Consider the following 57,671-nt stretch of genomic DNA (forward strand, 5'->3'; position numbering starts at 1 on the left):
AAAATCGACACCTATTTTTAAAAGCAAATAATTCGAATCTATTTGTTGTACAGATGTTGTACTGGTCTAAAATAAAGAAGCCATTCAAGAGATTGAATGGCTTGCTCTCATTAAGCTCCTCAGGTTGGGCTCGAACCAACGACCCTCTGATTAACAGTCAGATGCTCTAACCAACTGAGCTACTGAGGAAGATCTACTGCCTTACCTAGGCAAAGCGGGTGCAAATATAATTTTTTTTTCAAAACACGCCATAAAAAATAAGCGGTTTTGATGTGTCGATTACGAATTTCTGTAATCGTTACAAGAACCTTTTGATGATATTCCAGATATCGTTGCCAAAAATAATGGCCATAAGCCCCAAAATAAAAACAAACCCGATAATCTGGCCTGTTTCAAGTACCTTTTGACTTGGGGGTCTTCCTGAAATAATCTCATAGAGCAAAAACATGACATGGCCCCCATCGAGCGCCGGTATCGGCAATAAGTTCACAAAGGCCAACCAGACCGAGAACATGGCTAGAAAACTCCAAAAAAATGTCCAATCCCAAGTGGGGGACATCATCTCTACAATACCAATGGGGCCCTTGACCTGTTTATAGGCCTCTGTTTTGGTATTGAAAATCACCTTGAACTGACGCACTTGGTCGGTCAACACTTTAATGGTTCTTTTGAAACCGGCGGGTATTGACTCAAAGAAACCGTAAGTATCGGTAACCCGTAGGTCTTCGATGCTCGGATAAATGCCTATTTTTCCCTCTTCGGGCACAACCAGCTCAACATTGGTCTTGGCGTTGTTTCTGTTGACCTCGATATTCATACGGCCATTGGGTGAAGACGATATCAACCCTGTTAGTTGATCCCAATAATCAACAGGTTTGCCATTTACACCAACAATTTCGTCTCCCGACATGATTCCTGCTTTTAAAGCCGCCGATTTGGGAATCACGCTATCGACAATCGCTTTTTGACGATAACTTAAAAAATTTCTTCCCTGTAATTTAAATACCGTGGCCTTGCCCTCATCGGATAACGGAATGACAAGTTCCTGCCCCTCTCGTTCCACGGTCACCTCATCCCCTAAAATTATCTGTAAAACGGCATCCCTGAAGGTTTTGGTCTTTTTGCCATCTACCGCCAATATCTTGTCGCCGGTCCGTAATCCTAGTTGCTCACCAACAGAATCTACAAGAATCCCGTATTTCAAACTATCGGCAGGTATATAGGTATCGCCGTTGTTAAAAAGCAACATGGAATAGACAAACCACGCCAACAGAAAGTTGACGGTTACCCCGCCCAACATAATGATTAGGCGTTGCCAGGCCGGTTTACTCCTGAACTCCCATGGCTTGGGCGGTTCTTTCATTTGCTCGGTATCCATGCTCTCATCGATCATACCCGCAATCTTGACGTAGCCGCCCAACGGCAACCACCCGATCCCATATTCGGTTTCCCCGATCTTTTTCTTGAAAAGGGAAAACTTCCAATCAAAAAAGAGGTAGAATTTTTCGACCTTGGTCTTGAAATATCTTGCCGGCAAAAAATGTCCGAACTCATGAAGTATCACGAGTATGGATATAATAATGACAAATTGTATAATCTGGATCGTTATTGTCATCTAGGTTCTTTTTATTCTTAAAACGCACAAAAGTACATCTTTAACAATTCTTAAAAAAAGAAACTCATAAGGCACCCGTTTTTTTATGAAAGTTTAACAGCACTGTGGGTCGCGAAGGTTTGAAAGCCCCACTTTGCTGATGTACCTTTGCAAAACGATTATGAGAAAGTTTTTTGCCAGCTATCGTTTATTTGCACTCGCCTTCTTCGCGCTCTCTTCCATCATTGTCTATCTGTTCTACCAAGCACTGCAACCGAAAGAAGTCTTGCCTGTTTATCAACCTTCAATGGTCAACCCTGAACTTGTCGATAGTACGATTCAATATGTAAAAAAATATCATACCGTAAAAGACTTTTCCTTAACCAATCAAAATGGTCGAACCGTTACCCAAGAAGACTACAGGAACAAAATCTATATCGCGGATTTCTTCTTTACTACATGCCCGACCATTTGCCCGATAATGACCAAGAATATGGTCGATATTCAGGCGCATGTTCGAAATGACGATGAGGTGCTTCTACTTTCCCATTCCGTGACACCGGAAATCGATTCGGTGGCACAGCTAAAAAAATATGCTCTGGAAAAAGGGGTAGACGACAAAAAATGGAACCTGGTCACCGGAGACAAAAAACAGATATATGAGCTTGCCCGTAAATCGTATCTCGCCGTACAGAACGATGGCGATGGAGGGCCCTTTGACATGATCCACACCGAAAATTTTATTTTGGTGGATAAGGAAAAACGTATCCGCGGATTTTACGACGGTACCAAAACACAGGAAATCGAGCGATTGATTGAAGACCTTAAAATATTGAAGGCTTCGTATGTAAACTAAGTTACAAATACCATTTTTTAAAAATTTGCTCCATCAGTTCGGTTTTTTCCCTTATTTTTGTCCTTACTTATAATCAATCTAAATAAAAATTGATAGTAACCGTTGCACAGTTGAAACGAGGTCAAAAGGGCATTATCAAAGAATTCTCCGAAGACATACTGCCCATAAAACTTCTTGAATTGGGGTGTCTACCGGGCAATGAAATTGAATTGGTACAGGTAGCCCCGTTCAAAGACCCGATCTATATCAATGTCAACGGTTCACATATCGCCATTCGCCGTACCGTGGCGCAACTAATCGAATTGGAACTTGTTGAAGACAATATCGCCCTATGAGCAAACAAATCAATGTTGCGCTTATAGGCAATCCCAACACCGGAAAGACAAGCGTTTTCAATCAACTCACGGGTCTTAATCAAAAAGTGGGCAACTACCCCGGTATTACGGTCGAAAAAAAGGAAGGAATCTGTAAACTGCCGAGGGGCGTTCGGGCACATATACTGGATCTTCCTGGAACGTATAGCCTGAATACAACTTCGTTGGACGAAAGTGTGGCCGTCGAACTGCTGCTGAACAAAAACGACAAGGACCACCCAGATGTGGCCATCGTAATCTCGGATGTCGAGAACCTCAAAAGAAACCTGCTGCTCTTTACCCAAATAAAGGATTTGAAGATTCCTTCCATTCTGGTCATCAATATGGCCGACCGAATGGATAAAAAAGGAATTACCCTAGACATTCCGCTTTTAGAGGAAAAATTGAATACAAAGATTGCCTTGGTAAGTACCAGAAAAGGCATGGGTATCGACTATCTTAAAGAATTGATCGCCGATTATAAGAACATTCCCATAAAGCAAAATGTCGACATTACCGTAATCGAGCCAGACTATTTTGACCGACTGAAAACGACCTTTCCCAAACAAGATCTTTACAAACTTTGGCTGGTCATCACGCAGGATGTCAACTTTATGCCGATCGAGAAAAATTTGATCAAAGACGCCTCTTCCTTTGTCACAAAATCAAAATCGGAACTGAAACGTCTACAGCAAAAGGAAACCATTCTACGCTATCAGTTCATCAACGGCATCTTAAAAGAAACTTATAAGATAGATGTAAACGCGGCAAAAGGTCTGAGAGCATCCTTTGACAAAATTCTGACCCATAAAATATTCGGGTATCTGATCTTTTTTGTCATACTTCTTACCATCTTTCAGGCCATTTACGATTGGAGCAGTGTTCCACAGGACTATATCGACGAATTGTTCGTGAAGGCCAGTGGTTGGATCAAAACCACTTTGCCTCCCGGTGTGTTTACAGATCTGATCGCCGAAGGTGTTCTGGCCGGAATCGGCGGCATCGTGATTTTCATTCCCCAAATCGCTTTCCTATTCCTTTTTATCGCCCTACTTGAAGAATCGGGGTACATGAGCCGCGTCGTGTTCTTGATGGATCGGTTGATGCGCCCTTTCGGACTCAGCGGAAAGAGTGTGGTCCCCTTAATTTCGGGCACGGCATGCGCCATTCCGGCAATCATGGCTACCCGCAATATCGAGAGCTGGAAGGAGCGTTTGATCACAATTTTGGTAACCCCCTTTACAACCTGTTCCGCTCGCTTGCCTATCTATTTGATCATTATCGCCTTAGTCATACCCGAAGGACGTTTTTTGGGCCTGAGCTACCAAGCTTTGACCCTAATGCTCCTTTACCTCATCGGTTTTGCAGCGGCAATCGTCTCGGCGATGATCCTGAACAAGATTCTAAAGATAAAAAGCCGTACTTTTTTTGTGGTCGAAATGCCCAATTATAAGCTTCCGCTATTAAAAAATGTTGCCTTAACGGTATGGGAAAAAACCAAGAGTTTTGTTTTCGGTGCGGGCAAGATCATCTTGGCCATCTCCATTATTCTATGGTTTCTTGGATCCAACGGGTATTCCCATGAATTCGAAAATGCCGAACAGATCGTAAAAAGTCGCATCGAAACCGAAGGGCTTTCGATATTTAACCAAACCATCATCGAACAAGAGCTTTCGCGCTATCAAAATTCGCTTAAAAACAGTGAGGCAAAGAATGGTCATAACATTTCTGATTCGGTAATTGCCGATTCGTTGACAATACGAAGGTCAGAATTGGTTTCAATGGCGATCAACCAAGAAATTTCAAGTTTCAAATTGGAGAATTCGTATATCGGTATTATAGGAAAGACCATCGAACCCATAGTAAAACCTTTGGGGTACGATTGGAAAATCGGTATTGCCGTTTTGACCTCTTTTGCCGCACGGGAAGTATTCGTCGGTACACTTGCCACGATTTATAGCGTGGGCAGCGACGAAGAGGAGACCATTAAACACAGAATGGCCGCGGAAATCAATTCCCAGACCAAAAAACCTTTGTTCAATTTGGCCTCCGGCATTTCCCTTTTGCTGTTCTATGCTTTCGCCATGCAATGCATGAGTACCCTCGCAATCGTCAAACGTGAGACCAATTCTTGGAAATGGCCCGTGACACAACTGGTATTTATGAGTCTTTTTGCGTATATTGTTGCATTGGTCGCTTATCAAATTCTTAAATAAATGAGCCTAGTACAACCCATTTTAGCCTACCTGACCTTAGCCATGGCAATCGGTTATTTGGTGTTTAAATTCTTTGTTCCAAAAGCTATCCTTAGTAAGAACAAAAAGAATCAAAAAGTATGCGGGCAAGATGAATGTGGGTGTCATTAACTTCTTGACAAGCCTAATGTGGTTTTCCCAAAGCAACAAATAGTTCCTTAGTAGCGTCTTGTGTATAAAATACCATCCCTTATTCGTTAAAAAAAGAATAAATCCATATTAAGAAAATCAAAAAAGATAGGGCCGGTCAAAAGGCTATTACTTCTTTTGTCTTGAAAAACCATTCAATAACATCATGCCTAAAATTATCGTCAAACTGCTCACCGCTGGTCTACTAATAGCATCAAGTATGGGCAACGCGCAAACGTTGACTTCCATAGTTTTGGATTCGGCGACCCAAAAACCGATTCCGTATGTTACCGTACAACTGAAGAACAAGGGCATGATTACCAATGAGGAAGGCCGGTTTACCTTTCTCTTGGACAAAAACGTCAAACCGACCGACTCGTTGATCATATCTTGTATCGGTTATGAAACCATCGGTAAACCCATCAACCAGTTTGCCGAAAAAACCATTCTTTTGCGCCCTAAAGCCATTGAGCTCAAAAATGTCATCGTTTCGAACAAACAATACACCGCCGAGGAAATTATCGAGTTGGTCAACGACAATATCGAGAAAAACTATAGCTCAGACCTCACCAAGAAAAGATTGTTCTTTAGAAAGTCTTCCTTTCAGCGCATGAACAAAACAGACTATACACTCAAAAAATCAACGATAGCGGCATTCAACAAAAAATTTATCGATAGCGTTATCCAAACCGTGCCAAAATCGAATAGTTACTATACCGAAGTGCTGGGAGACCTGTATGGCAATTACGACAACGAAAAGCAAAAATTCGATCTTATAAAGGCTTCCGAACTCTATGACAAAAGCATGGAGGTCGATTTGGAGAAATTGGAGGAAAAATTCAATAAAATAATCAAGGAGAACATAAAGACCGACTCGTATTTCAAAATCAAATCGGGTCTGTTCGGCACCAAGGTCGATGCCGATGAACTTTTTGACAATGAAGTAGATTCGACCGACGTCGCTGCCCTCAACAAAGAATTGGAAGAGAAAAAAAAGAACGAGGAGGAGCGAAAAAAGAACTTTGCCCGATACCGGCGCAACACTTTGGGCGACATTTTCAATAGCCTGCCTATCAGGGAGGATACCTATCTGAACTTCCTTTCAAAATCGCGCAGGTATGAATTTACGCTGAAAGATTTCACCTATATGGGCAACGACGCCGTTTATGTAATCGATTTCAAACCAAAACGCTCTGAAGACTATAGGGGCACCTTGTTTATTAATTCTGACGATTTTGCCCTCGTACGCGTCGATTACGAAAATGTGAAATCCGTCAAAAGTTTTAAACTTCTGGGGATCTCGATGAACACTTATCTCTCAAAAGGAAAAATCATTTTTCAAAAAGAGGCCGATAAACCCTATGGACTGCGTTATTTCGAATCGGAAATAGGAAATAGAATGGGCATCAAAAGACCTTTGAAGATCATTGAAAAAAACCGTCATGTAAAGGGCAGGAACAAGCAAAACGAATTGTCGGGCAATATCGACCTTGCCTTTACCAGCATTGACAAGAACGAGGTCGTTGTTTTTGAAACGGAGCAGATTGCCCCGACCAATTTCGAAGCGTTTGAAGAAAACAATTCGATACTGCCTACCTATATGCCCAACTACGATCCCGAATTTTGGAAAGGTTACAACATCATGGAACCCAATACGGCCATCAAAGAATTTACTTCGCAGGGTGAGTCCGTAAAATAGGGGTTCCGTACTTCGAATATTTGCATCTCAAAGAATCGCTTTTTTAACAATGGAGCGATTTTTTTATGTGTTGGTGTAACCTTTTGTAATTTCCTGACTATATAACAATGAACACCAACTAAAAACAGCTGCTGTTGAAAGAACTGACCGACGAAAGGCTTATGGCCGAAGTTGCCGGGGGCAGACTTGACAATCTCAAGATCTTGTTCGAAAGACATCATGTGCATGTGTACAACTTTCTATACAAAATGTCGAGAGATCGTATGTTGAGCGAAGATATCACCCAAGATGTCTTTTACAAGTTGATGAAATACAGAGGTTCGTACAATGGTGGAAATTTTGTTTCATGGATGTTCACGATCGCACGTAACAATTTGAAAACACATTACAGAAGAAATCATGCGGACAATGAAGATTTGAGCGTTTTGGAATATCGGGTGACCGATAACGATGAGGAGAAAACCGAGGATTATTCACATTTACAGAAAGCCTTGGCAAAGCTCGATGCTTCGGATCGCGAGTTATTGGTCATGAACCGCTTTCAAGAAATAAAATATGCCGAGTTGGCCGAAATAACGGGCAGTACCCCCGGGGCGGTAAAAACAAAGGTGAGCCGGGCCCTAAAAAAATTGAAGACAGTTTATTTTGAAAATATATAATGATGGAAAGCAAACACATCATCGAACTTTTACCGGATTATTTGGACGGTCTTTTGGAAGAAAACCTAAAAGCGTCGGTAGCATCACATCTAAAAGAATGCGAGATATGCTCTCAAGAATTGTCACAATTCAAGGAATTGTTGAACGCTTTCAAGAATGAAGAAAGTGCCGTTCCTCCCTCGCGTATCGAGGCAAAGTTCCTTAAGCAATTGGAAGAGGAAAAGCTGATGGTATCGAAGGTCGTCCCCATCAATTCATCTTCGAATGGTAAAAGAAATTCATGGGCCGTCAATCTTTTGAAAATAGCCGCCAGCGTTATCTTATTGGTCGGGGCCTTTTTGACCGGTAAATATCAAACGACTTCAGACGATAGCAAAGAGATTGCACAATTGACGGCAGAAAAAATGGAGTTTCAGCAAATGGCAATGCTTTCGCTGATGGAAAACGAATCGGCAAGCAAGCGTATTCAAGGCGTCAACTCTATCGAGGGATTCAAAAACCCTGATGAAGCCATTGTAAAGGCATTGGCCGACCGGATGCTTCACGACAAAAACACCAATGTGCGTTTGGCCGCCGTTGAAGCCTTAGGAAACTACACAAGTTCAGAGACCGTTAAAAATGCCTTTATCGAAGCACTGAAAACTGAAAAAGATCCGAGTATTCAGATTACCATAATCCATACTTTGGTGAACATCCATGAGCGAAAAGCCATCGAGCCCATGAAAAAACTATTGAATGAAGAAGAAACACAACCCTTTGTAAAAGACAAGATTGAATCATTATTACCTAATATCATATAAACATCAAAAAACGAACAGTCATGAAAAAGCTTTCATTACTCTTAGCTACTTGTGCAATCGCTATGGGCATTCACGCACAATCGGATTACAGTAAACCGTTGAACGGTATTGAATGGGTCAAAATAGAGTCAAAATCGGAAATCGTTCTAAAGACCCATGATAAGAACGAGCTGTTGATCAAGGTTATTAACCTAGAACCCGTACCGGAAAGGGCAAAAGGATTGAAACTTGTAGGCGCCGGTGGCGAAGACAATACCGATGTCGGATTTAACGTGGTGCAGTCGGGCAACAACTTAATCGTTCAAGACGTTAGAAAATCGGGAGGCGCTGAAATCTACCTTCCGAAAACACAGAACGTATCGGCCACCAACTCTTGGAACGGCGATATCAGTATAGATGGTTTTTCGGGCGAGGTAGAGGCCAATGCCAACTTGAACGGTGGACTGACATTGACCAATATATCAGGACCGGTGACTGCCTACTCGTTGAATGAAGGAATTCGAGTTGAGTTCAAGGAAATCAAGCCAGATTCGCCAATAGTACTACGGACTACCAACGGTGAAATAGACGTGACCTTACCTGCGAACGCCGCCGCGGATCTTGAAATGAGCTCTAGGAACGGTGATATCTATACCAATTTTGACCTGAAAAGACCGGATAAGGATGGACTAAAATCCATTTCAGGAAGGAACGTAAAAGGTGCCATAAATGGCGGTGGTGTCGATATCACGTTAAAATCGACCAACGGAAATATCTATTTAAGAAAACAATAATCCATATACAAAAAACGAACAGTTATGAGAAATTTAGCGATCATACTAACAGCGGGCCTCATCAGCCTCGGGGCCAATGCCCAAAAGGTCATTGAAAAGAACATCGATTATAAAAATCAGTATATCGATATCGAATTGAAATTCGCTTCGGAAATCGAAGTCAAGACCTGGGACAAAGCTTCGGTATATGTCAAGGCCGATATCTCTATGGAAGAGGAAAAATATGAAGATATGTTTGAATTGAACATCGACGAAGGCAGCTCTACCATTGACATCGGCACAAACTCGGAGAAGATTTTCAAAAAGATTTGGGACGATTATGAAGAAAAATATGGTAAAAAGAAGCGCTATTTTCATAGGGGCGATGAATATGAATTCAACTACACCGTCTATTTGCCAAAAAATTCCCGTTTCAAGGTAAGCAGCATCAACGGGAGTCTCAAATCAGAGGTCATCGAAGGCGATTTTACGGCCGACCTCATCAACGGTGATATCGATATAAAAGCGTATAAGGGCAACCTTGACCTCAGCACGATAAATGGGGCCATCGACCTTAAAATGATAAATGCCGACCTTGTCGCGGAGACCATCCACGGAAATATCTACGCCGATGAAAAGCTGAAATTCGATGCTACGGATCGCCACGTCGGGCAAAAGATATCGGGTCGCACCGCCGATGGCAAGAATCGACTTCGTTTGAATACCATTAATGGCAATATGTACCTAAGGCTTTAGATGCTGCCACTGGTAAAACAATCATATTTGTAAGGTCAGAAGGTACTTTCATATGACGATAGGCCCCTTGCGGCTGTCTTCTGACCTTCCATATACCCCTGATCGATTTGATTTCGAAAATAAACTGGAAAGCTTTAAGCCATTTGATCTGGTCAAACGACATTCTTGATAAAAAGATACAGTAGCAATCCCCACCCGAATGCCAAGAGCAATCCGCCCAAGGGAGTGACTGGCCCCAGAAATTTTAGTTTCCGGCCCTTTGAGGCACTGAGCGTAAGCCCGTAAATACTGAACGAAAAGAGAAATGTGCCGACCATAAAACAATAGGCCATGCTCTTTTCCAGGGTAGTTTCCAAATTAAAATTGAACCCTATTACCAAAAGTAACAGGGCATGGTACATTTGATATTTTACCCCGGTCTCAAAACTTTTAAGCAGCTCTGCGGTAAACGATTTCTGAAGCGCATGGGCACCAAAAGCCCCGAAAACGATGGCCAAAAGGCCATACAAAGCCCCTACAAATTGTACAAGAAGAACCATGTCTTATTCCAATCTAAAGTTCAAAAAATCGACCTAAAAAGTGAGACGCATTGATTATGGCACAAGGTTATTGCTCCGGTTCGTCATAGAAAAACTGTTCTTTTACGATCTTGCCATCTTTGACTTGATATACCGCAATTTCTGAGGTTGTTGAGCGCATGCCCGACGGCTTATGCGTGGTATCCATTTCAAATTTTACCGAAAACCAATTGTCCGCAACGATAGGGTCGGAAACCTTCGTATCATGTACCTCGAAATTTTCAGTCCACCATTCGCCTTTCTGCTGTATTCCTTCAAAGCCTTCTACCCGACCACCTTCACTTTTACCATCGTTCTCGATACTTATTATTTTAGGGCTGTACAATTCTTGATAGGGTTTTTCAAAATCCCCTTGTTTGCACCATGCGACCAATTTTTCAGCGATTTCCTTGGTTTCCATTTTTCGTTTTTTAATTGATTAATTGAAAAGGAAAAAGTACAACATATGACGGTAATTGGCAAGGGGTCTCAAGACCATATTGGAATTTACACCTCCTTTTGACGAGCCATCATTGGTTCAATGCCGTGCTCTCTTCCATTTTCGTGTGCAGGAATCGAAAAAGATCGGCTGTTTCCGTCGAATCCTTCAGATTGACGAAGAGTTGGGAGGCATCCTTTTTGACCAATCTTATTTTTTGGTTCGAAAAATTATCGACAAAAACATAGACTTTTTTATCGGTAAGCGAATCCTTGAACTCCCGATAAATGCCTTTTCCCTTGTCAAAGGCCGAAAACCCGTTTAGTCTCTCCATAGGTGGAATGCGTTCTACCATCAATATACTGTCAAGGTCTGAATACTTTATTTCCTTATAATAAAACCCTGATAAGATTTGCAGTTGATCGGGTTTAACCTTGGTCCAGTTCTTGAAATGGGCCGATAGCACCAATACACAGACAATGACCGTGATGATGGCCAACATATTCCATAACCAATGTCTTTTTTTAGTTGCCATATTTTAGGGTGAGGGCGTCATATAGAAACAAAAATGTTCTTCGGTCATGGAAATCTCTATTCTTGTAATCATCCATTAAAGATACTGAAAACAACATTTCAAAAATGTTTGAACTTCTTTCTGTTAGTATCGCTTATACCAATATTCAAATAAAGAATATACTGCCTTAACGGTGGTTTTTGTAAAAACCGTATCTTTAGATGTGTTTTTTATGACAAAAATAGTCTCCATATCGGTTGCCCTGCTCATCTTGATCCAGAGTTTCAACATTCATTTCAGCGATCTTGCAGAAATAGATGAATTGATAGAGCATGCCCAATTCCATGCGGAGGAATATGGAGACAATTTCTTTGTTTTTGTCTCGAAACATTATGGTGAGCTCAAGGCCGAACATAGCCAAAAGCATCAAGAAGAAAAAGAAGATCATGAGCAGCTGCCTTTTCAGCACCAATGTCAGACAATATCCCTATCCGTTTTCGTCTTGAACCAAATGACACAGTATCCTTTGGAAATGGTCTGCGTGCCCGATACTAGGTCAGATTACTTTTATTTGGCATCTTACCACTCGCTTGCCCAAGAAGGGCTTTTTCAGCCGCCCCGGCATGTATGATCCACTTTAGATTTTCTTAGCACGGCACTTTACGCGTGCGTGTTTTCTTTAATTAATCTTTCTATGGATTATGTTGTCGAACATTATCAATTTCAGTATTCGTAACAAGTTCATTGTGATCTTGTTCACCGCTTTTATAATTGGGTTCGGAATTTACTCGCTTACCCAGATTTCCATCGGGGCCGTGCCCGATGTAACGAACAATCAAGTTCAGGTCATTACGACCTCGCGCAATCTTTCCACACAGGATATGGAGCAGTTCATTACCTATCCTGTCGAACTCGAAATGGCGAATTTGCCGGGAGTGCAAGAAATTCGTTCCATTTCGAAATTCGGGCTTTCAGTGGTCACTATCGTTTTCGATGACGAATTGGGCACCTATCTGCCCCGGCAATTGATCGCCGAAAAAATAAAATCAGCTTCGGAAAAAATTCCCGAAGGATTCGGAACACCCGAAATGGGACCCATTACCACAGGGCTGGGTGAAATCTACCAATACATTCTTGATGTCAAACCAGGTTACGAAGACCGCTATGACGCCATGGAACTTCGTACGATCCAAGATTGGATCGTAAAAAGACAATTGTCGGGCATTCCCGGTGTGGTCGAAGTAAATACTTGGGGCGGGTTTTTAAAGCAGTACGAAGTTGCCATAAGAACCGAGAAGTTGAATGCCATGAATATAACCGCACAAGATGTATTTACGGCTTTGGAAAAAAACAACAATGTAGCCGGGGGAGGTTATATCGAAAAGGTAAATCAAGCCTATTTTATTAGGGGCGAAGGATTGGTCGAAAGCCTTGAAGACATTAAAAATATCGTTGTCACCAACAAAAATGGCATTCCTGTCTATATTAAAGATGTAGCCGATGTGGGGTATGGCAGTGCCGCACGATTCGGTGCCATAACCGGAAATGGTGAGGGCGAAAAGGTACTCGGCCAGGTCATGATGCTCAAAAATGCCAATTCAAAAAAGGTCATCGACGCCGTCAACGAACGTGTAGCGGCCATCTCTAAAACACTGCCCGAAGGGGTTTTCATCAATGCCTTTCTAGATCGTAGCGAACTTATCGCCAAAACCACCTCGACAGTGGCCGAAAACCTAATTTTAGGATGTCTCATCGTAATTTTTGTGGTAGTGCTGCTTTTGGGAAATCTCCGATCCGGACTAGTGGTAGCATCGGTAATACCGCTTTGTTTGCTTTTTGCGCTATCGCTTATGTACATTTTCGGGGTCGATGCCAACCTGATGAGTCTGGGCGCGATCGATTTTGGTATCATTATCGACGGAGCCGTAATTATTGTCGAGTTCATCGCTTTTCAGATAACTTCGAAAAGTGCAAAACTGTCGAACTTGCCCGCAAACGAACTGCAGGTAGAAAAGGATGCCATCACTATAAAAAGCGCTACGAAAATGATGAATTCCGCAATTTTTGGGCAATTGATCATCTTGATCGTATTTATTCCCATTCTTTCGTTAAGCGGTGTCGAAGGCAAAATGTTCAAACCGATGGCATTGACATTCAGTTTTGCGTTGATCGGGGCAATGATTTTATGTTTTACCTATGTTCCTGTTGTGGCCTCGCTATTCCTTAAACCCGAAAAACCCTCTGGAAAAAACATTTCGGTACGTTTAATGAATTGGCTCAATGCCCGTTACACGCCCATAATCGATTGGGCCATGCGAAGTAAGACTCTGGTGCTTACCGTAGCTATGCTTTTGCTCGTTTTGACCGTTTTTCTTTTCTCAAGGATGGGAGGCGAATTTGTTCCGACCTTGGATGAAGGTGACTTTGTGATACAACCGGTTTTGAAAACAGGCACCTCCTTGGAAAAAACCATTGAAACCACGACCCGTATCGAAACGATCCTGCTGGACCAATTTCCCGAGGTCAAACAAGTGGTTACACGGATCGGTGCGGCCGAAGTACCGACGGATCCCATGTCGATGGAAGAAAGTGATGTTATCATTGTTTTGAAACCTAAACGCGAATGGGTTTCTGCCAAGAGCAAAGATGAACTCGCCAATAAATTCAAGGAAGCCTTGGCCATTATCCCCAATATGGAGGTCGAATTTACGCAGCCCATAGAGATGCGCTTCAATGAACTGATTACCGGGGTACGGGCCGATATCGCCATCAAGATTTTCGGGGAAGACCTTGATATTTTAAGTAAAAAGGGAAATGAGATCAAAGAACTTATCAAAGACGTTCAAGGGGCGGCCGATATCTCGGTTGAAAAGATCGTGGGCCTTCCGCAGATGAACGTGAAATACGATAGGGCCAAAATTGCCCGTTACGGACTCAATGTGCAAGACCTGAACCAAATGGTCTCCATGGGCTTTGCCGGACGCACGGTCGGCAGCGTTTTCGAAGGTGAAAAAAGATTCGATATGGTCGTTCGCCTAGATCAAGAGCGTCGCAAGGATATCGAGAACCTAAGGAATTTGTACGTAGATGTTCCCTCAGGGGGGAAAATCCTGCTTAGCGAGTTGGCCGATATCAGTTATCAGAAGGGGGCGGCCAAAATTTCGCGTGACGACACCAAACGAAGAATCGTAGTGGGTATCAACGTACGTGACCGCGATCTGCAATCGGTCGTTGATGATGTGCAACAGTTGATCAACGAAAATGTGCGGCTTCCCATTGGCTACACGATTACCTACGGTGGTCAGTTCGAAAACCTGCAAAGCGCAAAGTCGCGTTTGTTGGCCGCCGTGCCCATCGCATTACTGCTCATCTTTATTTTACTTTATTTCGCCTTTAATTCCGTTACCGAGGCATTGCTTATCTATTCTGCGATCCCGTTGGCTGCGGTGGGCGGGGTATTATTATTGTGGATCCGAAATATGCCCTTTAGTATTTCTGCCGGGGTCGGGTTTATAGCACTCTTTGGCATTGCCGTACTGAACGGTATCGTACTCATCGAACATTTTAAGGAACTCGAAAAAAAACGTTTTGACGATATGGAAACCCTGATCAAACAAGGCGCACAAGATCGCCTGCGTGCCGTGCTGTTGACAGCTTCGGCAGCGGCCCTGGGTTTTTTGCCCATGGCGATTTCAACAAGTGCCGGTGCCGAAGTGCAACGCCCTTTGGCGACCGTGGTCATAGGTGGGCTCATTACAGCGACGCTTCTGACCTTGGTCGTACTTCCGGTATTGTATGCCATATACAAAAGGCGTGGTTTTAAGGTTAGGCCCCTTAAAACAATGGGGGCAATCGTGATATTGGCCGGACTGGCCTCACCGGTCGTAGGCAACGCCCAGAAAAAGGCATTGGGCCTTGAAGAACTAATCGACCTTGCCATTGAGAACAATGCGGGATTAAAAGCCGAAAGCCTGAACAAAGCGCATGCGAAGGCTATGATCGGAAGCGCCTTCGATTTCGATAAGACCGCGCTATACTATCACTATGACCAGAACAATCTCTCGGTCGGCAATCTGCCGCTGAACGTTTTGGGCGTTCAGCAAGACTTCTTGTTTCCTACGGTTTATTTCGCACGCAAAAAAGTAAACAGGGCCGGTCACGCCATGACGTCGAGCGGTTTCGAAATAATGGAAAAAGCATTGAAGCGACAAGTTACCGCGGCCTACTACCAATATGGATACGCTGTCGAAAAGGAAAACATCTATAGGCGTTTGGACAGTCTCTACCAAAATTTCGCGCAGATGGCCGAACGTCGCTTTGAATTGGGGGAAACCAATTACCTGGAAAAAATAACCGCTTCCTCAAAACAGCGACAACTTCAAATCGCCTTGGAAAAAGCTCAACAAGACGTTGCCATCGCCCGAAGTAACCTCATGTCCAAAATTCAAGGCCCCGAAGAAATAACCATTTTGGTGGGGGTGTTGGATAAAATTCCCCTAAGATCAATCAATATTGAGGAAACCGCCGAAATAGCATTTTCCAAAAACACCATCGAACTGGCCAAGGCCAAACGGCAACACGAAACGCAAAAACTGTTGCCCGATATCAGCCTTAATTACTTTCAAGGTACGAATAGCGCGGTCAATGGAAATTTGTACGGCTATCAGGCAGGACTGAAAATCCCATTATTTTTCGGGGGAAATGCTTCACGGATCAAGGCATCCAAAATCGAGGAAGAAATGGCAATGGCACGATCCAAAGAATATGAAATACTGCTTAAAGCACGTTATACGGAACTTCAAAGACAATTTAAAAGTTACGCCAATGCGCTTGATTATTATGAAACCGAGGGCAATGAACTATCGAATGAAATCTTAAAAACCGCCAACGGAAGTTTTAAAAATGGCGAAATGGATTTCTTTCAATATATACATAGCATCGAAAATGCCTATGAAATAAGGCTCGACTGGCTTGACAATCTAAATCGATATAACCAAACGGTTATTGAACTCAATTATTTAAGTCTATAAAATGAATCATCATGAAACGAACATTAAAAATTTTAAAAATTTCTTCACAAAAGGAGATGTTTAAAATTTTTACTGCGAGAACGAAGCGCAGCGAAGTGGTTGCACGCGTTCTCAATTTTCTAATTATCTTAAAATCACTTAATTATAAAATTTTAAACGTGTGAAAAAGTACAACAACATACCCCTCGTCCTTTTATTGGCCATAATGCTTACCAGTTGTGGTGAGGTCGAAAAGAAGAATGCCCAAATACTATCTGAAAATTCAGCAGAATCATTCGACGGCATTCAATTGACTCGGGAACAATTTGAAAAAAACGGCATGGCCTTGGGTACTTTAGAAGAAAAGTCATTTCCTGTAAGCATCCGAACGAACGGTATGATCGACGTGCCCCCGGAAAATAAAGCGGTGGTCAGTGCCAAAATGGGCGGTTATATCAGCAAAACTCCCTTGCTCATCGGTGATGTTGTAAAAAAAGGACAGGTTTTGGTCACGATCGAAAATCCTGAATTCGTTACGTTGCAACAAGAATATATGGAAATAAAACAGCAAATGGCCTATCTAAAATCGGAATACGATCGCCAAAAAACCTTGATGGACGAAAACATTACTTCGCAAAAAAGTTTTTTGAAGTCAGAAAGTGAATATAAAACCGCCAACGCCAAATACAACGGATTGCGAAAACAACTGACCATGCTCAATATTTCACCTTCTGAAGTTGAAAAGGGAAATATCACCTCGATCGCCACGGTTTATGCACCGATCAACGGAAGCATCACAAAAGTGAACGTGACCAAGGGCACCTATGTCTCACCTGCCTCACCAATATTGGAAATCATCGATAACGGCCATATTCATCTAGAACTATCGGTCTTTGAAAAAGACATTATGAAAGTCAAAAAAGGGCAGGATATCCGGTTTAGGATCCCTGAAGCTTCACCGGAGATCTTTGAGGCAGAAGTACACCTGATCGGCACGTCAATCGAAGAAAACAGAACTATCAAAGTACACGGTCATCTCAAGGATGAATCGAAAAACAATTTTTTGACCGGTATGTTCGTCGAGGCCGAAATTGCAGTGGACAATATTACCGCAATGGCCCTTCCTTCCGAAGCCATAGTGGCGGTAGACAATATCAACTATGTGCTCGTTCTCGAAAAGGAAGAAAACAATATGCTCTATTTTAAACAACTTGAAGTGGAACTCGGTAATAATTTCGGCAATTTCACCGTTATCGAGAATATACGACAGAGGTCAGATCAAACGAAATTTTTGACCAAGGGGGCTTTTGATTTGCTTGGGGAATAGTCTTCGTAATAAACGGATTATCCGTATCGAACATGAAAACAATTTCAACGTCCGGTCGAGCGCAGTCGAGACCTCATTTTAAATTCATTAAGTCCAATAACCTCTCGACTGCGCTCGAGGTGACAGCACATAATCTATTACGGATATTCAAATAATAAATCCTTTTGAAAGTAAATGGCACTATTCTTGACTAAAACATACCTGTTAAAACAGACACAGAATATGACAACTAAGTTTATGACCTTTCTTTTGTTCACCATTTTTGCATTGAATATGGGCAATGCCCAAGATTGGAAGACCGATTTCAATGTGGCAAAAGTCTTGGCAAAAAAAGAAAACAAGACCTTGATCCTTGTTTTTCAAGGTTCCGATTGGTGTGCGCCCTGTATTAAGTTGGATCGAGAGGTATGGAGTACAGACGTTTTTAAGAAATATGCCAAAGAACACTATGTGATGGTACAGGCAGATTTCCCAAGAAAAAAAGGGAATGCCTTGCCCGAAGCGCAAAAAGCGTCCAATGCCAAACTGGCTGAAAAGTACAACCAAAGAGGAGTGTTTCCTTTTGTGGTGGTCATGGACCATGAAGGAAATGTTCTCGGCGAGACCAGCTACAAAAAAACCACTCCTGAAAAATATATAGCAATTTTGAATTCATTTACCGATTGATTTGAAACACTTATTCTGTACGCTCTTTTTACTTGCCTGGGTACATTGCAGTCCGCAAGAATCATTTAAACGGGTGTTCAAGGCTATGGGCAGTCGGTTCGAGATTACCGTGACCGCGAAAAATGCCGAAATCGGCAATTCATATATCGACACGGCAGTATCGGAAATCAGTCGCATAGAAAAACTTATCTCTTCATGGGATCCCGATTCGCAAACCTCTCAGATCAATAGAAATGCCGGGAAACATCCCGTTAAAGTCGCCCCTGAACTGTTCGATTTGATCGAACGGGCCAATGGCATTTCAAAACTGACCGATGGTGCCTTTGATATTACTTACGCCTCAATGGACCAGATCTGGAAATTCGACGGATCGATGACCAAAATGCCCAATGAAAATGATATTAAGGCTTCCGTGGCGCGGGTAGGCTATAAAAATATCGAACTCGACAAGGCCAATCGTACCGTTTTCCTGAAACTCCCGGACATGAAAATCGGTTTCGGCGCTATCGGAAAAGGGTATGCGGCAGATCGGGCCAAGGCGCTGTTAATGGAAAAAGGAGTCCTTTCCGGTATTATCAATGCGTCGGGGGATATGAATACATGGGGAAAGCAACCTAATGGGGAAGCTTGGCAAGTGGCCATCACCAACCCCATGAACAAGCAGGAAGCCTTTGCGTTGCTTCCGATTTCGGAAGGGGCCGTAGTGACTTCGGGCAATTATGAGAAGTTCGTCAATTTCAATGGAAAAAGGTATTCCCATATTATCGACCCGAGAACGGGATATCCCTCAAGTGGAGTTTCGAGCGTTACGGTCTTCGCCCCAAAAGCTGAATTGGCCGATGCCCTGGCCACCTCGGTTTTTGTAATGGGAAAAGAAATAGGTCTGGACAGGATCGATCAGATGCCAAAAATCGAATGCGTTATCATCGATGACAAAGGCAATATTTTTACATCCAAAAACATTAAAATAGCAAAACCATGATAAAACGGATTTTTATCGCTTTTGTAGCCACATGTTCCTTTGGAAGCTGTGTAGTGGTCAAGGAATACGAAAAAGTAAACCTCAATGATCCCGATATGGCACTTTCCGAGAAATTGTGCGACCACAACGTAACTATCGCGCACTCGTACCGCGAAGCCGCCGTGGGTGCCAATGGCGGAAAAACAGGAGGTGGCTGTGGCTGTAATTGAAACGAACATTATTCGAATGAAACTGATAAGAACATTATTTTGCACATCTTTCCTTGGGGTAGCGTTAATGGGTTTTTCCCAGTCAGGTCAAGATGATCCCGAACAGACTTATAAGAAACGTGTGCTCGAAACCCCAGAGATCGATTTTCTATCGAGCTATTATACCCAAAATGGCGATAACGCAGCCGTAAGCGGCGGTGTTGGCACCGAAGAACTGACCGATCTGGTCGGAACCGTTGTGCTTTCGATACCCTTGAACGAAGACGATGTCTTGACCATCGATGCCAGTATTTCTGCCTATACTTCGGCTTCGTCGAGCAATGTTGATCCGTTCGACGACCGCAATCAGGCCGACCCTTTTGTGGCTAGTTCCGGGGCGTCTCAATCAGATACATGGGTCAACTTTACCGGTAATTATTCACATAGTTCAGATGACAGGAACAATATTGTGTCGGTCAAGCTTTCGGTATCTTCTGAATACGATTATTTTTCCGTGGGTTTTGGAGGAAGTTATGCCAAACTATTCAATGAAAAGAATACCGAACTGAGTATAAATGCCAATGTGTTTCTCGATAAATGGAACGCCATTTACCCGATTGAACTACGTCCCTTCGGCAATAACGGTATCGGATTTTTTCGTCCCGATGAGATTACCGGAAACGTAAATTACAATCCCGATTTTAACGAGTTCGACGATGAAAACCGCAGATCATATGCGCTTGGCCTGGGGTTTTCGCAAATTCTGCACAAAAATGTTCAAGGTTCGCTATCGCTTGATTTCGTTAACCAGACCGGACTACTCTCCACTCCCTTTCAACGTGTCTATTTTAATGATGTGGCCGACTCGTTTATCGAAAATTTCCAATTGGCCGATGACATTGAACAATTGCCAGATTCAAGATTCAAGATCGCCTTGGGGGGCCGTCTCAATTGGTTTCTGAACGAAACCATCGCGTTAAGAACCTATTACCGCTATTATTTTGATGACTGGGGCATAAGGTCTCACACGGCCAGTCTCGAAGTGCCCATAAAACTGTCGGATCAATTTACCGTGTACCCCAATTATCGGTTTTACAATCAATCGGCGGCCGATTATTTCGCACCTTTTGAAACGCACTTATCAACGGATGTGTTCTATACTTCAGACTTTGACTTATCAAAATATACGGCCAACCAATTCGGACTGGGGCTTTCGTATACCGATATCTTTACCAAGTTCCATATCTCGAAGTTCGGCCTAAAAAGTATCGATTTAAAGCTTTATCGCTATGATCGTGACACCACTTTTGGTTCCTTCATCACAACCTTGGGCATAAAGTTCGTTATGGACTAGATCTTTCGTTTGTGTTTTATTTCGGATTTTAACCCAACCCTACGTCCAAGACCATCATAATTATGAAGCCACCGATAAAGCCCATGGTCGCAATATCGGTATATTGGTCTTGCTGCGTTTCGGGAATCACTTCCTCTACCACCACAAAGATCATGGCCCCGGCGGCAAAAGAAAGCGCATAGGGCAAAATCGGCTGAAAGGTAAGAACGGCCCAAGCGCCCAGTACCGCCGCAATAGGTTCAACGATTGCGGAAGCCTGCCCGTAAAGAAAACTTTTCCAGCGGGTAAGACCTTGCCGTCGCAAGGGCATGGCCACGGCAAAACCTTCCGGAAAGTTCTGTAGCCCGATTCCCAGGGCCAATGCCACGGCGCCCCCGATACTGGCACCTTCGAAACCTGCGGCCACACCCCCGAACAATACCCCGACCGCCAATCCTTCGGGAATATTATGTAAGGTTATGGCCAATGTCAAAAGGGTAGTACGGTGCCAAGGCGTTTTGACGCCTTCAGCCTCGCTTTCCTTGAAATTAATGTGCAAATGCGGTAATATCTTATCCAACCCGAAGATAAATGCGGCCCCCAAAAGAAAGCCGACCGCTGCAGGGATTACTTTTACGAACCCCTCGCCCGGACTCATCTCGATACCGGGTGCCAGAAGGCTCCAAAAACTTGCGGCCACCATTACCCCGCCCGTAAAGCCCAACATGCCGTCAAGCACGGCACGGTTCATCGTTTTGAACAAAAAGACCAGGGCCGCACCGGTCGCTGTCAAGCCCCATGTAAAGAGCGTAGCGTAAAACGCCGCCAAAATGGGGTCGATAGATTCGAAATAATCGATTATTGGTTCCATGTTATTCCGTTATTTTTAAATATAGATTGGTCGCTATAAGATTCGATATATGAATGTCGGCTTCTTTGACCCTAATGTGCAAAGATCCATCGAACTCTTCTTTGTCCATTACGGTAATCTTGTCGCCGAGCGCAATTTTATGCTTGTCCAAAAACTTTAGAAAAGGTGGTGATGAATCCTTCACCCCGACACAGATTCCACTTGAACCGATAGGCACCTCGTTCAGCAGTTTTTTGACCGCTTTCTTGAACTCGCCCTTCTTAGAAGGAATGGGGTCCCCATGCGGGTCTACCTGTGGAAAGCCCAAATGTCTGTCAAGGCTATCAATTAATTTTTCGCTCTTGATATGCTCCAATTGTTCTGCCACCTCATGCACCTCATCCCACGAAAAATCAAGCTTCTCAACCAAAAAAACTTCCCAAAGCCGATGCTTCCTAACAATCGAAAGCGCTGTTTTTTGTCCGTATTCGGTCAAACTTACCCCCTTGTACGGTATGTAATTGACCAATCCCTTTTCCGAAAGTTTTTTGACCATGTCGGTAACGGATGAAGGTTTGGTCTCCATCTGCTCGGCAACGGCATTGGTCGAAACGGTTTTATTTTCCCCTTTCCCCAAGTGATAGATGGCCTTGATATAATCTTCTTCGGAAAGCGTCATACTATTTTTTTGGTTTAACAAAAATACATTTTTATAGCTAAAAACAAATATTTAGTTTTGTCTAAATATTAATTTATGCCAATCTTAAACAACAGCTCCTTAGTAATATCCCGTTCGTTCTTCGGTATTGCGTTACTGTTTATGGGGTCTTTTTGCCTAAATGCCCAGGCGGCCCGACTTAACGGAAACATTTCGGAAGACGGTAATCCCATACCCTACGCCAACCTATTTTTAGAGGGCACCACTTTAGGTACCGCTACCGACGAAACCGGCAATTTCGCATTGGATGGAATTCAGGCGGGAACATATACCTTAAAAGCGACCGTGCTCGGGTACCGCCCCTATGCCAAAAAAATTACATTGGCGGCCAGTGAGACAAAAACAATTCAAATAGCATTGGTAGCGGTTTCCGAACAATTGGAAGAAACCGTAGTTACCGGAACCCTAAAAGCGGTACGGCGTTCCGAAAGCCCTGTACCCGTTGAAGTGTACAGCCCAACCTTCCTTAAAAAAAATCCGACCCCAAATCTCTTTGAAGCCCTGCAGACCGTAAACGGAGTGCGGCCCCAGATCAATTGTAATGTATGCAATACGGGTGACATTCATATCAACGGATTGGAAGGCCCCTACACGCTGGTTTTAATAGACGGCATGCCCATCGTCAGTGGTTTGGGCACGGTATACGGACTCTCGGGAATACCCAATTCATTGATCGACCAAATCGAGATCGTGAAGGGCCCGGCCTCAAGTCTATATGGCAGCGAAGCGGTAGGCGGCTTGATCAATATCATTACCAAAAGTACTTTGGAAGCCCCAGATTTCTTTGCCGATGGTTTCGCGACCGGTTGGGGCGAATACAATCTTGACGTGGGTGCCAAAATAAATCTGGGCAAAAAAACCGACGTGTTACTGGGCGTAAACTATTTTAAATACGATACACCGATAGATAACAATGGCGACAATTTTACCGATCTTACCCTTCAAGATCGAATCTCGATTTTTCAAAAATGGAATTTTAAACGCAAGAACGATCGCATTCTTTCCCTTGCAGGACGCTTTTTTTATGAAGACCGATGGGGCGGCGAAATGCACTGGACACCCAAGTTTCGCGGTGGCGATGAAATTTACGGGGAAAGTATCTACACTAGAAGATGGGAGGTTTTAGGAAAATACCAACTGCCCATCATTGAAAAGGTGTTATTCTCTTTTTCCTATAACGACCACAACCAAAATTCGGTGTACGGAGATACCCCTTATTTGGCCGACCAACGAATCGGTTTCGGGCAATTGACCTGGGACAAAAAACGGGGTGCCCATGACCTTTTGTTCGGAGCCGGCCTGCGCTATAATTATTATGACGATAACACGACCGCAACGGTTTTGCCCGATGAAGTAATCATACCGAGCGTATTTGTACAAGATGAAATCAGCTTGGCCAAAAGGCATTCCCTTTTACTCGGCATGCGGTACGATTATGATAAAAGGCATGGTTCAATAGTTACCCCGAGATCCGCATATCGATGGAAAATGACCGATAACGATATTGTACGATTAAATGCCGGCACAGGTTTTCGTGTGGTCAACTTGTTCACCGAAGAGCATGCCGCACTTACCGGGGCACGCGAGGTTGTGGTTACCGAAGCATTGAAACCCGAAAGATCGTTCAACCTGAACTTGAACTACCTGAAAAAAATCTATGCTGACAATGGGACTTTTGCAAGTGTGGATGCTTCTATTTTCTATACCCGATTCAGCAATGCCATTTTGCCCGATTACGATACCGATCCCAACTTGATTATTTATGATAATCTGGAGGGAAAATCGGTTTCCCAAGGGGTAAGCGCCAATATCGACGTCATGTTCCCATCTGGATTCAAGTTATTGATCGGTGCCACTTTTCAAGATGTACGCCAAACCGAGAAGGGTATCTCACAACGCCAAATTCTGACCGAAGGCTATACCGGCACTTGGAATCTAGGATATGACCTAAAAAATCTGCACCTGGCCATCGATTATACCGGAAACCTTTATGGCCCCATGCGTCTGCCGACTTTGGGCGAAAAAGACCCCAGGGATGAGTATTCACCAGTTTGGAGCATTCAAAACATTCAATTTACCTATAAAGGATTAAAAAACTTCGAGGTCTATAGTGGTATCAAAAATCTATTGGACTGGACACCGAATAAAGGAAATCAATTTATCATAGCCCGTGCGAACGACCCATTCGACAAAAACGTAAGCTTTGATGACAATGGCGATGTGGTCGCCACGGCCGACAACCCTTATGGACTGACTTTTGATCCGTCATATGTTTACGGCCCTAACCAGGGCATAAGAGGTTTTTTAGGGATACGCTATCGCTTGAACTGAACTATGAACATCAAGTGAAACTATTCTAGAGAGACCCAAGGTTTTATGAAAACCATAACCACGTGCATTAAACCGAATTGCGTCGAAAGAGCTGTAATGGCAGTATCGTCTGAATTTTCTTTTTGTTCTTCACAAAGTTTGCCGCAATTTTGGCCATTTCGTTAAAATTGGTCGATATTGTAGTGATTCCGCCAAAGACAATTTGCTTGGAGACATTATCATCAAAGGAAAGTATGCCCAAATCTTTACCAAGCTCATAGTTCTTTTCGACACATTCCTTTAAAAAATACCAAAGCATCGAGTCATCCTTAATAAAATATAACGTATTTTTTTTAAGGGTGCCGTGCACGTATCGATTCATTGTAGTACCCTCTATCTCATATTCAGACAAGAACCTATGAAACGCTTTTTTTATTCCGACAGGTGAATAATCATGTTCATTATCAAAAAACAACACCATTTTTTCATATGTACTTATATCGGGCAGTAGTTCTAACAAACACGAATAGGTTGCCTCTTCAAATTCTTGACAAACAAAGGAGTAACTCTGGCCCAAATACAAATACCTATCGACCAATAGCAACCTATCGGCCGGAATGCGCTTTAAAATATGAGGTACGGTCTTACCTTGTATAGGCGCAATAACATACATTCCGTATTTTCCGATGATGTTCGAGGTTATGGTCTCGAATAACGATATATTATCATGATGGAAGAAGACATCGATTTGATAATTGTCATCCAAGGAATTCCTGAAAGTATTGTAAAAATCCTCTTGAAAGCTCTGAAATGCAAAGAGTAGAAGTGCTACCCTTATTTTAATGTTCGTGTCTTGGCCCACTACATAATAGCCCTTTAGCTTGACCGATTCAATTAAACCTCTGTCCTTCAATTCTTCATAGGCCTTCACAATTGTTTTTCTCGCATACCCAATTTCACGCACCATCATATTGATCGATGGAAGCTTTTCACCTATGGGGAGCGTTCCGTCCTCTATACCCCAAAGTACACCCTGCACCAACTGCTCGTGCTTAGAAAGACTATGATCTTCCTTTAATTTCAATACTTTATCAACAATGGGTGTCATTTCTTAAAAGGTTGTCCAAATCATGCCTTAATGTTACGGCGCGCAATTCGCCTTCCGTTATCAATCTTACAAAGACTCGATCAAATTGTTAAATTATCAACGAATTGTTGATAAAAATTTTTATTATCTGCTTTTAATTTTATTTTTGCTATAGTAGCATAGTGTATCATAGCACGTAAAGATGACGTAATATTACAATATATTTACTATATTTAATATCTCTGATTTTCTTAACTAACAACTTAAACTATATGAAGAACCAACCTGTTCCTAAAAAATGGCATGTTTTTCGAAAACATGCAATCACAACATTATCATTGTTTTTCGGAGTAATATTACTCTCCGCAACTTATGCGCAAAGTACCATAACAGGTACGGTTACCGATGAAACCGGCACACCGTTACCTGGGGTAAGTGTGGTAGTGCAGGGCACTACTACAGGCGTGTCTACAGATTTCGATGGTCTATATTCCATTTCTGTAGATGACCCGGGCAGCACGCTTGTCTTTTCCTACATTGGGTATTTGACGCAAGAATTGCCGATTGGCGGAAACAGCACATTGGATGTACAAATGCAAGAAGATGTTCAGAACCTTGACGAAGTGGTCGTCGTTGGGTATGGTACCCAAAAGAAAGCGACCTTGACAGGGTCTGTATCCTCTGTTGGTGGTGAAGACCTAGAACAGGCCAACTCTGCAAACCTAGGCGCTGCCTTAGGCGGTAGGGTACCTGGTTTGTATATCGATACGGGTCAGGCCGTTCCGGGAGCTGATACACCCGCCATTCGTGTTCGGGGTACAAACACTTTTAACAATTCAGGTGCGCTTGTCGTTATCGATGGTATACCGGATCGTGAAGGTGGTATCGCCAGAATCAACCCAGCCGACATTGAAAGTATCTCCGTCTTAAAAGATGCCTCTGCGGCGATTTATGGGGCCAGGGCCGCAAACGGTGTTATTTTGGTAACTACCAAGCGCGGTAAGGTTGGAGCCCCAACGGTCAAGATAAGTTCAACAATCGGTACGCAAAGTTTTACAAGGACTCCGGAAATGTTGGATGGTGCCGAGTATATGGATTTGGTCAATGTATTGAACGTCTATAAATTGCCCGTTGGTGAATGGCAAACTGCCCACGCGGGACGTGGTGCGCCGTACACACGTTTGGATACTGGCGAAGTGGTAAACCCGACCTTCACGAATGATAGAATTGCCCAAACCGCAGCTGGCAGCGATCCTTGGTTGTACCCTGATACCGATTGGTTTGATGAAGTTACGACCAAAGGTTCGATTATCTCGCGTCAGAATGCCCAAATTTCTGGGGGTACCGAAAGTGTGCGTTATTTGGCCTCATTGGGTCACCTATCCCAAGATGTCAACTTTAGGGGATGGGCAAAACCTTACAAGCAGTTTGATCTGAGATTGAATATTGACGCCAAGATCAGTGAATCGTTAAGCCTTGACGTTGGTCTTTATTCGCGACAAGAAAATCGATATTCGAACACACGTGGCGAAGCCGGTGTTATGGCCGATATGATCAGGCAATATCCATGGTTTCCCGCCTATTGGCCTACAGGTGAATTGGGCCCCGATATCGAAAACGGTAACAACCCGGCGGTACGCGTTACCGATGCCCCCGGTTACGATGACCGAAGCAATAATTATGTACAGAGTAATATCGGTTTGACCTATAATGTGCCTTTTGTTCAAGGTCTTCAGTTCAAAGGTTTGATTTCTTATGACAAAGTGAACAGGGAAAGACGCCTATGGCAAAGACCATGGACGTTATATACTTGGGACGGCGTCAATCGCAACTCTTCTGGATTGACCGAAGCCCAAAGAGGCCCTGGTGATCCGAGCTTGGAACAAGAGCACACTACCAAAACAGATGTAACGGCCACTGTCACCGGATCCTACGAAAAAGAATTCGGCGATCATAGTTTCAAATTGTTGGGCGGGGTTACCCGTGAAGAAAGTGAGCAACAGTTTTTCGAAGCTTTCAGACGATTCTTCCTTTCCAGTGAATTGGCCCAATTAGACCTTGGGGGCAATGAAGGGCAAAGAAGTGCAGGTAGAGGTTTTGAAGTGGCCCGATTGAATTATTTCGGACGACTTAACTATGACTATAAGGATAAATATCTATTAGAGTTCTTGTTTCGATATGATGGTTCGTACCTATTCCCCGAAGACAATCGTTTCGGGTTTTTCCCAGGGGTTTCAGCAGGTTGGATCATGACCGAAGAACCCTTTATCCAAGAGGCACTTCCATTTTTAGACTATTTCAAATTGCGAGGCTCTTATGGCCAATTGGGTAATGATCAGGTAAATCCGTTCCAATATTTGAACGCATATGAGCTGTCCCAGACCGCTTTGGATGGTATTGTAACTACCGCTTATGAGACAAATGTGGCCAACCCGAACATTACTTGGGAAACCGCTATTTCACAGAATATAGGTTTCGATTTGCGTACATTGAACAATAAGTTGTCGATCAGTTTTGATTACTTCAAGAATTCAAGGGAAGATATTTTGACCGTACCGTTATTGACGCTTCCTGAATATAGTGGTATTAATGCTCCTCCGCTTAACGTTGGGGAATTTGAGAATACCGGTTACGAAATCACCTTGGGGCTTAACGGCGGTAACGAGGACTTCTCGTACAACGTTACCTTCAATTTCAGTGACACCAACAACAAACTGGTGTTCTTCGATGAACCTTCATTGGATGACCGCCCATGGCAAAGACAACAAGGCGGTGAAATAGGTAGGCCTCTATTGTATAAGTATGATGGGGTGTTTCGTACACAAGCAGAAATCGATGCCGAAACGTTGGATTATAGCGGCGTTACCCCCTTGCTCAAACCAGGGGATGCCAGAGTAGTCGATATTAGTGGTGACGGTCGTATCGGACCCGAAGACAAACAGCGTACGGGCGGTAGTGCCTTTGCCGACACCCAATTTGGCTGGAATACCGCACTTAAATACAAGGACTTGGATTTCTCAATGTACTGGGCAGGCCAGACCGGTGGTTACAGCAACTATGAATGGTCTTTTATGTCAGGTACCTTGGCCAATGTGCAGCGAGATGTCCGTGATCGGGCATGGTCATTGGATAATCCCAATGCCTATGGTCCAAGACTTGCCGATAGGGGCGATCAATGGTATTCAGGTCAGACCGACGCTTACCTGATTACAAGGGATTTTTTCAGATTGAAGAATATGGAAATCGGATATACCTTCGATGAAGGGGTTATTGAGAAGCTTGGTGCCCAGAATTTGCGATTATCACTTTCAGGTACTAATTTAGCTACGTTTACCAAATATCCATTTGATCCGGAAATAGTGCAGGTAAGTAATTTCGATTTGGAAAATAACGACCCCAATGATGGGGACGGAACAGTTGGTGTCAGTGGTGGCCGAACTGCTAACGGAAATTCCTATCCTTTGCTAACAACGATTAATTTAGGATTTCAAATAACTTTTTAAAAAATGCATGATGAGAAAACTAGTATTTAAAATTACAGTTAGTATGGCTATTGGCCTGCTGATTGTTGGTTGTAACGATGATTTCTTGGAGACCCAGCCTTTGAGCCAGGCTTCCGAGACAAGCGTTTGGAGCGATTTAAAATTGGCTGAGGCCGCCGTTCTGGACCTTTACCAAGGTACTTGGGCGGGGACATTGACCCGTGAGGAAACTACCGATGCCTTCACGGACCACGCGGTATTTACCCATCCGGGGCGTGGTGTAGATGGCTATACCGAAGGTAAAATGAACCCTGCAGGTAACTTTATGGACATGCAGTGGATGAGCTGGCCCCAACTTTACCCGTTCGTAAGGGGAGCCAACGTTGCCATTGAAAGACTTCAGGAAAACGAAGCCGGCTTTGATGGCGAAACCCTGAATCGCTTATTGGGTGAAGCCTATTTTATGAGGGGCTACTACTACTCGCAGTTGATGCGTCAGTTTGGTGGTGTACCATTATTTACCGAGCCTTTGGATTTGGATAGTGAGGCGAACAATCCAAGGGCTACCTTTGAAGCCACCGTAAACCAGATTGTCGCAGATTTGGATCAAGCCATTGTACTTTTAGAAACTGCACCGGCCAGTAAGGCCCGCGTACACAAGATTACGGCCATGGCATTGAAATCTCGTGTTTTGACACACGCTGCAAGTGATCTTTATGAGCCTTCCAAAGCATCTTCGGTTCCCACGATTGCAAGTTATAGCAATCCTGAATTGATCGGTTATACCAGTGGATCGCAAACCTCTAGATGGGAAAGCGCCAAAGCTGCCTCCAAGGCGTTATTGGATGCCACAACGGGTTATAAGTTGGATTATAGTGCTCCGGCCTCACAAGAGGAAGCTATCCAAAACTACGAGGATATTTGGCTACAGGGTGCCCAGAATCAAGATTTCATATGGGGCCGATTGGTCGATGAATTCGGATTTGGATCGCGCACCTACCCCGGTGGAGATGGATGGTCACAAGGTCCAGGTATGGTGGCATTATACCACGGCCCAAATGGATATCACGAATGGGCGGGTACAACACCGACCGAAGCTCTTGTCAAAAAATATACCTTGGCCGATGGTACCGAATTTGACTGGGACAACCCTGTACACGCAGCAGATCCCTATGCGAATCGCGAGGCCAGATTCTATGCAACATTCCTTTATGATGGAGCTCCTTGGAAGCCAAGGACGGACGATGTAGTCAGATTCGATAATTTTAACGAAATACAAACCGGTTTTTATACCTTCTCCGATGGAACTATAGTCAACGGAGTGGATACGCGCCAAGGCCCGATAGAAGATTGGAACGGTTCACGTACGGGATATTATTTTAAGAAATTCTCTGATCCGGGCTTGCCTGCATCTTGGCCGAACAACTTGCAAAAAGTTGATGCCCCATACATTCGATACAGTGAAATTCTTTTGAATTATGTTGAGGCCAGCATCAATACCAATGACGAAGGTGAGGCAAGGGCTTGGTTAAACAGGTTACGTTTTAGAAACGGATTGCCTGCCGTTACTGCTTCGGGTTCTGAATTACTTGAAATATATAAGCGCGAACGCGATAAGGAATTGGTCAATGAAGATGCCCGATTGTTCGATATGAAACGCTGGCTGGAAGGTCCACAATCATTGAACCAACAGGTACAACAAGTTGTAGTTCAAGCAGCACAAAAGGCTGGTTCAACTATGACACCTGATAACTATAGAAAAGACCCAGCAGAATTTGACTATACCTATACACCAACCAATATCGTTTTCGAAAATCGAATATGGCAAGACCATGTCTATTTTATGCCCATTAAGCAGGAGGAAATAGATAAGGATCCATCACTTATTCAAAATCCAGGGTATTAATTATAGTCTAGCCCTGTTTTAACAAATTATTTGAATAACCCTTAGCGCGATTGTGCGGGGTTATTCTTATTTTGGGATATATTGATTATGAAATCAACTGCTATGAACAGATTAATTTTTTGCCTTTTTTTGGCATGCGCGCTTTTGTCGTGCGAAAAAGAGCCAACGACCCTTTTCTCTAAAATGAAGGTGGAGGAAACAGGGGTGGATTTTAACAACAAACTTACAGAGACCCATAAGTTCAACTATTTCACCTATCCTTACATGTATTTGGGTGGAGGTGTTTCGGTAGGAGATATCAATAACGACGGCCTTGAAGATATCTACTTTATTGGCAACATGGTACCCAATAAATTATATCTTAACAAGGGCAATCTTCAATTTGAGGATATTTCGGAAAGTGCAGGAGTCGCGGGCGACCAACGTTGGTATTCAGGAACTACTTTTGTCGACATCAATCAAGACGGGTATTTGGATATCTATTGCTCCGTAAGCGGTAAAGATACGCCTCGCAATAATGTACTCTATATCAATAACCAAGACAATACCTTTACCGAAAAAGCCGCAGAATACGGTATCGACCATGATGGCCATAGTATGCAGTCGACCTTTTTTGATTACGACAAAGACGGAGACCTAGATCTTTTCGTTAGCAATTATCCTCCAACAAGCTTTGTGGCCCCCGTTGAGTACTATGCTTATATGTTGGAAAATCATGAGTTGGAAGATTCCGATAGATTGTTCCGTAACGACAATGGACATTTTACCGATGTGACCGAAGCGGCAGGAGTTAGTAATTTTGGTCTTAGTTTGGGTGTTGTCACCTCAGATGTCAATAATGACGGCTACCCCGATATCTTCGTCTCCAATGATTTCAATGCACCCGATTATTTGTTCATCAATAATCAGGATGGTACGTTCACCAACCAGATAAATAACAGTCTTCAGCAAATTTCATTTTTCGGCATGGGTGCCGATATTGCCGACTTTAACAATGATGGCAATATGGACATCTTTCAATTGGATATGTCGGCTCCCGATCATTTCCGTTCAAAAGCAAACATGTCCGCCATGGATACCGAGGCGTTCTATAATTCCGTCAAATATGGCCTTCACCATCAATACATGCAGAATTCCCTACAAATGAACAATGGGAACGAACCTGGCGAATTGCCCCTTTTTAGTAATGTGGCACGATTAGCAGGTGTTTCCTCGACCGATTGGAGCTGGGGCGGCTTACTTTCCGATTTCGATAATGACGGCCAGAAAGACCTGTTCGTGACGAATGGCATCCGTAGGGATGTGAACAATAAGGATTTCTATGCCGAGCATCGCGCTTTCTTTGATAAAATGGAAAATGACCCAGAGTATAAAGGAAAGGAAGAGGAAGTCGGTCTTTTGAACTATCTCAAAAAGTTACCATCCGAAAAACTGAGCAATTATATGTTCAAGAACAATGGTGACCTGACCTTTGACAAACGATCCAAGGAATGGGGATTGGACGAAAAAACCTTTTCCAATGGCGTAGCCTTCTCCGATTTGGACAACGATGGCGATCTCGACCTGGTCATCAATAACCTTGAGGATATTGCAAGTATATTTAGAAATAACTCGGAGGGCAAAAATTATCTGGCCGTTGATGTACAAGGAAATAATAAAACGTTGCCCGAAGGTACCAGGGTAACCATTTATACCCCTAAAGGCATACAGGTGCAAGAATACAACCCGGTTCGCGGCTACCTCTCTTCGGTAACACCACTACTCCACTTCGGATTGGGTGAAAATGACCGTATCGATAGCCTTTTGGTAGCTTGGCCCAACGGACGAACCACTAAACTTTCGGGTGTCAATGTCAACCAAAAACTAGTGGTTTCCTATGATGAAAACGGTTCCTTCCAAACCTATTCGAACAGGGCCATGGCCTCAAATCAAAAAAAGTTCGAAACCGTAAGCATGTCAGACCCTTTTAAACACCAAGAAAATGACTACCCCGATTTTAAACAAGAAGTGTTGTTGCCCCATAGAACCTCTACCTTCGGCCCAGCTCTAGCCACGGGAGACCTTAACGGTGATGGCACCGAAGACTTTATAGTCGGAGGTGCGGTTGGTCAAGCGCCTGAAGTGTACATACAGGATGGTGAAGGCAATTTCGAGCAATTGCTAATACCTGAACTGGCAGAAGAGAAATTTCATGAAGACCTGGGCGTGCTGATTTTTGATCCCGATAACGACGGAGATCAAGATTTTATTATCGTTAGCGGTGGTAACGAGTTCAAACCCGGTTCTTTGGGCTACGAAGATCGATACTATGAAAATATCGGCCATAACAGTTTTCAACGAAAACGGGGTGTATTCCCACCCTATATTAGAAATAGTGGTCTTGATATTTCGGCTTCCGATTATGATCATGATGGTGACCTCGACCTATTTTTGGGCGGGCGCCTCGAACCCCAAAAATATCCGTATCCGGTGAATTCATATTTGATGGAAACCAGTGTAGGAACCTCAGGCACCACATTTATGGACGTTACAGATAAAAAGTTGCCCGAACTGAAAGAACTTGGGTTGGTAACGGCTTCGGTTTGGGTAGACTTTGATAACGATGGTTGGGACGACCTTGTTGTCGTAGGTGAATGGATGCCCGTAAAACTTTTTAAGAACAACAAAGGTACATTCGAAGACGTATCGGATAAAATGTTAAACGGCAATACACGTGGCTGGTGGTTTGCCGTTGAAAAGGGAGATTTTGACAAAGATGGCGACCAAGATCTGGTACTCGGCAACTTGGGTAAAAATTACAAATATCAGGCCAGTGAAGCGGGACCTTTCAAAGTTTACCTAAATGATTTTGATGGTAATGAAAGCTCTGACATTGTACTGAGCTATAAAAAAGGAGATGCAGAATTTCCCGTGCGTGGGCGTCAATGTTCTTCACAACAGATGCCCGCCATCAAGTCAAAGTTCAAGGACTATAATTCTTTTGCCAGTGCCAATCTGAAACAGATTTATACGACCAAACTTTTGGAAGAATCATTAAGTTATGAGATTACTTCTTTTGAAAGCGTTTATCTTGAAAATGACAACGGAACATTTAAAAAACATGCGCTACCACAGCTGGCTCAGCTTTCAAGCATCAATCAATTCGTGGTAGATGATTTTAATGCCGATGGAAATCTTGATGTGGTCTTGGCCGGAAACCTCTATAACGCAGAAGTAGAAACACCAAGGGGTGATGCTAGTTTCGGACTTTACCTAGAAGGCAATGGGAACGGCAATTTCGAGGCCAAGACCATGATGGAATCAGGGCTTAAAATCGTTGGTGACGTTCGCGGAATGGAAGAAATTATGGTCAAGGACAAAAAACATCTTTTGATTGCCAAAAACGATGATTTCATGCAGCTTGTCAAAATAAACCCATAGAGATTCTTTCGCAAAAAAGAGAACTCTTCATTCATTTATAAAATCTCAAGATGTTCTTGAAAAAACTAACAATAAAAAGCTTGATTAAAACACTATTGCTAGTGTGCATCTGCAGCCCAATAACTGGCCAGAAAATAGACCAAATTCTAGAACTGGCCGGTCAACAGGTTGAAGTAACAGGCTCGTTCGACACGTTTAAAAAAGATTTGAGCATTGAAAAAATCGAAGCGGGTCTAGATATTGTCACGATTACATTGACCCATGAACAAGGAGCACTTCCACCGCAATTCTCGCTGAAGTGGAAGTTGCCGTCAAGTAATGTTGCTGGTTATTGGAGTACTGGTGCCTTCAACGATAAAACTATCGGCCCAAGTTGGGGGCCTTCTGAAGTACGGTCAATGCTGGCGAAACAGGCCCCGGTGATTACCCTATTTGGCCATGATGATATCAACCGACTTACTTTTGCCGCTACCGAGACGCTTAATACGGTTATCTTAAGTTCAGGCGTCAAAGAGGAAGATGGTTTTATTTACAACGAGATAACGTTCTTCTCCGAGAAGAATCGTCCATTAAAAAAGTATGAAGTCAAGATTCGGTTCGATGCAAGGCCGAAACCTTTTTCCGAAACTCTGAACGAGGTGGCCAATTGGTGGAGCGCAATGGACTTTTTAAAGCCTGTTAGGGTACCTGATGTTGCCCGAAAGCCAGTTTATTCAAGTTGGTATAGCTATCATCAGAACGTTACTATGAACGATTTGGTCAAAGAGTGCAGGCTTGCCAAGAAAATGGGTTTTGAATCAATTATTGTGGATGATGGGTGGCAAACATTGGATAGTAACCGGGGTTATGCATATACCGGTGATTGGGAGCCTGAGCGCATTCCAGAGATGAAGGAATTTGTGAAAGCGGTCCACGAAATTGGCATGAAATTCATTTTATGGTACGGGGTTCCTTTCGTCGGCGAGAAATCAAAGGCCTATGAAAAAATGAAAGGAAAGTTTCTTAGGTATTGGGACGGACAAGGCACTTATGTTCTCGATCCAAGATATCCAGAGGTGAGACAATTTATTATCAAAACTTATGTCGATGCCACCCGTAATTGGGACCTTGACGGGTTCAAATTAGATTTTATCGGAAGGTTTACGGCAGACAACAACACCATACTGACCAAAGCGAACGGGCGAGACTTTGCATCGGTCAATGAGGCGACAGATGTTTTGATGACCGATTTGATAAAATCACTTCAAGAAATAAAGCCCGATATCATGGTAGAGTTTCGTCAACCATATGTTGGTCCGGCCATGCGGAAGTACGGCAATATGTTTCGTGCTACCGATTGCCCCAATCTATCTTCGGTCAATAGAATAAGAACCAGCGATTTGCGGCTTTTGAGCGGTTCAACGGCCGTGCATTCCGATATGTTGATGTGGCACTATGACGAACCTGTTGAAGTTGCTGCCCTTCAAATACTGAATGTGATGTATTCCGTTCCTCAAATCTCGGTTCGACTAGAGGATATTCCTGAAGACCATTTCAAGATGATCAGGTTTTACACAGATTATTGGCTTAAGAACAGAGAAGTTCTATTAGATGGCGATTTTCATCCCAGAAGCCCATTGACCAACTATCCAATACTTGAAGGAGCAAAAGGCACCAAGAAAATCGTTACGGTCTTCAATGATCAAATTGTAGATTTACCAACTACAAGATTTGAAGAAATTGATGTTCTTAACGCAAAAAGTAACACCCGGATAATTATTGTGGCTACCGGAGAATCAAAAAAATACGAGTATAGCATATTTGACTGCCTGGGTACGGAAACAAAAAAAGAAAACATTGAATTATCGCAGGGTACTTTTACTTTTGATGTGCCCGCTTCAGGATTGATTTCTTTCAAAGCATTAAAATAATACCCTATGAAGACTTTTGATGTCAGCCTAATACGCTTTACGTTATTCGTGTTGAGTACTCTTTTATGTGCCTCATGCCAAAATAAGAAAGAGCAACCCGAAGAAATTCAGCCCAATATCTTATGGATCTTTTTAGAAGACACCGCTCCCCTATTGGGTTGTTACGGATCAACAATAGTTAGCACCCCTAATATTGATAGCCTAGCCCAACAAGGGGTGCTGTACACAAATACCTTTATGCCGGCACCCGTATGTTCGGCCAGCCGGTCAAGCATAATAACCGGCGTAATGTCTACCACCACCGGAACTCATAATCATCATAGCTCGAGAACGAAGGAATCGGCCATTTACTTGCCTAAGGATATAAAGACAATACCCGAAGTATTTAAAGAAAATGGATACTTTACTTTCAATAACGGAAAGGACGATTATAACTTCGTCTATGATAGAAGAGACCTTTATGGCCAAGACTACAGATTACATCCGCTTTACGGTAAAAGCGGAGTTCATTTAGAATTGGCTTCTTTAAGAAAGAAACAACCCTTTTTCGGGCAAATTCAATTGTACGGGGGCAAAGAGATTTTCAACAGCCGTTTCAAAGAAAATGTAAAAGCGCCTGTTGATCGTGACAAAATCGAACTACCGCCTTACTTGCCAAATCACCCCGTTATAGTTGAAGAATATGCCAATCATTTAGATGCAATTCAAGTGACCGATGAAAAAGTGGGCCAGATCATTCAAGATTTGAGAAACAATGGAATGTTGGACAATACTGTGGTTTTCTTTTTCTCAGACCACGGTATGCGCATGACACGTAACAAACAATTTTTGTACGATGGCGGCCTACATGTGCCTTTGATTATCGCCGATTTCACCAAGGCTACCGGAAAATTGTCTTCAGGCACCATAAACGAAGACTTGATCAGCGGATTGGATCTCGGTCCAAGCTCCTTGGCCTTGGCGGGCATAAAGATTCCTTCATATATAGAGGGCAAGAATATATTTGACGAGTCGTTTGAAAGAGATTATGTAATCTCTACCCGGGATCGTTGCGATTTTACCATTGATAGAATTCGTTCCGTTCGTTCCAAGGATTACAAATACATTAGAAACTTTAAGACCGATAGGCCCTATACCCAGCCTACCTATATGGATTTTGATGAAATCGAATTTGTTCAAGTGATGCATCAATTACATAAAGAGCAAAAGTTAAATTCGGTTCAAGATCGATTTATGTCAGATGAGCGTCCGTCGGATGAACTGTACGACTTAAGAAACGACCCTTTTGAATTGAACAATCTAGCTACAAATCCCCAGTACAAAGATGTACTTGAGGAATATTCGGATATTTTGACGAATTGGATCAACAAGACCAATGATCAGGGGCAATACCCTGAGGATGAAGAGAACCTAAAGCTAATGTTAGGCATATGGGGAGAGCATGCCATAAATCCGGAGTATGATTTTTTGAGAAAAAAATATCCCGATTTGTCCGGTTCGCTTGTCTATTTAAAAACTGAATCCTCAATATTGATCGATTCTACCATGGCCGAAGCGCCTTTATTAGAATTAAGAAAAAATAAAGCTTTGGACAATTGAAGATAGGCTAAGGGAACAAAATCGATTTTTTCGACCTTGCTCTGTTAGCATTTATCCATTAAACCCCTATTTGTATAAATATTTATCTTTAATCAAAACGGCAAATCGTTTTAAATCGCATAATTAACATGGACTCATATTGTGCCTAAAAAAACCTATCTGATAAAATGTACGGCATTCTTGGCCGCCCTTGTGCTGTTGGGCCTGATATATTACTGTAAAAACCCAAAAGTAGCATCAGAATACCATAGCCCAAAGGTATTGGCCACACACTATAACGGCGAAAATTATGTTGGGTCCGAAACCTGTATGGAATGTCATGCAAACATATATTCCGACCATTTAAAAACGGCACACTATAACACCTCGGCCGTTGCGAACGAAAAAAAAATTTTGGGCAACTTTGAACCGCCTGCCAATGTCTTAGATCTTGAGTATGTCAAATTTACCATGGAACATCAAGTGGATTCGTTCTTTCAACATACCGAATACAAAAATAGACTTAATACTAATCGACCATCTTCATTTGATGTTGTTATTGGATCAGGTGTTAGAGGGCAATCGTATCTTACTTGGCAAGGTGACAAACTGTTTCAACTACAAAGTTCTTACCATAAACCAGCCGATAGTTGGGTCAACAGCCCTGGGTATCCTACCTATGCTATTGAACGCCCTGTTCGCGATGGATGTATCAGGTGCCATGTTACTTTTGCAAAAAATAAAAATATCGGCGAAGGAAACCAGTATGACAAAGACCAGATAATTTATGGAATAGACTGCGAAAGATGCCACCGCCCTGCGGCAAAACATGTTTCCTATCAAAGAAAAAAGCCGAAAGCCGAACAGTCTAAATTTATGTTGAAGATCGATTCACTTTCGCGGCAAAAGCGACTCGACATCTGTGCCCAATGCCACTCGGGCGCTCGAAACAATCAATTGAAGGGGAATCCCTTCTCTTTTCTAACGGGTGAAAATTTAGACGAATATTCCCAAAACATTTCTATAGTCGGCTCATCAGATCAACTTGACGTTCATGGTAATCAATACGGCCTACTCACCAATAGCGAATGTTTTAAACAGACCGCTACAATGGATTGCACCACATGTCACGACCCCCATAAAAATCAAAAGGGAAATACCAGCTATTTTAATCAAAAATGTATGGCTTGCCATTCAGCGGACAAGACGACTTGTTCGGTGGAAACCTTTCAAACCAAATCAATGGATGACAATTGTATTGCCTGTCATATGCCTGAAATGAGGTCAAAATCTATTATGATCAAATTAAACCAAAAAGACAGTATCGAATCGTCTTTTAAAATACGGACGCATCTGATCAAAATATACACCGAAAAAGATTGGTCGAATGACGGATCTAACGCACCTGAAGTACAATAGTATCATTTCCTTTTTTAGAACTCTCCGGAACATTTTCGAGTCCATGGTCAATATATTGTGCCATTAATAGAAATACGCCCTTACCTTCTTTTCCCTCGATTTTCTTAGGTGTCCTAAAAACACCTTCTATTCCCGAAACATAATTGAAATCGGGTCTTGAACTATTTTTTAAAATCCAGCCTAACACCATTTTTACTTCATCCGGCTTGAGATCAGGCTGTGCCGGCATTATTTGATTTCCCCATGTTCCCGTGGTACCGTTGGTTATTTTCCGCGCCAAATATTGCAAGGCATCTGTACGGTTGTTATAACGATCGGCTATCTGTGAAAATGACGGTCCAATTAGCTTATCCTTGGCACTGTGGCAGGTAAAGCAGTTCGAAGAACCCATCCAGGAAAGTACATCCAGATCAATCGACTCACCATCATGTAAATATTTTGCAACTTGGGAAGAATCTGGAAGGTACTGAACGGCAAGCACAACGTCATTGGCAGTTATCTCATCGTATTCCGAGTTTCCATCTTCCATATCGGTTATGGTAATACGGTACGGAATCCATTCATCCAATGAAACTCCATCATTCCTTTGCGGAACGAAAATCTTTACGACGGGTGCTTCGTTTTCTTGATAAGGTGCCAGTGCGGCAAAAAGGGTAAGTCCTAAAAACGAGATAAAAATCGATAGTTTGTGGCGCATTTCTAAAAAAATCAGGCTTCGTCGATTTCTATTGCCACTCGATTGGCCGACCGCGTCGCCGCCTCGGTACCCCAGTTCAGGTTATCGGCATAAGCGCCGGCGAAATGAATACGCCCCTCGGGTTTTGTAAGCACGGGCCAGAACTTTTTCAATTCCCCTATAGGAAAAGCCAATCGCTCACAGGTCGGCGCATACCTTTGTTTCGTCCAATCCCTTCCCAGGGCAAGCTCTATGGTATCTTTTTTGCCCGGATATACCTCTCTAAAAGCAGCAAGTGCCCTTTGCGGTGAAATACCCCCAGGACCTGTTCCCAGGATGATAACCCGATGGGTATCGACTTCATCGGCCGATTGCCAAACATCCCACAGATCCTGATGTCCAAAAACCATATTGATGGTCTCAAAACCATCTTCACGCCAAAACTCAGAACTTGCTTGAAAAACAAAACGTTGGTACGAATCATAGGCTATGTTTTCAAGGGCATAGCGCTTCTCGGATGAAATTTCGGGGGTAACGGGAATCTTTTTAAAGGCCGGGGGTGGAATACAATTCACATAATAGTCGGCCTCTATGGTTTTCGTCTCGGCTTGATTGATGTAGGTCACCCTGATTTTATTTTCTCCATTCTCAATGGATGTGATCCGGTGGTTTAGCCATACCCTTGGGCCCAAATGTTTTGCAAAGGCATTGGGTAGCATTTGGTTACCACCCTTTAGATGGTAGACATCCAAAGGGTAGTTCGCCACTCCCCTTATTTTTAAAATTGCGGAATACCATAGTCCGTACAAGGCTGATGAGTTTTTACCCCCCAACAGTTCCAAAGCTCTTGGAGATGCTCCTTCTTTTTTATAGATTTCGGCCATGGGCATCTCGTCATAATGATCGTTGCCCACGCCAAAAGGTTGGTATTCATCTTTAAATTTTTCGAGGTAAGGTTCGATGTATAACGATTTCAATTCTCCCCAAGGATGAACGGCCAAAAAGTCGATTTCTCTTTGATTGAACCCCATGCCCTTCAAAATCGATTTGTCGTGCAGCATTTCTTGGGAATAAAAGGTGCCGCCAATACTTCTGAGCATTTTCTTTCGACGATCGTATGGAAGGGCGGTGAGCCCAAATTCATCGATATAGTTCCAGTAAAGCTCATATCCTGGCTTTGTAATGTGTTCTTGTCCGCCATCACCATAAAGTCCGTCTGAAAGCCCGTCATGAACCGTATAAACATGCCCGCCATGCCTGCCCGAGGCTTCTAGAACGGTCACATGGTGCCCTAGTTTCATAAGCTCATAGGCAGTGCAAAGACCGCCTATACCTGCCCCACCTACCACCACTTTTTTAGGGTTGGCGATCGTCTTGATCTTTTGGGTTGCAGCGCCTTCCTTCGACCTATCGATAGGTTCCGCCATGCCGAGCAAGGGAATACCGGCCCCTGCGCGAAGCGTGTTCTTAATAAATTCTCTTCTTTTGATTTCTTCCATGGCCTTGGCATTATGCTTTCTTAAATTTACATAAATAAGCCCATGTTTTATAATCAGGGGTATGCCAAGATTACAAAGGGATATTTTAAGGTGTTCAGACTTTTCTTCCCATTAGCCCCTCTCCGAAGTTTCGAAGTACTTCCTTTTTCTCTTTTGATATATCAAGAGTATCCAAAATGGCAAAAGCATTGTTGGAATAGGTTAAAATCGCCTTTTTAGTGAGCTTTTCCGAGCCACTCTCCAAAAAAATTTCCTTGATGGTCTCGATTTTCGCCGAAGGGTCTTCTGGTTGTATCGAATACATATCCAATAGTTCTTTTTTTTGTTGGGTCGATCCCATCTCAAGGACATTGAGGTACAAAAATGTTTTCTTGTTCGCTATAATATCGCCCCCCACCTGTTTTCCAAAAGTTTCAGGGTCGCCAAAAACGTCGAGATAATCGTCTTGTAACTGAAATGCAATACCAAGGTTTCGGCCGAATTCGTAGCTATTGTTTTGCTCCCGTTCACCTGCACCCCCAATGATTCCGCCCATCTTTAAGGCCGCGGCGATCAGTACAGCGGTTTTATATTCGATCATCCTCAGGTACTCGGGTTTGGTAACATCGTCACGTGTCTCAAAATCGATGTCGTATTGTTGCCCCTCGCAAACTTGCAGTGCCGTCTCACTGAACAATCGCACCAATTCACGAAAAGTAGCGCCCTTATAACCCTCGAACAATCGATAGGCATAAATGAGCATGGCATCACCTGAAAGTATTCCGGTATTGACGTCCCATTTTTCATGTACGGTCGTTTTTCCCCTTCGCAATGGAGCATTGTCCATAATATCATCATGTACCAACGAAAAATTATGGAACACCTCGATCGCCAAGGCGGCATCCATGGCCTCTTTGTAATGATCACCAAATATATCGGCGGCCAACAGGGTAAGAACGGGGCGCAACCGTTTTCCTCCCAAACCTAAAATATAGGTCATGGGGGCATAAAGGTTTTTAGGTTTCCTGGTCTTAATCCGAGATTCTAGATGGGCAATGAAAGCCGATCGATATTCTTCAATAGAAAGCATATGTGAAATTTACCCAAAAATACGTCCATTTTAACAAATGCCTTCATGGTCTTTTCCCGACTAAATGAAACAATTGTAAAAATATGTCGTCTCACAATGCAATAGCTTTAAAAAGTTTCGTCTATATAATCGAATTGCCGACACAAATAGCCCTTAAATGGTTTCTGAAAAGGAAAACTACTTAAAACTAAACACCTTTTTTAAAGAAGAATACAATTCTTTGAAAGGTTATGTGCGGTCCAGAATCGATGACACGGTCGATCGCGACGCCGAGGATATCGTGCAAGAAGTCGCCCTTAAGTTATTTTCGCGGGCGGAAAGCTTATCGCCCATCGATAACATTGCGGGATTTGTTTACAATTCTGTGCGCAACAAGATTATCGACCTGATGCGCAAGAAGAAGAAAGAAACGAGCCTCGAAGAAGATATGGAAAAGCGCTTGTTCGAATTTACCGAAGTGTTATATGGAAAAACCGACAATGAATATTCTGAGGAAATGAAAGACGAGCTCAAAAAAGCGATAGGTAACCTTAAGACCTCGCATCGTGAAATAATAATCGCAATCGACTTTGAAGGATACACATATCGGGAACTTGCCGAAGAAACACAAATTCCATCAGGAACCCTAATGTCACGTAGGCATCGTGCCCTGTCGTTACTGCTCAAAGAACTGGAAAACAAAAAGCAAATTATAAACTAAATTTTATTGATATGGAAGAGTATATAGAACACAAGGTCAAGACCAAAGCGGAAAAATTTTTTCGCGGATTTTTCAAGGTACTGTTCATGATTCTTGCCGCAATAGTCTTTGTACTTCTATTCGGATATGGATTCATGCTATTGTGGAATTGGCTCATGCCAGATGTCTTTGGTCTACCCATGTTGAACTATTGGAAAGCTGTGGGTCTTCTCGTAATGGCAAAGTTACTGTTCAGCAGCTTTGGGGGAGAAAATAAAAAACATCATGCAAAACCCCATAAACGAAACAAAAGCAGAAGATGGAACAGCTGTGGCGGTGATTACTCAAAATGGGAAATGTATGATGAATTCTGGAAAGAGGAAGGAGAAATGGCCTTTAACAATTACGTGGAGCGTAAACAACAAGAGGAAAAATGATTTTCATCAGGGCGCTATGTTAAATAATGGTAAAACTTTGGAAACTATTTAGGTTTTTAAAGTTTCCTGATTTATTTTTGTTGCCCCTATGAAAGAAAAAATTTTGGACAAGGCTATCGATATGTTTTTGAACTTAGGGTTCAAAAGTGTGACCATGGATGACCTCGCCAATGAGATCGGTATATCAAAAAAAACGATTTATACCCATTTCGAAAATAAAACGAAATTGGTCGAGGCCAGTACGAATCAGCTTTTTTGCTCTATATCTCAAGGCATCGACCATATCTGTTCATGGCACAAAAACCCCATTGAAGAACTTTATGAAATAAAAAAGTTCGTAATGGTCCATTTAAAAGACGAGAAATCGTCACCTCAATACCAGTTGCAGAAATACTATCCGAAAATATACGGTTCGATGCGCACACGACAGTACGAAGTTATGCAAGAGTGTGTAGTGTCGAATGTCAAAAGAGGTATTGACCAAGGTATTTATCGTGAAAATCTAAATATCGATTTTGTGAGTAGAATCTATTTTGCCGGAGGCACAAGTCTAAAGGACCGTACATTGTTTCCGGTCGATAAATTTCCCGCGACAGAATTAATGGACAACTATCTGGAATACCATCTTCGAGGAATCGTTACCCCAAAAGGAAGAAAAATATTGAATTCTATCATCAACTCAAACCAAGAATAATGAGGAATCATTTTGTACTATTTTTAGCAACTTTTGTAATAAACTTGGGTTTTGGCCAAGAACAAGTCGCTGAAAAATCGAGCTTCACCTTAGATGAAGCCATCTCCTTCGCGCTTGAAAACAACTATAGTGCAATCAATGCAAATCGCGATATCATAGATGCCCAAAAGCAAAAGTGGGAGACTATCGCAACCGGGCTGCCCCAAATCGACGGAAACATTAGTTATCAAAACCAGTTGAAACAACCGGTTTCTTTAATTCCCGCCGAATTTTTTGGAGGGGAGCCAGGAACATTTCAGCCCATTACTTTTGGTCAGCCCCAACAAGCAGTCGCAACCGCAACCCTTCGCCAACAAATTTTTGACGGATCGTATATCGTAGGCGTTCAGGCTACCAAGGCATTTTTGCGCTATAGTGCCAACAATAAGGAAAAGACAGATCTCGAGGTCAGAAAAGCAGTAACCGAAGCCTATGGCAATGTCTTGTTGGCCCAAGAAAGTGTTGCCATACTCGAAAAGAACAAAACGACTTTGGAGAAAAATCTATTTGAAACGCAAAAACTCTTCGAAAACGGATTGGGCGATGAAGAAAGTGTCGAACAATTACAGATTACACTGTCTTCAGTCGAAAACCAACTTAAAAATGCCGTTCGCCTGAACCATATTACCCTTCAAATGTTGAACTTGGTCATGGGCATTGCCATCGATGCACCGACACAATTGAGTGAAAATCTTGATAATCTGGCACAAAAACAGATTGACCTACAATTGTTGGAAACCGAATTCAACATCGAGAACAACGTAGACTATAAGTTGGTCGAAAACCTGAACGAGCAACGCTATTTTGAACATAAATTGGCCAAAAGTAGGGCACTGCCCACCTTAAACGCCTTTATAAATTATGGCAGTTCGGCCTTTGCCGATAATTTCAATTTTCTAAATGGTGATCAAGAATGGTTCGATTCCTCTGTTTTAGGATTTGACCTCAGCATACCGTTGTTCAGTTCCGGTAAACGAAGTGCCAGTACGGCAAGGGCAAGGATTGCAATGGAAAAGGCCAAAACTGAAAAACAAGAAGCCGAGGAACAGATTCGTCTGCAATTGGAGAATGCCAAAAGCGAATACCAACTGGCAGTTGAAGAGTACCAGACCGCAAAAGACAATCTTGGTCTTGCCGAACGTATCGAAAACAAGAACCAAATCAAGTATTCCGAAGGAATCGCCAGCAGTTTTGAATTGCGTCAGGCACAGACCCAGCTTTATGACGCACAGCAAGGCTATCTACAATCAATGGTAGAAGTCATCAACAAAAAAACCAATTTAGAAACCATATTGAACGAAAAGTAAGTTTATTGGGTTTATCGGTTCATAGTTTTAGGCATAAAAAACATTACTCCCGACCATGATATGAAAGTATTCTCTTTTGAAAAATTGAAGGTTTGGCAAAAAGCCAGGGAACTTTCGGTCAAAGTTTATAAGACGACCAAGGCATTCCCAGAAGAGGAGCGATTTGGACTGATAAGTCAGATGAGGCGGTGCGTTATCTCAATTTCATCGAATCTTGCTGAGGGAACGGGAAGACATTCGGCAATGGACAAGGCAAGATTTACCGAAATGGCGTTTGGTTCTGCCTTAGAGCTTCTAAATCAATCTATTCTTAGCCATGATATGACATTTCTATCCGATGAAGACTATGATGACCTACGCAAATCGATTACAGAAATAACGGCAATGTTGGATGGCCTTTACAAATCACAAATAAACCAATGAACATTTCAACACATAAACCCATAACACATCAACATATAAATATCGCCACTATGAAAAACATAATGTATTTGCTAATCGCTTCGATTCTTTTGGCATCCTGTGGAGGAAAGCAATCACAGTCGGTCGAAGATTTGGTCGCCCAAGGCGATTTGGAAGCCATTCGCGCCAAAAAATCTGAAATTTCAGAGCAACAAAGACAACTTGAGGCCACTATCAGATTATTGGATTCAGCTATTGCCATGAAATCGGGAGAGGAAAAAATGCCTCTCGTGACCACCATCACCACCGAAGCACAGAAATTCGAGCATTTCTTGGAATTGCAAGGCAATGTCCAGACCAAGCAGAACGTGCTCATCTATCCTGAAATGGCCGGCACGCTGCAAAGAGTCTATGTCAAGGAAGGTCAGCGTGTGGCCAAAGGGCAAATGCTCGCCTCTATCGACGATGGAGGAATGGGCAGCCAATTGGCCCAGTTGAAGACCCAGGCAGATTTGGCCAAAACGACCTTCGAGCGCCAAAAGCGGCTATGGGAACAGAAAATCGGTTCCGAGATCCAATACCTGCAGGCAAAGAGCCAATACGAATCTACGGAAAGCGCGGTAAAACAAGCTGAAAGCCAATTGGGAAAATCGACCATTAGGGCACCTTTTTCCGGTATCATCGATGATGTCATCAAGGATCAAGGTACCGTGGTATCTCCCGGTCCGGGATCTGAGGTTTTCCGAATAGTAAATTTATCAGATATGTATATCGAGGTAGACGTACCCGAAACCTATATAAGTGGAATCACGAAGGGTAAGGAAGCGATCGCTTACTTTCCCGTCTTGGGCGATACCGTTCGCACAAAGATCCGACAGACCGGTAATTTTATCAATCCGAACAATCGGGCCTTTACGGTAGAAATTCCCGTTCCCAATGAAAAAGGTAATATCAAGCCGAACCTAACGGCAAAGGTAAGTCTCAACGATTATTCAAATGATGCGGCCATTGTTATCCCCCAAGGGATCATATCGGAAAATGCCGAAGGACAACAATATGTATACATTGCCGAAAAATCAGATGACCCCAACAAGGCCAAGGTCAGAAAACAGATTATCACCACGGGCAAGACCCAAGGCAGCGTGGTCGAAGTGCTTACGGGCATCTCGAACGGGGACGAACTTATCAGGGAAGGTGCCAGAAGCGTAAAAGATGGTCAAAATGTTGAGATTTTAAATCAGTAATTAGACGGTAGACGATAGGTAAAGTAAAAACTATTTGATATGAAGAACATCAAGTTTGCCTTTGAAGATTTAAATGTCTACGAAAAAGCTCTTGATTCTGTTGATCTGGCCTATGAAACTACAACCAACTTCCCAAAACATGAACTTTACGGGCTTGTATCGCTATTAAATAAGGCTGCCGTTTCCATTGCCTTAAATATAGCCGAAGGTTCTGGGCATACGAGTCCCCAATTGAATCGTTTTCTTCAAATAGCCATCAATTCGGTCAAAGAATGTGTGGTTTGCTCGACCGTTGCAAGTAGAAGAAAATATATAAGCGCAATAGAGGACAACGAAATAAGACAAAAGTTGGAAGAATTATCCAAAATGATGGGACTTCAGAAATATCTAAAAAAATAAATGAAATAAGGTTCTTAAAGGAAATACTAACGTCTAAGAACTATCAACTACATACTAATCATGAGTAGACAGAAAAAAAATGCAGATAAAGAGTTCGGACTATCGTCATGGGCGATAGACAATCCGTCGGTCATTTATGTAATGATCGCCATCTTTCTATGGATAGGGTTCAAGGGCTACCAGTCCATGCCACGTGAAGATTTTCCCGAAATCGTAGAGACAAAGGTCTATATCAGCACTCCTTATCCGGGAAATACCGCTGAAGATGTTGAACGCCTCATCACGGATCCGTTGGAAGAACGCTTGAAAAATGTGAGTAACGTGGTTGAAGTTACTTCTACCTCCCAAGAAGATTATTCGATAATAACGGTGGAGTTCGATGAGGAAATTTCGGTAGAATCGGCCAAACTCAAGGTCAAGGACGAGGTCGATGGTGAAAAGGCCAGCGAAGATTGGCCAACTTTCAATAATGCAAAGGTCGAACCCAATATTTTTGACCTAAATCTCTCGGAATCCTTTCCGATAATGAACGTGAATTTTACGGGTGACTATCCCGTGGAAAAATTGAAGGAGTTCGCCGAATACATGCAAGATGAGATAGAAGACCTGCCGGAAGTCAAGGAAGTAAGCATTCGTGGTGCCCAAGAAAAAGAGGTCGAAGTGGCCGTCGATGTCTATAAAATGATGGCGGCAAAAGTCAGTTTTCAAGATGTATTGGGAGCCATAAGCAACGGAAATACCACGATGTCGGCCGGCAATATAGAATCGGGCGGTCAGCGTCGCACCATTCGTGTTTTGGGAGAGATCGAAGACCCTGAACAACTGAACGATTTTGTGGTAAAATCGGAAAACGGGGCAATATATCTCAAAGACATCGCAACCATAAAATTCGATGAAGAAGAAAAGACAACCTATGCCCGTGAATTTGGGGAAAGCGTGGTAATGCTCGATATTAAAAAACGGTCGGGCAAGAATATGATCGAAGCCACTACCAAGGTCAGGGAGCTTGTCAAAGAGGCGCAGCAAAACTACTATCCGGCCGACCTGAACATAACGATCGCCAATGATTCCTCCGGTAGGATTTTGAACCAAGTTGACGATTTGGTCAATAACATCATCTTCGGGATAATTTTGGTGGTAACGGTTCTGATGTTCTTTTTGGGTTTTCGAAATGCCCTGTTCGTCGGTTTTGCCATACCCATGTCGATGTTCATGTCGTTCATGATCTTGAACAATCTAAGCGGCTTGGTCGATGGCATGAGCTTTACCCTCAATACGATGATTCTTTTCGGCATGATTATGGGCCTTGGTATGATGGTCGATAACGGTATCGTTGTGGTCGAGAACGTCTACAGACTGATGAGCGAGGGCATGTCACGTACCGAGGCGGCCAAAAAAGGTATTGGCGAAATAGCCTACCCTATCATTATCTCAACGGTAACTACAGTTGCGGCCTTTGTTCCGCTTGGGTTATGGCCCGGAATTTTTGGTCAGTTCATGATCTATTTCCCTATTACCCTATCGGTCGTATTGGGCTCATCACTTTTTGTCGCGATTTTTATGAACTCGATGCTCGTTTCACAATTTATGGAATTGGGCGAAAAAGAGCTGACCAAAAAACAATTGATACGATTGAGCATCATTCTTGTCGGCTTCGGATTGTTCATACTTATCATCGGTGGCCCAATGCGAGGTATGGGTAGCGTAATGATCGTGACGGCAGTTCTATTCTGGATCTACAAATACTTCTTGAAAAAATGGGCTAACGCTTTTCAGAATACCGCCATGGTACGTTTCGAGAATTGGTACGAGCGTCGTATAAAACATTCCCTTCACGGCAATAATGTATATTGGTATTTCGGGATTACTTTTATCTTGTTGATCACGGTATTCATGCTTTTCGGAATGTCTTTGGGCAGGGGCCGTACCAAGGTAGAGTTCTTTCCCGATAATAAGCCTAATGAAATATATGCCTATATCGAATATCCGCAGGGCACTTCGATCGAAAAGACCAATGAGCTGACCAAAGCCATTGAAAAAAGGGTATATGAAGTCGCAAATCAAGACAAATACACTAGTGGGGAGCACAACTATTTAGTGGAATCCGCGGTATCGCAAGTGGGCGAAGGTGCTGGAAACCCGATGACCGATGGTGGTTCGGCAGCAGAAATGCCGCATCGGGGCAAAGTGACCTTATCGATGCGCGAATTCAAATATAGAAATGGCAGGGATACCGAAGAGTTGCGGGCCGAAATACAGGAGGCCCTCACGGGAATCTATCCCGGGGTGGCTATTTCGGTGGAAAAAGAGGCCAACGGGCCTCCGGCAGGTTACCCGATAAATATCGAACTCGAAGGAAAGGACTATACCGAGCTCATCAACACCGCCGAAGACATCCGTAACTTTATCAATACCAAGAACATAGCCGGTATCGAAGAATTGAAAATCGATGTAAACAAGGGCAAACCGTCGATGCAAGTGGTAGTGGATCGTGAAAAGGCGGGTGAATTAGGGGTTTCCGCAGGTCAAGTGGGCCAACAGCTGCGCCGATCTGTATTCGGCGAAAAAGCCGGCGTTTACAAAGTTCATGGAGACGACTATGATATCAATGTCCGTTTCAATGAGGATATTAGGTATAATAAAAGTGCCCTCTTTAACCAGAATATCATTTTTAGGGATCCGGCCAATGGGCAAATAAAAGAGATTCCGGTTTCGGCGGTGGCCACCCAGCGAAATTCCTCAGGTTTCAGTGCCATCAAACATCGTGATAATAAAAGGGTCGTTACCGTATATTCACAATTGAAGCCCGGCTTTAGCGATGCAGGTGCCATAGTCGCCGAGATTCAGAAAGAAATGGAAGAATACAAGGGACTCCCCTCCGATGTAAAAATAGATTATACTGGTCAGATCGAAGAACAGAACAAACAAATGGCATTCTTGGTAGGTGCCTTTTTCTCTGGCCTTGGGTTGATTTTCTTGATATTGATATTCCAGTTCGGTGGTATCTCCAAACCGTTTATCATCATGATCGCCATCTTTTTGAGTTTTATCGGGGTCTTCGGTGGATTAATGATAACAGGATGGTCATTCGTCATCATGATGACCATGATGGGCATCATATCCTTGGCGGGGATCGTGGTCAACAACGGTGTCGTATTGCTCGACTATACCCAAATATTGATCGATCGTAAAAAAGTGGCGCTGGGCATGGATGATAAAGATCTCTTGACCATGCCACAGGTTACCGAAATTATTACCAAGGGCGGCAAGGCAAGGCTACGCCCTGTTATTTTGACCGCCATTACTACGGTATTGGGGTTGATCCCATTGGCCATAGGCTTGAATATCGATTTCTTCTCGCTGTTCTCCGAGTTTGACCCAAAAATATATATGGGTGGTGATAACGTAGTGTTTTGGGGGCCTTTGGCATGGACGGTTATCTTCGGATTGCTCGTTGCCACCTTCTTGACCTTGATCATTGTTCCTGTATTGTTCAACATTTCATATCGTATGAAAATTTGGGCGCGAAAAAATCTAGGTAAAAAAGTTACCGACCAAAAGATCGCTGAGCAGGTAGCTTAACTTGACCTAAGCATTAAAATTGGAATCGTCCCAAATTAGTCTGTAGGGTAATTTGGGACTTCTTTTTTGAAAAGCATAAAATCTACTGCCCTACTTACCATGTACTCGCGCAATACTTCTTAAATTTGCCGACTAAGCAAATTGTTCTATGTATAGAAGTCATACTTGTGGAGAACTCAGGGAATCTGACGTCAACAAAAAGGTAATACTGTCCGGATGGGTACATAAAATACGCGACAAAGGTTTTGTGGCCTGGGTCGACCTAAGAGATCGATACGGAATAACACAGCTGGTCTTCGATGAAGACCGTACTTCGACAAAGCTTTTGGAACAGGCCCGGACACTTGGTCGAGAATTCGTCGTTCAGGTCAAGGGCGAGGTCATTGAGAGGGCCTCTAAGAACCCCAACATTCCTACCGGAAATATTGAGGTATTGGTCGAAGAACTGACCCTGCTCAACAGTTCAAAAACACCCCCCTTTACCATAGAGAACGAAACCGACGGCGGTGAAGACCTTCGAATGAAATATCGCTATCTCGACATTCGCAGAAATCTTGTCAAAGACAACCTCATCTTTCGCAGTAAGGTCGCCATGGCGGTTCGAAAATACCTTTCAGAACAAGGTTTCATCGAAGTGGAAACACCATATTTGATAAAATCGACGCCCGAAGGTGCCCGCGATTTTGTGGTGCCCAGCCGCATGAACGAAGGGCAGTTCTATGCCCTGCCCCAATCGCCACAAACATTCAAGCAATTATTGATGGTCGGCGGATTGGATAAATACTTCCAAATCGTAAAATGTTTTAGAGATGAAGATTTAAGGGCCGACAGGCAACCCGAATTCACTCAGATAGATTGTGAAATGGCCTTTGTTGAACAAGAGGATATTTTGAACGCTTTTGAGGGATTGACCACATTCCTGCTTAAAGAAATCAAAGGGGTCGAAATCGACAAGTTTCCAAGAATGACCTTTGACGATGCCATGAAAAGATATGGTAACGATAAACCCGACATTCGTTTTGGAATGGAATTCGGTGAACTTAACGAAGTAGCCCAACACAAGGATTTCAATGTATTCAACTCAGCAGAACTCGTCGTAGGCATTGCTATACCAGGTGGAAATTCGTACACCCGAAAAGAAATCGACAAATTGACCGATTGGGTAAAACGGCCACAGATCGGGGCCAAGGGTATGGTCTATGTACGGTGCAACGAAGACGGCACTTTCAAATCGTCAGTCGATAAGTTCTATGATCAAGAAGATTTGGCCAAATGGGCCAATGTGACGGGCGCAACTGCGGGTGATCTTATTTGTGTACTTTCAGGGGAAGCACACAAAACCAGAACACAGTTGAGTGCCCTGCGTATGGAACTGGCAGAGCGCTTAGGATTGCGAAAGCCCGATGAGTTCGCTCCATTATGGGTAATCGATTTTCCGTTGTTGGAGCTCGACGAGGAAACCGGAAACTATCATGCCATGCACCACCCCTTTACATCGCCCAAACCCGGACAACTCGAATTGCTTGAAACTGACCCCGGTGCGGTTCGTGCCAATGCCTATGACTTGGTCTTGAACGGAAACGAAATAGGCGGAGGGTCGATTAGGATCCATGACAAAGAAGTACAGAGCGTTATGTTCAAACATCTGGGCTTTACCCCTGAGGAGGCAAAAGCACAATTTGGTTTTCTGATTGACGCCTTTCAATATGGTGCCCCGCCCCATGGCGGAATCGCATTTGGCCTGGATCGCCTGGTGGCGATTCTTGGTGGTCAAGAAACCATTCGTGACTTTATCGCCTTTCCAAAAAACAATAGTGGCCGTGATGTGATGATCGACGCACCTGCGCCCATCGACGAAGCGCAGTTGAAAGAGCTGAACCTGAAAGTCGATATTCGATCTTAAATTCTCGATCCCGCTTTTCAGCGGGATTTTTTAATACTTTTAAGTAAGAACAATGTCTTAAATGCCGACCCGACAACAAAAACTATTCACCCAGTTCATCAAATGGCGATATAAGAATATCTCCAACAAGATGTTTACCCATATAATGGCGGTAATAGTTGGCCTACTTGCCGGGTTGGCCGCTGTAACATTGAAAAACCTAACCTATTTTATCGAATCATCACTGGAGAGTGGTATCGTTTTTTCAAGCAATCAATTATACTTTATACTTCCGATCATCGGGCTGACCTTGGTCTACCTTTACGTAAAATTCGTGCATAAAGAAAAATTGGAACACGCCATATCTTCCATTTTGTTCGCGCTCTCCAAAAAGAAGGGTATCATCGACATGAAGAAAATCTATACCCCTTTGATAACGGCTCCGTTGACCGTCGGTTTTGGAGGTTCTGTCGGATTACTTGGGCCAGCGGTTGCCTCGGGGTCGGCGATCAGCTCGAATTTGGGAAGACTACTTCACATCAATGCCAAAACACGCTCTTTGTTGATCGCCTGTGCTTCCGCAGGTGCCATTGCCTCCATATTCCAATCTCCCATTGCCGCCATTATTTTTGCGGTAGAGGTTTTTAGTATGGATTTTACCATGCTTTCGATGCTTCCCCTGCTATTGGCCTCTATATCAGGAGTGCTTACCTCGTATTTCTTTTTGGGCAACGAGGTTTTGTTCAATTTTTCATTGGCCGACAGTTTTGAGGTAGAGGATACCCTGTTCTATATCTTATTGGGGGTCGGTACCGCCTTTGCTTCAATTTATTTTACCAAAATGTATTTTGGTATACTCAGATTGTTCGAGCCATTGAGAAGTCCCAAATACCGATTATTGGTAGGTGGATTGGCAATAGGGATTATGCTGTATTTCATCCCGCCGTTATACGGCGAGGGTTTCGGCTTTATCAACAACCTTTTGGAAGGTAACCACGTCGCCGCTCTGGGAACCACTCCTTTTGATGCTTATATGGACAATATTTGGATCGTCATTGCCTTATTGTTCGGGCTGACCATTTTCAAAGCCGTGGCAATGACCACCACCTTTGCCGCGGGAGGTGCCGGAGGAATCTTTATTCCCACCATGGTAATGGGCAGCGCCTTGGGCAATGTGGTCGCCAAGGTCATCAACCATTCCGGACTCGGGTTCGCGGTGTCGGAAAGTAATTTTACACTGATCGGTATGGCCGGCCTGATTGCCGGAGTACTACATGCCCCATTGACAGCGATATTTCTAATAGCCGAAATTACAGGGGGCTACGAACTCTTCGTACCCTTGATGATTACAGCGGCCATATCATATTTAATCACAAAAAATGCCGTTGACCATACGATTTATACCCGCGAACTTGCAGAACAAGGAGCTTTGCTCACTCATGATAAGGATGAAAACGTGTTAAATGTCATGCAGCTCGATGATGTAATTGAAATGGATTTTAAAGATGTAAGGCCCACTATGTTCTTGGGTGAGATGTTGCATGAATCGGTTTCGAAATCGACGCGCAACCTTTACCCCGTAGTAAATCAAGACGGTGTTCTTGTAGGGGTCGTACTGCTCGACGACATACGTGAATTCATGTTCGATACGGCCCTTTACCGAACTACAACGGTATCGACCTTTATGCAGCAACCTCCTGAAGTCATCCTTTACGGGGAAGATACCATGCAAAAGGTGATGCGAAAATTTCAAGTTAGCGGAGCGTGGAACCTTCCGGTCATCAAAAATGGAAAGTACCTTGGTTTTGTCTCGAAATCAAAACTGTTGACGGCCTATCGACGCGAACTGATCAATTTTACCAAATGAAGCATCTCATTCTCTTAATCGTAATTGCATCTTTTGTATCCATAATCTACGGGTTCACTTTGCCGGAGGGAGAAACACTCCTGGCCGATAAATTTATCGGGGCTGGAACAGTCGGGCTTTTTTTGGTGGCCATGCCACTTTTCTTGTTTACCTACAGCAAGGGAAAGAAAATGAAAGATTATATGCTCACCGATGAGAACATTCGAAAAATGAGAGGTGAAGATATCGAAAAGCCTGAAAATCAATGATGTTTGAAAACATATACTGTCATTTTTCTACCAACTTTCAACAAAAAAACATAAATTAGTAGTGATTATTAGTAATTAATTTTTATTGGAATGACTGGAACAGTTAAATTTTTCAATGAATCCAAAGGTTACGGGTTCATTACCAACGACGAAACCGGAAAAGACATTTTCGTTCACGCCACTGCGCTCAACGGAACTGAGCTTAAGGAAGGCGACAAAGTAGAATACGTAGAAGAAGAAGGACGCAAGGGAATGGTAGCTGCGCAAGTGCAGGTCACTGGATAATAAGTATCTTATTTTGAATGATCAGGAGACCCTGACCTATATATGGTCAGGGTTTTTTAGTGCCGTTGGTGTAATAGTTTCAATTAATTCAAATTGCGTTTTTGCACGAAGAACTTTCTTAACAAATCGGAAGCTTCATCCTCTAAAATGCCACCCAAGACTTTTGTCTTTGGGTGCAACTTCGTGCCCAATGCCCCATACCCACGTTGCGGATCTTTGGCCGCATAAACAATTTTTGAAATCTGACTCCAATATAGAGCTCCAGCGCACATCTGACAAGGCTCTAAAGTAACATACAATGTACATTCATGCAGATACTTGCCTCCCAGAAAATTTGCCGCAGCAGTAATAGCTTGCATCTCTGCATGGGCGGTCACATCGTGCAGTTGCTCGGTCAAGTTATGCGCCCTGGCAATTATTCTATCTTTTACGACCACAATTGCCCCAATAGGCACCTCGCCCTTCTCAAAGGCGGCCTCCGCCTCTTGCAAGGCCTTTCTCATAAAATAAGTATCATCGAAAGGGAGTACCATGAGGACAAAAATACGATACTGAAATGAGTAATCTCTGATACATACAGTTGAAAACAAGTATCAATAAATTTCAGAAATGCTGGTCATAAGTTCTTATTCATTTCTTAAACTCCATTTTATAAACCTCAAAGTAAAGTAAGAGCTCTTGAAGATCTAAACATCCCGTCTTTCGATAAATACTTTTCTCCATTTTTTCGACCTTCCCCTTTGCAAGACCCAAAATTTCTGCCAGCGCCGAGCTACCCAGTTGAAATTGCATCATCTCAAGAACGAGCATTTCTTGCCGGGTAAATTCAACGGTATGTGCCCTTGCTTCGGTTTTGATTCTATTGAACCGATTGTTCCCCTTCATATAAAACTAACTTAAATTGACCTAAAAAAATGAGCGGAAGACAATGCCCCTTCCCTAGAAATATTGAAAGATCCTCGGTACTGTTTCAAACGTATCAGTTGACAAAACAGCTTAAGTTCTTTTATAAGAAGAACTTCCTAATGGTCAAACAAATGAAAATTACTATTTAGGATTCAATATTCTTAGTTGACGATATCAAACTTAACCCTATCAATCAAGTAAAAAAATACCCTGAAATGGGTATATTCTTTACGAAGTTGGAATTTCAAAGTTTGTTCATAGGCTTTTTGCGCGGTAACTTAATGAACCGGTATTCCCCTAAATCACAACCCAGTCTTTTTTAGTGAATTATTAAACTTAGCAACGGTATACTAGTGAATACCCTTAAATTTGCCAATTGAAAATGCAGTTGCTAAAACATATCAGATGTCCTGATGATCTTCGTAAACTCAAAGAAGAAGATCTACCGCTACTTGCCGATGAACTTCGCGACTTTATCATTGATATCGTTGCGGTCAAAGAAGGTCATTTAGGGGCGAGCCTTGGCATTGTTGAACTGACCATTGCCCTACACTATGTATTCGATACCCCGAACGATAAATTGGTTTGGGATGTCGGCCATCAGGCTTACGGGCACAAAATATTGACGGGGCGAAAAGAAATTTTCGATACCAATAGGCAGCTTGGGGGCATTAGTGGTTTCCCGAAACGAAGCGAGAGCGAATATGATGATTTCGGTACCGGGCACAGTTCAACTTCAATTTCTGCCGTTTTGGGCATGGCCATTGCCTCGCAATTAAAAGGTAAGCACGAAAGACAACATATCGCCGTCATCGGTGATGCTTCCATTGCAGCTGGAATGGCCTTTGAGGGCCTCAACCATGCCGGTGTGACCGATGCCAATATTTTAATAGTACTGAACGACAATG

At 43.1% G+C, this 57,671-nt stretch carries 47 protein-coding genes and 1 tRNA gene (1 of these 48 running past the window's edge); 35 read left to right on the forward strand and 13 right to left on the reverse strand.

What is annotated here, in order from left to right:
• Positions 1-115: 115 nt before the first annotated feature.
• Positions 116-189 (reverse strand) — tRNA-Asn (locus tag ACEZ3G_RS04950).
• 109 nt (positions 190-298) lie between these two features.
• The gene (gene rseP, locus ACEZ3G_RS04955; RefSeq protein WP_432424335.1) at positions 299-1,615 is read right to left on the reverse strand and encodes an RIP metalloprotease RseP; all 1,317 of its coding nucleotides are present in this window, start codon (positions 1,613-1,615) and stop codon (positions 299-301) included.
• A gap of 160 nt (positions 1,616-1,775) precedes the next feature.
• On the opposite strand from rseP, the gene ACEZ3G_RS04960 reads away from it, so the two are divergent.
• The 8 genes from ACEZ3G_RS04960 to ACEZ3G_RS04995 all read left to right on the forward strand — a co-directional run bounded on the left by ACEZ3G_RS04960 (position 1,776) and on the right by ACEZ3G_RS04995 (position 9,853).
• Positions 1,776-2,450: an SCO family protein gene (locus tag ACEZ3G_RS04960; protein WP_432424336.1), complete on the forward strand. Its 675-nt coding sequence runs from the start codon at positions 1,776-1,778 to the stop codon at positions 2,448-2,450.
• An 89-nt stretch (positions 2,451-2,539) separates the two neighbouring features.
• On the forward strand, positions 2,540-2,785 hold the full coding sequence (locus tag ACEZ3G_RS04965; RefSeq protein ID WP_432424337.1) for a FeoA family protein: 246 nt from the start codon (positions 2,540-2,542) through the stop codon (positions 2,783-2,785).
• On the forward strand, positions 2,782-5,019 hold the full coding sequence (feoB, locus tag ACEZ3G_RS04970) for a ferrous iron transport protein B (protein ID WP_432424338.1): 2,238 nt from the start codon (positions 2,782-2,784) through the stop codon (positions 5,017-5,019). Before ACEZ3G_RS04965 ends, feoB begins: the two co-directional genes overlap by 4 nt.
• 334 nt (positions 5,020-5,353) lie before the next feature.
• Positions 5,354-6,886: a carboxypeptidase-like regulatory domain-containing protein gene (locus tag ACEZ3G_RS04975; RefSeq protein ID WP_432424339.1), complete on the forward strand. Its 1,533-nt coding sequence runs from the start codon at positions 5,354-5,356 to the stop codon at positions 6,884-6,886.
• Positions 6,887-7,020: 134 nt separating this feature from the next.
• A complete protein-coding gene (locus ACEZ3G_RS04980) occupies positions 7,021-7,545 on the forward strand; it encodes an RNA polymerase sigma factor (protein WP_432424340.1) in 525 nt (174 codons plus the stop codon).
• Positions 7,545-8,345 carry a HEAT repeat domain-containing protein gene (locus ACEZ3G_RS04985; RefSeq protein ID WP_432424341.1) on the forward strand — a complete coding sequence of 267 codons (801 nt, stop codon included), beginning with the start codon at positions 7,545-7,547 and terminating at the stop codon, positions 8,343-8,345. Before ACEZ3G_RS04980 ends, ACEZ3G_RS04985 begins: the two co-directional genes overlap by 1 nt.
• A 20-nt stretch (positions 8,346-8,365) precedes the next feature.
• Positions 8,366-9,118, forward strand: a complete 753-nt coding sequence (locus ACEZ3G_RS04990; protein ID WP_432424342.1) for a DUF4097 family beta strand repeat-containing protein — start codon at positions 8,366-8,368, stop codon at positions 9,116-9,118.
• 24 nt (positions 9,119-9,142) lie between these two features.
• Positions 9,143-9,853 (forward strand): hypothetical protein, encoded by a 711-nt coding sequence (locus ACEZ3G_RS04995; RefSeq protein WP_432424343.1) that lies wholly within the window; start codon positions 9,143-9,145, stop codon positions 9,851-9,853.
• 152 nt (positions 9,854-10,005) lie between these two features.
• Here ACEZ3G_RS04995 and ACEZ3G_RS05000 read toward each other — a convergent pair whose 3' ends face one another.
• The 3 genes from ACEZ3G_RS05000 to ACEZ3G_RS05010 all read right to left on the reverse strand — a co-directional run bounded on the left by ACEZ3G_RS05000 (position 10,006) and on the right by ACEZ3G_RS05010 (position 11,384).
• The gene (locus tag ACEZ3G_RS05000) at positions 10,006-10,392 is read right to left on the reverse strand and encodes a DUF423 domain-containing protein (RefSeq protein WP_432424344.1); all 387 of its coding nucleotides are present in this window, start codon (positions 10,390-10,392) and stop codon (positions 10,006-10,008) included.
• Positions 10,393-10,459: 67 nt separating this feature from the next.
• Positions 10,460-10,831 carry a SnoaL-like domain-containing protein gene (locus ACEZ3G_RS05005; RefSeq protein ID WP_432424345.1) on the reverse strand — a complete coding sequence of 124 codons (372 nt, stop codon included), beginning with the start codon at positions 10,829-10,831 and terminating at the stop codon, positions 10,460-10,462.
• A gap of 109 nt (positions 10,832-10,940) precedes the next feature.
• Positions 10,941-11,384: a hypothetical protein gene (locus ACEZ3G_RS05010; RefSeq protein ID WP_432424346.1), complete on the reverse strand. Its 444-nt coding sequence runs from the start codon at positions 11,382-11,384 to the stop codon at positions 10,941-10,943.
• Positions 11,385-11,595: 211 nt separating this feature from the next.
• Here ACEZ3G_RS05010 and ACEZ3G_RS05015 point away from each other — a divergent pair, with 211 nt between their 5' ends.
• The 7 genes from ACEZ3G_RS05015 (at position 11,596) to ACEZ3G_RS05045 (ending at position 20,889) form a co-directional block, all read left to right on the forward strand.
• Positions 11,596-11,994, forward strand: a complete 399-nt coding sequence (locus ACEZ3G_RS05015) for a hypothetical protein (protein ID WP_432424347.1) — start codon at positions 11,596-11,598, stop codon at positions 11,992-11,994.
• 70 nt (positions 11,995-12,064) lie between these two features.
• Positions 12,065-16,393 (forward strand): CusA/CzcA family heavy metal efflux RND transporter, encoded by a 4,329-nt coding sequence (locus tag ACEZ3G_RS05020; RefSeq protein WP_432424348.1) that lies wholly within the window; start codon positions 12,065-12,067, stop codon positions 16,391-16,393.
• Positions 16,394-16,553: 160 nt separating this feature from the next.
• The gene (locus ACEZ3G_RS05025) at positions 16,554-17,699 is read left to right on the forward strand and encodes an efflux RND transporter periplasmic adaptor subunit (protein WP_432424349.1); all 1,146 of its coding nucleotides are present in this window, start codon (positions 16,554-16,556) and stop codon (positions 17,697-17,699) included.
• Between the two features lie 222 nt (positions 17,700-17,921).
• Positions 17,922-18,365 carry a thioredoxin family protein gene (locus ACEZ3G_RS05030; RefSeq protein ID WP_432424350.1) on the forward strand — a complete coding sequence of 148 codons (444 nt, stop codon included), beginning with the start codon at positions 17,922-17,924 and terminating at the stop codon, positions 18,363-18,365.
• A 1-nt stretch (position 18,366) separates the two neighbouring features.
• Positions 18,367-19,347 carry an FAD:protein FMN transferase gene (locus ACEZ3G_RS05035; protein ID WP_432424351.1) on the forward strand — a complete coding sequence of 327 codons (981 nt, stop codon included), beginning with the start codon at positions 18,367-18,369 and terminating at the stop codon, positions 19,345-19,347.
• Positions 19,344-19,556: a DUF4266 domain-containing protein gene (locus ACEZ3G_RS05040; protein WP_432424352.1), complete on the forward strand. Its 213-nt coding sequence runs from the start codon at positions 19,344-19,346 to the stop codon at positions 19,554-19,556. Before ACEZ3G_RS05035 ends, ACEZ3G_RS05040 begins: the two co-directional genes overlap by 4 nt.
• A 16-nt stretch (positions 19,557-19,572) precedes the next feature.
• Positions 19,573-20,889, forward strand: coding sequence for a DUF3570 domain-containing protein (locus ACEZ3G_RS05045; protein WP_432424353.1), 1,317 nt, complete (start codon positions 19,573-19,575; stop codon positions 20,887-20,889).
• Between the two features lie 28 nt (positions 20,890-20,917).
• Here the strand turns inward: ACEZ3G_RS05045 and ACEZ3G_RS05050 are convergent, their stop codons facing one another.
• On the reverse strand, positions 20,918-21,739 hold the full coding sequence (locus tag ACEZ3G_RS05050) for a ZIP family metal transporter (protein WP_432424354.1): 822 nt from the start codon (positions 21,737-21,739) through the stop codon (positions 20,918-20,920).
• A 1-nt stretch (position 21,740) separates the two neighbouring features.
• Positions 21,741-22,397 (reverse strand): metal-dependent transcriptional regulator, encoded by a 657-nt coding sequence (locus ACEZ3G_RS05055; RefSeq protein WP_432424355.1) that lies wholly within the window; start codon positions 22,395-22,397, stop codon positions 21,741-21,743.
• Between the two features lie 75 nt (positions 22,398-22,472).
• Here ACEZ3G_RS05055 and ACEZ3G_RS05060 point away from each other — a divergent pair, with 75 nt between their 5' ends.
• Positions 22,473-24,767 (forward strand): TonB-dependent receptor, encoded by a 2,295-nt coding sequence (locus ACEZ3G_RS05060; RefSeq protein WP_432424356.1) that lies wholly within the window; start codon positions 22,473-22,475, stop codon positions 24,765-24,767.
• 67 nt (positions 24,768-24,834) lie between these two features.
• Here the strand turns inward: ACEZ3G_RS05060 and ACEZ3G_RS05065 are convergent, their stop codons facing one another.
• Positions 24,835-25,854: a GntR family transcriptional regulator gene (locus tag ACEZ3G_RS05065; protein ID WP_432424357.1), complete on the reverse strand. Its 1,020-nt coding sequence runs from the start codon at positions 25,852-25,854 to the stop codon at positions 24,835-24,837.
• A 251-nt stretch (positions 25,855-26,105) separates the two neighbouring features.
• Between ACEZ3G_RS05065 and ACEZ3G_RS05070 the strand changes: the two genes are divergently transcribed.
• The 6 genes from ACEZ3G_RS05070 (at position 26,106) to ACEZ3G_RS05095 (ending at position 39,548) form a co-directional block, all read left to right on the forward strand.
• A complete protein-coding gene (locus ACEZ3G_RS05070) occupies positions 26,106-29,336 on the forward strand; it encodes a SusC/RagA family TonB-linked outer membrane protein (RefSeq protein WP_432424358.1) in 3,231 nt (1,076 codons plus the stop codon).
• Positions 29,337-29,346: 10 nt separating this feature from the next.
• Positions 29,347-31,221, forward strand: a complete 1,875-nt coding sequence (locus ACEZ3G_RS05075) for a RagB/SusD family nutrient uptake outer membrane protein (protein ID WP_432424359.1) — start codon at positions 29,347-29,349, stop codon at positions 31,219-31,221.
• A 102-nt stretch (positions 31,222-31,323) separates the two neighbouring features.
• A complete protein-coding gene (locus tag ACEZ3G_RS05080; RefSeq protein WP_432424360.1) occupies positions 31,324-34,641 on the forward strand; it encodes a VCBS repeat-containing protein in 3,318 nt (1,105 codons plus the stop codon).
• 101 nt (positions 34,642-34,742) lie between these two features.
• Positions 34,743-36,551 (forward strand): glycoside hydrolase family 36 protein, encoded by a 1,809-nt coding sequence (locus ACEZ3G_RS05085; protein WP_432424361.1) that lies wholly within the window; start codon positions 34,743-34,745, stop codon positions 36,549-36,551.
• 6 nt (positions 36,552-36,557) lie between these two features.
• Entirely contained in the window at positions 36,558-38,150 is a 1,593-nt protein-coding gene (locus tag ACEZ3G_RS05090; RefSeq protein ID WP_432424362.1) for a sulfatase family protein, read from the forward strand.
• A 141-nt stretch (positions 38,151-38,291) separates the two neighbouring features.
• On the forward strand, positions 38,292-39,548 hold the full coding sequence (locus ACEZ3G_RS05095; protein WP_432424363.1) for a cytochrome c3 family protein: 1,257 nt from the start codon (positions 38,292-38,294) through the stop codon (positions 39,546-39,548).
• On the opposite strand, the gene ACEZ3G_RS05100 is transcribed toward ACEZ3G_RS05095, so the two are convergent.
• The 3 genes from ACEZ3G_RS05100 to ACEZ3G_RS05110 form a co-directional block, all read right to left on the reverse strand.
• Positions 39,526-40,245 (reverse strand): c-type cytochrome, encoded by a 720-nt coding sequence (locus ACEZ3G_RS05100; RefSeq protein ID WP_432424364.1) that lies wholly within the window; start codon positions 40,243-40,245, stop codon positions 39,526-39,528. The two genes, ACEZ3G_RS05095 and ACEZ3G_RS05100, sit on opposite strands and share 23 nt — an antisense overlap.
• A gap of 11 nt (positions 40,246-40,256) precedes the next feature.
• On the reverse strand, positions 40,257-41,723 hold the full coding sequence (locus tag ACEZ3G_RS05105) for a flavin monoamine oxidase family protein (RefSeq protein ID WP_432424365.1): 1,467 nt from the start codon (positions 41,721-41,723) through the stop codon (positions 40,257-40,259).
• A 94-nt stretch (positions 41,724-41,817) separates the two neighbouring features.
• Entirely contained in the window at positions 41,818-42,792 is a 975-nt protein-coding gene (locus ACEZ3G_RS05110) for a polyprenyl synthetase family protein (RefSeq protein ID WP_432424366.1), read from the reverse strand.
• Between the two features lie 157 nt (positions 42,793-42,949).
• Here ACEZ3G_RS05110 and ACEZ3G_RS05115 point away from each other — a divergent pair, with 157 nt between their 5' ends.
• From ACEZ3G_RS05115 to ACEZ3G_RS05170, 12 genes are all read left to right on the forward strand, one after another.
• Positions 42,950-43,492, forward strand: a complete 543-nt coding sequence (locus ACEZ3G_RS05115; RefSeq protein ID WP_432424367.1) for an RNA polymerase sigma factor — start codon at positions 42,950-42,952, stop codon at positions 43,490-43,492.
• Positions 43,493-43,503: 11 nt separating this feature from the next.
• On the forward strand, positions 43,504-43,908 hold the full coding sequence (locus ACEZ3G_RS05120; protein WP_432424368.1) for a hypothetical protein: 405 nt from the start codon (positions 43,504-43,506) through the stop codon (positions 43,906-43,908).
• An 88-nt stretch (positions 43,909-43,996) separates the two neighbouring features.
• Complete coding sequence (locus ACEZ3G_RS05125; protein WP_432424369.1) at positions 43,997-44,602, forward strand: TetR/AcrR family transcriptional regulator; 606 nt, start codon at positions 43,997-43,999, stop codon at positions 44,600-44,602.
• A complete protein-coding gene (locus ACEZ3G_RS05130) occupies positions 44,602-45,948 on the forward strand; it encodes a TolC family protein (RefSeq protein WP_432424370.1) in 1,347 nt (448 codons plus the stop codon). Before ACEZ3G_RS05125 ends, ACEZ3G_RS05130 begins: the two co-directional genes overlap by 1 nt.
• A 60-nt stretch (positions 45,949-46,008) precedes the next feature.
• Complete coding sequence (locus tag ACEZ3G_RS05135; protein WP_432424371.1) at positions 46,009-46,371, forward strand: four helix bundle protein; 363 nt, start codon at positions 46,009-46,011, stop codon at positions 46,369-46,371.
• A gap of 50 nt (positions 46,372-46,421) precedes the next feature.
• Positions 46,422-47,594 (forward strand): efflux RND transporter periplasmic adaptor subunit, encoded by a 1,173-nt coding sequence (locus ACEZ3G_RS05140; RefSeq protein ID WP_432424372.1) that lies wholly within the window; start codon positions 46,422-46,424, stop codon positions 47,592-47,594.
• Between the two features lie 39 nt (positions 47,595-47,633).
• The gene (locus ACEZ3G_RS05145; protein WP_432424373.1) at positions 47,634-47,993 is read left to right on the forward strand and encodes a four helix bundle protein; all 360 of its coding nucleotides are present in this window, start codon (positions 47,634-47,636) and stop codon (positions 47,991-47,993) included.
• Positions 47,994-48,053: 60 nt separating this feature from the next.
• Positions 48,054-51,575: an efflux RND transporter permease subunit gene (locus ACEZ3G_RS05150; RefSeq protein WP_432424374.1), complete on the forward strand. Its 3,522-nt coding sequence runs from the start codon at positions 48,054-48,056 to the stop codon at positions 51,573-51,575.
• A 148-nt stretch (positions 51,576-51,723) separates the two neighbouring features.
• Positions 51,724-53,478, forward strand: coding sequence for an aspartate--tRNA ligase (gene aspS / locus ACEZ3G_RS05155; protein ID WP_432424375.1), 1,755 nt, complete (start codon positions 51,724-51,726; stop codon positions 53,476-53,478).
• Positions 53,479-53,539: 61 nt separating this feature from the next.
• Positions 53,540-55,324 (forward strand): chloride channel protein, encoded by a 1,785-nt coding sequence (locus tag ACEZ3G_RS05160; protein ID WP_432424376.1) that lies wholly within the window; start codon positions 53,540-53,542, stop codon positions 55,322-55,324.
• Complete coding sequence (locus ACEZ3G_RS05165) at positions 55,321-55,572, forward strand: hypothetical protein (RefSeq protein WP_432424377.1); 252 nt, start codon at positions 55,321-55,323, stop codon at positions 55,570-55,572. Before ACEZ3G_RS05160 ends, ACEZ3G_RS05165 begins: the two co-directional genes overlap by 4 nt.
• Before the next feature lie 90 nt (positions 55,573-55,662).
• Positions 55,663-55,857 carry a cold-shock protein gene (locus tag ACEZ3G_RS05170; protein ID WP_432424378.1) on the forward strand — a complete coding sequence of 65 codons (195 nt, stop codon included), beginning with the start codon at positions 55,663-55,665 and terminating at the stop codon, positions 55,855-55,857.
• Positions 55,858-55,940: 83 nt separating this feature from the next.
• On the opposite strand, the gene ACEZ3G_RS05175 is transcribed toward ACEZ3G_RS05170, so the two are convergent.
• Both ACEZ3G_RS05175 and ACEZ3G_RS05180 read right to left on the reverse strand, forming a co-directional pair.
• Positions 55,941-56,390 carry a nucleoside deaminase gene (locus ACEZ3G_RS05175; protein WP_432424379.1) on the reverse strand — a complete coding sequence of 150 codons (450 nt, stop codon included), beginning with the start codon at positions 56,388-56,390 and terminating at the stop codon, positions 55,941-55,943.
• A 97-nt stretch (positions 56,391-56,487) separates the two neighbouring features.
• Positions 56,488-56,742 (reverse strand): helix-turn-helix transcriptional regulator, encoded by a 255-nt coding sequence (locus tag ACEZ3G_RS05180; protein ID WP_432424380.1) that lies wholly within the window; start codon positions 56,740-56,742, stop codon positions 56,488-56,490.
• A gap of 403 nt (positions 56,743-57,145) precedes the next feature.
• On the opposite strand from ACEZ3G_RS05180, the gene dxs reads away from it, so the two are divergent.
• Positions 57,146-57,671, forward strand: the start of a protein-coding gene (dxs, locus tag ACEZ3G_RS05185; protein ID WP_432424381.1) for a 1-deoxy-D-xylulose-5-phosphate synthase. 1,244 nt of this gene lie beyond the right edge of the window; 526 of the gene's 1,770 nt are visible here — the first part of the coding sequence; the start codon lies at positions 57,146-57,148; its stop codon lies off the right edge, out of view.

Origin of the sequence: Meishania litoralis (assembly GCF_042611095.1) — a bacterium.
In the GTDB taxonomy this organism is placed as follows: domain Bacteria; phylum Bacteroidota; class Bacteroidia; order Flavobacteriales; family Flavobacteriaceae; genus Meishania; species Meishania litoralis.

Bases quoted from the DNA above. Each gene is read 5' to 3' on its own strand.
- ACEZ3G_RS04990 (WP_432424342.1), top strand. From the start codon at position 8,366: ATGAAAAAGCTTTCATTACTCTTAGCTACTTGTGCAATCGCTATGGGC.
- ACEZ3G_RS05000 (WP_432424344.1), bottom strand. From the start codon at position 10,392: ATGGTTCTTCTTGTACAATTTGTAGGGGCTTTGTATGGCCTTTTGGCC.
- ACEZ3G_RS05130 (WP_432424370.1), top strand. From the start codon at position 44,602: ATGAGGAATCATTTTGTACTATTTTTAGCAACTTTTGTAATAAACTTG.
- ACEZ3G_RS04975 (WP_432424339.1), top strand. From the start codon at position 5,354: ATGCCTAAAATTATCGTCAAACTGCTCACCGCTGGTCTACTAATAGCA.
- ACEZ3G_RS05090 (WP_432424362.1), top strand. From the start codon at position 36,558: ATGAAGACTTTTGATGTCAGCCTAATACGCTTTACGTTATTCGTGTTG.
- ACEZ3G_RS05125 (WP_432424369.1), top strand. From the start codon at position 43,997: ATGAAAGAAAAAATTTTGGACAAGGCTATCGATATGTTTTTGAACTTA.
- ACEZ3G_RS05105 (WP_432424365.1), bottom strand. From the start codon at position 41,723: ATGGAAGAAATCAAAAGAAGAGAATTTATTAAGAACACGCTTCGCGCA.
- ACEZ3G_RS05060 (WP_432424356.1), top strand. From the start codon at position 22,473: ATGCCAATCTTAAACAACAGCTCCTTAGTAATATCCCGTTCGTTCTTC.
- ACEZ3G_RS05080 (WP_432424360.1), top strand. From the start codon at position 31,324: ATGAACAGATTAATTTTTTGCCTTTTTTTGGCATGCGCGCTTTTGTCG.
- rseP (WP_432424335.1), bottom strand. From the start codon at position 1,615: ATGACAATAACGATCCAGATTATACAATTTGTCATTATTATATCCATA.
- ACEZ3G_RS05100 (WP_432424364.1), bottom strand. From the start codon at position 40,245: ATGCGCCACAAACTATCGATTTTTATCTCGTTTTTAGGACTTACCCTT.
- ACEZ3G_RS05150 (WP_432424374.1), top strand. From the start codon at position 48,054: ATGAGTAGACAGAAAAAAAATGCAGATAAAGAGTTCGGACTATCGTCA.
- ACEZ3G_RS05010 (WP_432424346.1), bottom strand. From the start codon at position 11,384: ATGGCAACTAAAAAAAGACATTGGTTATGGAATATGTTGGCCATCATC.
- feoB (WP_432424338.1), top strand. From the start codon at position 2,782: ATGAGCAAACAAATCAATGTTGCGCTTATAGGCAATCCCAACACCGGA.
- ACEZ3G_RS04985 (WP_432424341.1), top strand. From the start codon at position 7,545: ATGATGGAAAGCAAACACATCATCGAACTTTTACCGGATTATTTGGAC.
- ACEZ3G_RS05055 (WP_432424355.1), bottom strand. From the start codon at position 22,397: ATGACGCTTTCCGAAGAAGATTATATCAAGGCCATCTATCACTTGGGG.
- ACEZ3G_RS05050 (WP_432424354.1), bottom strand. From the start codon at position 21,739: ATGGAACCAATAATCGATTATTTCGAATCTATCGACCCCATTTTGGCG.
- ACEZ3G_RS05005 (WP_432424345.1), bottom strand. From the start codon at position 10,831: ATGGAAACCAAGGAAATCGCTGAAAAATTGGTCGCATGGTGCAAACAA.
- ACEZ3G_RS05120 (WP_432424368.1), top strand. From the start codon at position 43,504: ATGGAAGAGTATATAGAACACAAGGTCAAGACCAAAGCGGAAAAATTT.
- ACEZ3G_RS05170 (WP_432424378.1), top strand. From the start codon at position 55,663: ATGACTGGAACAGTTAAATTTTTCAATGAATCCAAAGGTTACGGGTTC.
- ACEZ3G_RS05135 (WP_432424371.1), top strand. From the start codon at position 46,009: ATGAAAGTATTCTCTTTTGAAAAATTGAAGGTTTGGCAAAAAGCCAGG.
- aspS (WP_432424375.1), top strand. From the start codon at position 51,724: ATGTATAGAAGTCATACTTGTGGAGAACTCAGGGAATCTGACGTCAAC.
- ACEZ3G_RS05075 (WP_432424359.1), top strand. From the start codon at position 29,347: ATGAGAAAACTAGTATTTAAAATTACAGTTAGTATGGCTATTGGCCTG.
- ACEZ3G_RS05140 (WP_432424372.1), top strand. From the start codon at position 46,422: ATGAAAAACATAATGTATTTGCTAATCGCTTCGATTCTTTTGGCATCC.
- ACEZ3G_RS05110 (WP_432424366.1), bottom strand. From the start codon at position 42,792: ATGCTTTCTATTGAAGAATATCGATCGGCTTTCATTGCCCATCTAGAA.
- ACEZ3G_RS05030 (WP_432424350.1), top strand. From the start codon at position 17,922: ATGACAACTAAGTTTATGACCTTTCTTTTGTTCACCATTTTTGCATTG.
- ACEZ3G_RS05175 (WP_432424379.1), bottom strand. From the start codon at position 56,390: ATGGTACTCCCTTTCGATGATACTTATTTTATGAGAAAGGCCTTGCAA.
- ACEZ3G_RS04995 (WP_432424343.1), top strand. From the start codon at position 9,143: ATGAGAAATTTAGCGATCATACTAACAGCGGGCCTCATCAGCCTCGGG.
- ACEZ3G_RS05070 (WP_432424358.1), top strand. From the start codon at position 26,106: ATGAAGAACCAACCTGTTCCTAAAAAATGGCATGTTTTTCGAAAACAT.
- ACEZ3G_RS05020 (WP_432424348.1), top strand. From the start codon at position 12,065: ATGTTGTCGAACATTATCAATTTCAGTATTCGTAACAAGTTCATTGTG.
- ACEZ3G_RS05115 (WP_432424367.1), top strand. From the start codon at position 42,950: ATGGTTTCTGAAAAGGAAAACTACTTAAAACTAAACACCTTTTTTAAA.
- ACEZ3G_RS05160 (WP_432424376.1), top strand. From the start codon at position 53,540: ATGCCGACCCGACAACAAAAACTATTCACCCAGTTCATCAAATGGCGA.
- ACEZ3G_RS05065 (WP_432424357.1), bottom strand. From the start codon at position 25,854: ATGACACCCATTGTTGATAAAGTATTGAAATTAAAGGAAGATCATAGT.
- ACEZ3G_RS05180 (WP_432424380.1), bottom strand. From the start codon at position 56,742: ATGAAGGGGAACAATCGGTTCAATAGAATCAAAACCGAAGCAAGGGCA.
- ACEZ3G_RS05015 (WP_432424347.1), top strand. From the start codon at position 11,596: ATGACAAAAATAGTCTCCATATCGGTTGCCCTGCTCATCTTGATCCAG.
- ACEZ3G_RS05145 (WP_432424373.1), top strand. From the start codon at position 47,634: ATGAAGAACATCAAGTTTGCCTTTGAAGATTTAAATGTCTACGAAAAA.
- ACEZ3G_RS05040 (WP_432424352.1), top strand. From the start codon at position 19,344: ATGATAAAACGGATTTTTATCGCTTTTGTAGCCACATGTTCCTTTGGA.
- ACEZ3G_RS05045 (WP_432424353.1), top strand. From the start codon at position 19,573: ATGAAACTGATAAGAACATTATTTTGCACATCTTTCCTTGGGGTAGCG.
- ACEZ3G_RS05165 (WP_432424377.1), top strand. From the start codon at position 55,321: ATGAAGCATCTCATTCTCTTAATCGTAATTGCATCTTTTGTATCCATA.
- ACEZ3G_RS04960 (WP_432424336.1), top strand. From the start codon at position 1,776: ATGAGAAAGTTTTTTGCCAGCTATCGTTTATTTGCACTCGCCTTCTTC.